Origin of the sequence: uncultured Ruminococcus sp. (assembly GCF_946415235.1) — a bacterium.
Taxonomy (GTDB): Bacteria; Bacillota; Clostridia; order Oscillospirales; family Ruminococcaceae; genus Ruminococcus.
The window spans coordinates 57,672-115,342 of the sequence record NZ_CAMKRR010000002.1 but is presented as its reverse complement, the minus strand read 5'-3'; the positions used below and the strand labels follow the sequence as shown (position 1 = coordinate 115,342).

Sequence of the window (57,671 nt, the reverse complement as noted above, 5' to 3'; positions counted from 1 at the left end):
ACTTTCAGTATCAACAAAGGTATAAATATTTGAATTATCGTTCTTGCCAGCAAACGTAACTGCGCTGCTGAGATCAGGTTCATTAGTGTCTCCGCAATCAATGATTATCGGATTTTCGGGAGCTGTTACCGTCAGGACACTTTCATCAATAGCCACATTTGCCCAGTCTGTTGCGTCATTTCGCTTCAGATACAGCCTGTCATCATCTGTAGTTTCAGAAGTTGTACCCGTATGGTAAATATTTACTTCTGTATTCTCGGTCTCAGCCATATATGCATCATTGCCGCCCGTATAATCATTAATCTCAGCGAGTGTTTTGACCGCCAATAGCGGTATATCATTACCGCCGACAAGGTTGGATTTGGGTTGGAGCTTGAAGGTTACCGAACCGCTTCCTTTTAAACCATAGCTATAATTATCTGTAACCACACTATAGCCTGCAAAAGTAGTATTATCAGTTGAACTGTCGTTAGAAACCTTATAGACATCAGCATTTGTTAAGGAATATTGATAAGTTCCTGTATACCTTCCTGTTTCAGCGTCTAAAGTTCCATTATTTGTTACAAGGTCAAAGTATTGCGAGAAATTACTCGTAACTGTAAATCGACGATCATATTCATCCGTATAATCATTTTTTATCTGATCAACAACATCATCAAGAGTATCAGTTGTATCGGTAAGAGTGGTAGTTGCTATATTGTCGTAATCATGACCGCCGTAAACGCCGAGTCTTGTTATTCTTACTGCGCCTGCTTTCTGAGATTTTAATTCAGCTGATGTTTTGGTTGTTCCTGTGTAATATGATATACGTTGGAAACTATCATCATCATCATCAGTACCACCTTCACTCCATTGACTGACATAAAAACCTCTAAGTTGGTTATAGTTATACACATACTCATATAATCCAAGATTAACAGATGTAGTATCATCTGTAAGATCTGAAAGTGAAATATCATTATCCCCTGATTTTTTAATAAATAATCTATTTGAAATATCGGTAGTTAATCCTGATGAAACACCATCACCAATTTTACTAAATCCTCCTTTAGCAAAATTATTCCCGATATTATCATTATCATATTCAGAAAGACGATGATTTGACGATGATATATCCTTACCATTTTCTCCATCATATACGTTATCATTGAAATATCCGGATGTTTTAGGAGTGCCATAACCTGAATTATCAGCAGGCACGCCACGATAAGATGATTTTCCGTTTATTCTGTAGCCGTCATTTCCTGAATAGCCCATATGATCATTTTGATCAGCGAGCGTTGCATATCTCATATAACCAGTACCACCGCCGCCACCACCTGCAATAAGGTCTGCATTTGCAGGTTCAAGACTACTTTGATCTATCCACACATAAGTTGCTTTTCCACCTTTTCCACCACTTCTATTACTACTATCATTACCTTTAGTACCTAATGTTATATCAATACTTTTGGTAGTATTTGCATTCACAACTACATACCCGCTGATATAACCACCTTTTCCACCATATCCACCTTGCTGTTTGGTTCTTGTAGTAGTACTGCCTGACGGAGTTGGAGAACCACTTCCGCCGTCGCCGCCCCATGCTTCAACATAATAGATACCGGGGGCAAGCGTTGCCTGATAAGTATTTGAGCCTTTTGAAATCTCCGTTACATAAGAGCTGTTAATATCAGGCGTATTCATAGAATTTGAATTATTCAAAGAAAGGTCAAGAACCTTTACACTCGGGATAGCCTGATTGATACTGAATGATTTATTGAGGCTGCTCTGACTTTCAACGTCAAAATCAACAGTAAAATCGTAGGTGTCTGTCGATGAAGTATAATCAAGTGACTTGCTCGCCTTAACGGTAAAGCCGTCGAGTTTCTCACCTTCGATTATCTCGATAACAGAATGCGCTCTGATGTATGTAGGATTTGGATTAGCCGTTCCCACATAGTCAGCGCCGTCATATTTCGGGACTACCTCCACAACAACATCAAATTTATGCAGACCCTTGGTATTGTAATCAGCAACTGTAAAATCTGTTATCTTATTTGTTTCGTCGACTTCGGCAACATACTGAGACGATACTGAGTTGGCAAAGTTTGCATCTAATGTGTTGGTCACTGTGCTGTCTATAATATCGCTTTCGTCATATGGCGTATCCTTGCTAATGGTCTTCGACTTTGCCCCTGCTTTATACTTGAACGGGATATTTACAAACCTTACGTTTTCAGCATATGCAAATGAACGCTGCTTATCAGTCGTTGAATTTATATCATTATTCTCATAAAAACGGTCTACCATTGTTTTACAGGTGAACTCTCCGTCATCTGCAAATATCGGGACCTTATTTCCGCCCATGAAGTTCGTTTTCGGTCTCAGTACAAGCTTCAGCGTCATGGAGTCGTCCGCCTGTCCCTTTGTAATGCCTGAGCTTACAGGAGCAATTGAACCTGTGAAGTCTATTTTTCTGTTACCCGTACCTGACTGATTTACAGTAATGGCACCTCCGCCTTTATCCGTACAGGTTGCGGATACTATATCAAAATAAGAGGATACCGTACCGCTTATCTTAACATCGTTAAGATAGTCGTAATCAGCATTTTCGGGGAGGTATCTTATAACTACCGCGCCGCCTACATCTGCATAGATATTGTCTTCTTGCTTAACGAAGAATGGTTCCTGTGCAGAGGTCAGCGTAGCATGCGGTGTGAAATTTGCCATTACAGCCGTGTACGACGAACCGCCGCCTCCGCCGCCGACGTTGTTAGCATCGATCATAGCATTCTGCAAGCCGCCGCTTCCGCCTGCGAAGCCTGCGCCGCCGCCTGCACCTCTGAGGTTTCCTGCGCTTCCTGCGCCGCGGTCACCGTCTTCAATGTAAAGTCTCTGCCAGTCGTTAGGATTATCTCCCTTTATGATATTAAGAGCGTCGCGGGTAGCCTCGCCGGGTTTGTCAGTTCCGCCATGTCCGACGTACCTTGTATTACCGCCCGCACTTGTACCGTCTGCGCCCGAATAATATTTACCTGTATTGAATACGCCTATAGCAGGAGTCGCCTGTATAGCACTTTTGTTTGAGCCGCCGTCGCCGCCGTCACCTTTGGCTTTCAGGAAAAGCTCATAGAAATGGATACCGTTTCCTCCTGCGGCACCGCCGCCGCCTCCGCCTGCTATCATCAAAACTTTTTCAGGATCATCTCTGAGGTTAGGTTTCAGATCGGCAGGATCAAGTTTTTCATCTTTCTCAGGGTCAGGATCTGAATCAATCAGATATACTGCCGAGTATCCGCCGCCTGCGCCTATGGAGATAAACGTGATCGTTCCTGCGCCGCCGCCGACACCGCCTGTACCGCCGCCGTCCAACTGGAAGGTACTGCTTTCGCCCTTACTTCCGATTTCGTAAACGAGCTTCTTTCCAAGGAGTTCATTTTCTTCGCTTACGTCAAGGATTCCGTAAACAAAGCCGCCTTTTCCGCCGACGCCGTTTCTTCCTGTTAAGAGTGATCTTGAACCGTCGCCGCCGTCGCCGCCCCAGACCTCTATAAGGTATTTTCCTTCCTTATCCAGTTTATATTCTCCGTCTTTACTTTTAAGTCGGCTTTCACTGTAATCCGAGTAGGAATAAGCGGAAGTGATCTTTGATGTAAAGGTAAATGTTCCGTCTCCGTTATCTACAAGCGAATCATCGTGATAAAGCTTTGCTGATTCATTACTGCCGTCTGCAACAGCAGGAAAGAATACCGAATCGCTGTTTGATGCGCTTTTTGCAGCATTTGCAGCTGTAAAATTCACAAACGGTATTGAATTCAGAGCTATTATCGCTGCTGATACGAAAGAGTATATTCTGTTTCGCATAGCTGCTGATCTGCTTCTTGTCAAGGAACATCACCTCACTTTCTATGAATTTTTTTATGACTTTCAGTTCATAGCCGTTTTGTCAAACTGCATATTAATTATACTCAGTTTAATCCTTTTTTGTCAATCATTTTATCGTTTTTTTATCTGTCAGCAGAAGAATTTTGTAGTTAAATCCAAATCATTCAAATTTCTTTTGTTATTTCTTACAACTAAAAATGAACATATTATTTCCTTGGTATTAACGAAATATTTTCCATAAAGTATATATATTTCCGTATTTTTTATAGGCTGAGCCAATTGATATACTTGTAGTATTTTATTTGCTGTTAAATACATATTTCATTCTTTTGAAAGTTCTACAGCCGATATAAATTAATGTGCAGTTATTGATGCGTTTTGCAAGACGCCCTATGTTTGTTATATAGATAATTATGTTAATCATTTTGGACGATTCCATTTTTCATTTTACTATACGCCCCGTTCTTCATAAATACTTAACTTTCAAGACAAAACACGTTGCATAATGGCAGCTTTAGTGTTATAATGTAAGTAACAGAAATTATATTAATCATAGAATACAACAGCTTAAAAACCTATGGAAAGTTTCACGTCAGCGTGTTACTGCAATGAATAACTAAAAATATATTAAAGGACGATATCAATGAATTTTATAGTAAGAAAGATCTTTAAGTTTTACCTGAGAGATTTTAAAAAGATAAGCAGGCTCGATACCGCCGAATTCGCAGCAGGACTTGAAAAGCTCAAGAAAAAGCTCCCGAAGACATCCGCACCTTCAAAAAGAATAAAGAAGAAAATGGACGTAAAGACCCGCAGGGTAAACGGCGGTATATACTACATCGCAAAGGATAAAACAAACAGGAGCAATAAAAAGGTGCTCTTTATACACGGAGGCGGATTTTTCCTCGAAGCCCTGCCGCCCCACTGGAAGCTGTGTCAGAGCCTTGCGGAAGATACAGGCTGTGAGATAGTATTCCCGCAGTACCCTATGGTCCCCGAGACCACCGCAAAGGCTTCACATGATATGCTTATGGAGGTATACAAGGAATTCGTAAAGGGCAGCCGTCCCGAGGACCTGACTATAATAGGGGACTCCGCAGGAGGAACTCTTGCCTTGTCCGTGACAATGCTCGCAAGAGACCGCGGAATGACTCTCGCCAATGAGATAGTACTGATATCCCCGGGCTTCATGATAGGCGATATGACCGAAAAGGAACGCCGCAGAGCCGAATATATCAAAAAGCATGACTATATACTGGGACAGTTTCCCATTGAAAAGATGAGCGAGCTATGGCTCGGAAAGCTTGGTACGGAGAATTACAGGAACAGCGTCGCAAAGGTCAGCCTCAGCGGCTTCCCTCATATAACGATGTTCTCGGGAACTCATGATATACTGAATATCCCTGCAAGACGATTTGCGGCAAGGCTGAAAAAAGAAAACCACCCCTTCTCCTATTACGAGAAGAAGGGCGGCGCTCACGATTATGCGCTTTTGAAAAAGAACAGAAAAGAGTACGATATCATCGTATCAAAGGTCAAAGGGCTGTGATACGCATAAAACTTCGGAAAAAATACTTTATGCACCTTATGTCAGGCTGCGTAACTACGGTTACGCAGCTTTTCTTTTTTACCAAAGCAGCTTTCCCGCTGATAGTGACAATACTCACATGATAGGTGTCAAATCACACCAATAAAGTGACAAATGACACGTTCAAATCCGCTTTCGTATGTGATATCATAATGACAGTGAAAAACACGGATAACAAAAACAGTCGGAAAGGAGGCAAAAACTCAGGGGGTAATTGTTATTCAGGTCTGTTCACGAAATGAAATCAAAAAAATATTTAAAATGGAGGTTGTCAATTATGAAAAAGTATTCCAAGAAAATGCTGGCTTTATTACTCGGAGCAATAACTCTGCAGGGCAGTATCACAGCTGTTTCGGCAAGTGCTGAAACAATATCGCGCATATCCGTATCAGAAACGAGCATCTTTGAAGAAGCAGACTCGGAGTTTTCCGAAGATGAACAGACCTTACAGAGAAAGGGCGGCTCGCCATCAAGACCTGTATTCAATTACGGCATGAACGTCGAGCCTATCTATACTCCGCCTTCGTCTATGGCTAAAGGAAGCTATGCCATAGTTATAACAGGAAAGGCAAAGAAGTTGATGAAAGGCGAAGCTCAGATCGCCAAGCCTCAGAACGAAGAATATGCCGATATGTGCAAGCAGATAGATACGGCTCTCGAAGACGGACCTGTTCTCTTCTGTGTGGGCGTCACGAAAAAAGACGCAGAAAAAATGGCTTCTGTCCTCTCAAATGACTATGAGCTGGATATAGTTACCAAAAAAGGTACTATTTCCGTTGCCGTTACCAATGATAAGGACGCATACATCATAAAATACGGCGAGTCGGTAGAGCTCGGCGTTACAGCCACAGGCGGCTATGGTACTCTTTCTTATCAGTGGTATAAGGACGGAAAGGCGGTAAAGGGCGCAACTGCTGCGACATATACCGCAAAAGAGGTCGGAGAGTATACCTGCACGGTCAGTGACCCCATAGGCTTCAGAAATTCCTCAAAGGGAATAAATGTCGTATCCGAGCTGTCATTCACAAAGCTTCCCGATGATATCCGCATAGCAGAGGGCGGAAACGGAGAGATGGCTGTAGAGATATCGGGCGGACTTGCTCCGTATACCTATCAGTGGTACAAGGACGGCGCTGAAATAGCCGATTCCAATTCAGCTTCCTGTACTGTCACAGAAGCAGGCAGGTACAACTGCAAGGTAACGGATTCACTCGGACAGTCCATAACAGGCAGATACGGTACCGTTTACGTTGTTGACAAGCTTGCTCTCTCAGCCGATCTCAGCGAAACAGTGATAATGCCTGCAAGCGGTACCGTCCTCAGAGTAACTCCAAAGGGCGGATACGGAACTTACACCTATAAGTGGTACAGGGACGGCGAGCTTATTATCACAACAACAGCCCCAAGCATAGGCACCTCAATTGCAGGCAGCTATTACTGCATCGTTACCGATGAATCAGGTCAGTCCGTACAGAGCAGGACCTGCGATGTCATCGAAAAGCTTGCTATTGCATCACAGCCTCAGTCCCAGATTTTAGCCAACGGAAAGTCGGCGAATCTCTCCGTTGCGGTAATGGGCGGCAAAGCTCCTTATACCTACCAGTGGTACAAGGCAGGTACAGCCATAAGCGGAGCTACTTCAAACGCCTACACCGCCTCTGTTTCAGGCTCTTACTACTGTGTTGTCAAGGATAGTTCAGGTCAGAGCATTTACACAAATACAGCTTCCGTAACTATAGCCTCTGCTATAAACATCACATCACAGACTCAGAATTATCCCGTACTCTCATCAAACGGTACAGCTTCACTCAGTGTGACCGCAAGCGGCGGCTACGGTACTCTTACTTATCAGTGGTACAAGAGCGGCGTTCTTATCGAAGGTGCAACAAAGTCAACATATACAGCTGCCTCGGAAGGTACATACTACTGCACAGTAAAGGACAGCATTGCTCAGCTCAAGAGCACAAGCAATATCGTCGTAGTTAAAAAGCTCACTATATCTTCACAGTCAGGCAATGTTACCATCAACAGCGGCAGCAGCGCTTCACTTACAGTCACACCAACAGGCGGAAAAGGCCCATACAAGTATCAGTGGTACAAGAGCAACGGTACAGCTATAAGCGGAGCTACATCATACATATACACCACATCGGCAGCAGGCACATACTACTGCAAGATAACAGATCAGTCCAATCAGACAGTATATTCAACAAACAAGACAGTCACAGTAATCACCTATCGCATCACATCACAGCCTCAGAGCGGCGTTATCGCTTCCGACAAGGGCTATAAGCTCTCAGTCGACGTAACAGGCGGCAAGACTCCTTATAAGTACACATGGAGGAAAGACGGCGGTTACGTGGGAAATGAAGCAAAAATCACAGCTTATGAGCCGGGTAAGTACTACTGCACTATCGTTGACGCAGACGGCAAGTCACTCACAAGCGACACAGTCACACTTACAAAGGATTACCTCAGATTTACAAATACATTCCCGACATATGCAAAAAAAGAAGGCAATTATTACCACCTCAAGGCAAGTGCGGCAGGCGGCTCGGGCAAGTATTATTACTACTACTGGCAGAAAATGGCAGCAGGCACCAATGAGTGGGTATACACAGACTGTCACGACGCCGAGCTCTATGTATATGCAGGCACATCAAAGGGCGACATCTACAGATGCTGCGTTACCTGCGAACATTCTTACGATCCCGGATACGCATATCTCTGGGGACCGAGAGTATACATTGCCGATCCGATGACTGCAAAATCAAGCACAAGCTACAACAGCACAAAAGGCATTCTTACAGTCAATGGTTCTGATGGATTCGGTCCTTATACAGTAAAATGGTATAAGAGGACAGCAGAAGAAGAATATAACCTTATAAGCGAAAAGCTCATATCATCTTATTCAACAAGCAGCATAGCAAATATATACTATACTGTATATAAGAGCAGCACAACTTCGGGACAATACACTGCACAGCAGTGGTATGATCACGGCGGACTTGATTTTGGCTACAAAAATGTAAAACGTGATAATTACGATATCTACAGATGTGAGATAACAGACGCAACAGGAACAACAATAACTGCTTCAACATTCCATGTATTTAAAAGCTGCTTCAAGTAATACTTCCTTATCTTAAACAAAAAAGCTCTCCCCGTGTCATGTGAAAACGGCACGGGGAGAACTTCTTATATACTGTTGTCAGCCTTTGGAACCGTAGCCGGGAGCGTTCTTTCCGCCGTCGATACGTGCGTATTCAAGGCCTATTTTATCTGAAGAGTATGCTGTTCCCGCACCGCCTTTAAGTTTTTTGCAGTCGAAGAACATATAGTAGCCGTCCTTTGTGTTTTTTACAGACCAGTTACTGCCGAGCTTCAGGGTCTCAAGGGCGTAGCATTCGTAGAACATCCAGCGCATATCTGTTACTTTTCGTGTATCAAAGCTGCTGAGATCGAGAGTTTTTATCCTGGGTACATGATCGAACATTGCCTGCATATTTGTAACATTGCTTGTATCGAAGCTGCTGAGGTCGAGTGAGGTAAGGTGTGTGCAGCAGGCGAACATCCAGTTCATATCGTTTACTCTGGATGTATTGAAATGGCTTACATCAAGCTCCTGCAGGCAGATATCATAGAAGAACATTTTTCCCATATTTGTAACTTTAGAGGTATCAAAGCCGCTTACGTCAAGGCTTCTGAGAGAATGGTCATAAGCGAACATTCCGTACATATTTGTGACATTTGAGGTATCAAAGCCGCTGCCGAATTTTATTTTTACAAGATTATAGCATTCAAAGAACATCCAGCGCATATCAGTCACTTTGCTTGTATCAAAGCTCGTCAGATCAAGTACTCCTATCTTTGGGAGGTGATCGAACATTCCCTGCATATTTGTGACATTGCCCGTATCAAAATTGCTGAGGTCAAGTGAATAAACGGAGGTACAGCCGAACATCCAGTTCATATCCGTGACCTTAGAGGTATTGAACTTGCTTACGTCAATAGAAGTAAGGCGCATATCGAGCATGAACATTTCCGACATATCCGTGACATTTGAGGTATCAAAGCCGCTTACGTCAATGCTGACGAGAGAGCCGCACCGTCCGAACATTCCCGACATATCCGTGACCTTTGAGGTATTGAAGCCGCTGACGTCTATAGAGCTGAGGTATGCACAGTTATAGAACATCTTTGACATATCTCTCACCTTTGAGGTGTCCGCATTTTTAAGGTTGGCTGAGAGGAGATTTTTCATTCCGACGCATAAGCTGCTACAGTTTTCGGGAAGAACAGTGCCCTTTTCCGCGATGATGTACTTTATTTCTTCTCTTTTTACGCCGTCGGGAAGTACAATGCCCTTACCGTCCGAAGAGTTCTGTATACTGCCCTTAAGGTGAAGCGTCTTTGATGCCGCGTCGTAGTATGACAGATCGGAGGCGTTTTTGGCAGCTGTCAGGTATCCGGGGTCCTTTGCGCCGCCGTCGGTATGAGCGTACTCAGCTCCTGTTTCTGCGGGATCGTAGACGGTTCCCGCACTGCCCTTAAGCTTGGGACAGTCGGTGAACATATCGCTGTCATTGGGTATACCGTATGCTTCCGAGATGCGTCCGCCGCCGACATTCGCAGTTGACCACCTGCTGCCGACATATATGGTCTCAAGTGAGCCGCAGTCATAGAACATACAGGTCATATCGTTCACATTCGAGGTATCAAAGCTGCTCAGGTCGAGAGTCTTTATATTGGAGCAGCAGCCGAACATCTGACTCATATCCTTTACCTTAGAGGTGTTGAAGCTGCTGAGGTCGGGGGGAGCTTCGTGCTTGTAATGGGCGAACATTCCGCGCATATTGGTGACATTGCCCGTATCAAAGTTCCCGACATCGAATGAACCGATAGTAGCTCCGCCGAACATCCACATCATATTCGTGACCTTTGAGGTGTCGAAATCGGAGAGGTCAAGGCAGTCTATGTACGAAAAATAGAACATATAGGACATATCCGTGACCTTTGACGTATTCAGCCCGCTAACGTCGAGGGAGCGGAGCTTCCAGCAATTCGAGAACATATGGGACATATCCGAAACATTTGAGGTATCAAAGCTGCTGATATCAACGTGCTTTGTGTAAAGGCAGTACTCAAACATTTCCGACATATCCGTGACATTTGAGGTATCAAAGCTGCTCAGGTCGAGGTCGGGATCGGCGCTCCACTTGAACATACCCTTCATGCTCGTTACCTTTGAAGTTTTGAATCCCCCCACATCTATCTCCTTGAGGGCAAAACCTTCATCGTCAACGGGCATGAACATATAGGACATATCCGTGACATTTGAAGTGTCGGCATTCCTGAAGTCCGCCGAACTGAGGCTTGTCAGTCCGCCGCAGAAGTGGCTGCAGTTTTCGGGGAGGACAGCTCCCTTCTCGGCGACAATGTGCTCGACTTCATCTCTCTTTACTCCTTCGGGGAGAATAACTCCCGTGCCGCTGTTTCTTACGCAGCCTTTCAGATGAAGCGTTTTCGCCGCCGCGTCGTAGTAAGAGCTGTCGGCTTGCGCTGTCCCGGTAGAAACATTTGCGGAATTTACAGTAGGTATATTATAAGAAAATAACTGATATCCCGTACCGCTTGCCGCAAATATTAACGAGAGTATAAACGCGCTTTTTTTCTTACAAGAATCTTTCATTTTTGAACCCTCCTTTTGATTAAATACCTGAATTTTTGAAACAGCTCAAAATAAGCTATATCTATATTTTAGCACTTAATACGCTCTAAGGAAAGTCGAAATCCAAAAGTTTACGATTTGTTTACCGAATGGATTTAAAAGGAAAACATAATGGTAAATATTCCTTAAAAATAGCGCCCACTGATAATACTATACGTATATCACGATAAAAAAAGCTCCGAACGTAAACCTGCTTTGGGAGCTGTTTTTGCTTCAATTCTGTATAAATGAATTGACTTTTTCCGCAGAAGTGATATAATTTAAATAGACATTTATTTTTTAACGAAAGGAACGATACATCATGGATAAACCTATCACTGCCCTCCCCGAGGAGCTCACAGCCGCAGAAGTCAGCAATTCATGCTGCGAGCTCGGAGATATAATCCCCGACCGCACCGAAAACCACGAAATAGTGGTCGTAGGCGCAGGAGCTTCGGGAGTTCCCGCGGCAGGCTGGGCGGCGGAGCTCGGCGCCGATACAGTGCTTTTGCAGAAGGAAACAACTGTTATATCGCAGGGAAACTGCGGCTCTGCTATAATCAAGTCACGCTCTACAGAGGCAGGCATCGCAAAGTGGATACACCATACCAACAGCCTTTGCGACTGGAGAGCCGATACTAAGCAGCTCCGCGCATATGCCGAACATTCCGAGGAAGCCATGATGTGGTTCCTTAACCGTGCAGGACTTACCAGAGAGACCGAATACGGCGACGGCAGCAAGGTGGACAATAACGCCGAGAGCACAAAGCTCCTCAACGACGGGGACAAGCTCTGCGCTTTTAGAAGCACGAGCGGCGACTTCACAGGCGTATGGAAAGACAGAATGAGCAGCTACGACTACGGCGATGACCACTGCTATTTCTTCGCGCCGTGGGTAGGTCCCAAGCCCCTAAACGTGGGAAACGCCCTGCACAACGTCTTAAACAGGGTAATGTCGGAGCACAGTGATCTCCATGTTTATTTCTCCACCCCTGCCGTTAAGCTCGTTATGGACGGAAAGAGGGTTTCGGGAGTTATCGCAAGGGACAAGGACGGGAAATACATACAGTTCAACGCCTCAAAGGCTGTTATCCTCGCAACGGGGGATTATACCAACAACGCCGCTATGGTAAGGCGCTGGTGCCCCGATATCGCGGAGTTTGACAAGAAGCAGTTCGGCAAGACAGGCGACGGTCATATCCTTGCAATAAGTGCGGGAGCGAAAATGGAGCCCCTCGGACATACAAAAATGATGCACGATTTTGACTCCGCCCTCATGTTTGAGGAGCCTTTCCTCTATCTCAACATGAACGGCGAGCGCTTCACAAACGAGTACACGGGCTTTGTCTATATGGGAAATCTGCTGAAATATCAGCCGAAATTCAAGGGCAGTATGCTCGACGCCGACCATAAGGACGGCTCAAAGGGCTGGTACTGCGCTATATATGACAGCAGCTATACGGATTGGGATAAGGACTCCTTCGTGGCAGGCTGCGTTCCGCCTTTCGTTATGGAGAAGTTCATTCCTGGAGCAGTTGAAGAGCCTCAGGGCGTTTTCAGAAACCTCATCGACCTGCACAGGTGCGATACCCTTGAGGAGCTTGCAAAAGAGCTAGGTATACCCTACGACAGCATGAAGGCTTCCATTGACCGCTACAACGAGCTCTGCGAAAAGGGCTGCGATACGGATTTCGGCAAGCCTGCGAAATATATGCACAAAATAGAAAAAGCTCCTTTCTGGGGAGCAAGGAAGCATATCCGCGTTTCTGCCGAAGTATCGGGAGTTATCACCAACGAGAACGCTCAGGCTCTCGACTCGGAGGGCAAGCCCATAGAAGGACTTTACTGTGCAGGAAACCTCGGCGGTCCTTTCTACGGCGGAGCTGATTACCCATTCCACCAGACAGGTCTTTCCCTCGGCAGGTGCTATACCTTCGGCATGATAGCCGCCAAACACGCTCTCGGAGCTCTGAAGTGAAAATACGGCAAAAGCCGCATGACAGGATCACCCTCATGCGGCTTTTTGGTCAGACCATGTTTAATAAACGGAAAAGATCATAAGGGCATGATGCTTCCCGTTTTCTGACAATACCCTCTCAGGCACCTGTTCCCGCGCAGCAAACGGCAAATAAAAACGCCCCGTACGGGGCGTCTTACAGCCGCTTACGGAGCAATGTTAGAGAGGTAAAAGTCTGAGGAATATCTTCCCCAGACTTTTACTAATGAAGAATACTAACCCCATGAACACAGGGAAGGGACAGGAGGTTGTATTGAGGGGAAAGCTTCAGTTAGCTTCCGCATAGAGATTTTTCCCTGCGGAAAGTTCGATGTGCTTGTATATCTCAAGCCATATATTCTTACAGGGCTCGGCTTTTCTGAGTCGTTCTCTGCGAACGGGGTCAAAGAAGCTTTTGAACTCGGTAAGCTCGTTAAGGAATTTATCGTTGTATTTCCTGAGCATATTGTCGAGGTTGGTCTGCCATTCGCTGTAGCGCTTGCTGTCGAAATTCTCCTTTTCGTACAGCCTGAGTACGGCTACCTCGGGATTATACATGAGCTCGACGCCGTTTTTCATCATTCTGTAGCCGAACTCCCAGTCCTCTATCTCCTGACCGCAGAATTCCTCGTCAAGTCCGCCGAAGCGTCTGATACATTCCATGGGAACGGAGAGGTTAGAGGTCTGTGCGAATATCATTTTATAATGTACCTTATCGAAATCGTATCGGTAGGTCTCAAGCATTTTTATACGGATATCCTTTATGAAGTAATAGCTCTTGTTCTTGTCAAGTCCGTACTTCTCGGGCTCTGTGAGCCAGTAGCGGATACCGTTCCTGAATATCTCGGCAGCATCGCCGGCAGTTTTTGAGTTGTCCTCAAAGACCAGCTTGGTGAGACCAAACTGCATGACAGGTCTGCCGATCTCCTTATATGTATTGTAATGACCGGATATAAATGATCTTGTGGCGATCTCGTCACCGTTCAGGAATATGACAAGCTCCCCCGAAGCTTTTCTTATGCCGTAGTTTTTCGCCTCGCCCACGCTCCTGCCGTAGAAGGCAAAGCAGCGGACCCTGATGTTCGCGGAGTTCTTTGCGATATACTCCTCAAAGCTGTCCTGTCTGCCGTAGTTTACGAAGATGAGCTCGTAATCGCTCTTGCAGAAATCCTGATTCTCAAGCGAATGAAAAAGTCTTACTGCTCTTTCCGTAGAAAAAGCATAGGGAATTATCACACTGCATTTCATTTATTTCCCTGTCTCCTTTTTGAAAATCTAATATCCCATACTACTGCGCTTTAAGGCGCACCTGCTCGCTGAGGAGGTGCATACCCTGCGCTCACATAATATATTATAATATACTGGACGGATAAATGCAACAAAAAATTCCTAAAGTGTAAAATTTTGGCGTGAAATGCCAAATTTTGTTCATGGTTTATTCATTTTATTATTAGAAATAGTTGAAAAACGATTGACAAATTATGAATAATATAGTATAATCAAGTAGCAATGATATGTTCAAGCAGCTTCAATATTCCGTCGCTCAACGTCTGAAACATAGTCAGCCGGGTAAAAAATGATGACAGTCAGGAGGGACGGTATGTGAATATAGCTATATGTGATGATGAACAGAAGTATATTTCCAAAGTAAGGGAAGAGCTCTGCTCATTCCAGTCATATGAGAATGAATTCAGCTTTGATGAGTTCAGCAGCGGCAAAGAACTGCTTGAAGGCTTTTCCAAAGGAAAATATGACATAATAGTGCTCGATATCGAGATGGACGGCATGACAGGCCTTGAGGCTGCCGAATTCCTGCGTGATATCGACGACAAGGTCATCATAGTATTCCTTACGGGATATGAAAAATTCGCGTGTCAGGGCTATGCGGTAAGGGCTTTCAGGTATATACTGAAAAATCAGCCCCGTTCCGTCTATATGAAGCAGCTTGAGGACGCAGTGCGCGAATGTTACAGAAATACACGGTACATCATCGCTTCCGACGGCGACAAGGAGGAAAAGCTTTCCACCGACGACGTGTATTATATAGAAGTTTTTTCACATAAGCTGCTCATACATACGAAAAACGGAGATTATTTTACAAAGGGCACTCTTTCCGAGTGCGAAAAGCAGCTTGCCGACCTCATGTTCGTAAGGCTTGACAAGAGCAGTCTTGTAAATATCGCAAATATAGACTACATACGAAAAAACGAAGTTATCCTCAGCAACGGTATTACCCTGTTCGCAAGCCGTAACCATATAAAGAACATAAAACAGTGTTTTATGGAATACAGCAGAAGCAGGTGGAGCTGATGGAGCTTTCGGATATTATTATAGAGTCCGCTAATTCGCTGTGCGAAGCGGGCATAATCGTTTTTTACCTGTACCATATAATGAAGCAGAAGTACAGGTACTGGCTGTGGTGTCTAATACCCGCCGCCGCCGTCATGTTCGGCGTAATAAACTGCGTTACCCTTTTCAAGGCAAATGCATGGGTCAATATCGGTATTACGCTGGCATCAATGATAGTCATGTCACTTATAATGTTTGAAAGCAGGGTAAGGGACGTCATTTTCTACTGCCTGCTGTTCGTTATAGCCGTTATCGCTTCGGAAGCTCTGGCAATGGGCGCTCTGACGCTGCTGAATTTCGGCACTCCCAACGAGCTGCTCAATATGGGCATGGGACGTATTATAGGTATGGCCTGCTCGAAGCTTTTCTGCTTCTGGATAGCAATGTACATATCCGAGTACCTCAGACCGAAACAGCGCGAGATACCCTTCAAGAACTGGCTGCTCATCATATTCGTGCCGCTGCTGAGCCTTATCATACTCAACGGCATATTTGTTTCCGATAAGCTTGCCCCCCGCGAGACTATAGTCTACCTGATATCCGTAGCGGGAATATTCCTGCTGAACGTGTTCGTTTTCGACTTCTTCGATACCTATTCAAATACTATCAAGCTCCAGCTCATGGAGCAGCGCCTGAAATCGGAGGAGGAAAACTACAAGCTCATAGAGGAAAAATATTCCGAGATACGTCAGCTCAAGCACGATATCAGCAATCAGCTCTCAGCGGCGAGGATAATGTTCGGACAGGGCGAAAGCCCGCAGGCTATGGCGCACCTCGACAAGCTCTATTCATCGGTAATGTCCGCAGGCGGCGTCTGCTATACGGGTATATCCTCCGTTGACGCCATAGTCAATATGAAATGGGAGCGCTCAAGACTGCTTGACCTGCCCTTTTCCTGCAAGGTGGTATTCCCCGATGAAATGCATATCGACGAGCTCCTGCTGTGCAGGATAATCGCAAATCTCCTCGATAATGCCATAGAGGGCGCGGAAAGCGCCTCTACAGACGATAAATTCGTATATATTTCGCTTATACAGAACAACAACAAGCTGCGTATCTGCGTTATGAACTCCTCGGACGAGGTGGACGCTGACCACCTAAAGACCACGAAAAGTGGATACGGCCACGGCATAGGCGTCAGCAGCGTAAAGGAAGCCGTAAAGCAGCTTGACGGCATATTCTCGTTCAAATGGGATAAAGGCATATTTACAGCCGATGTCCTTATCGCATACAAATGATATGCTATCTGCACATTTGTATATAAATCATTAACAAATAATGAACAATAATCGCATTTCACGTCTAAAAAATACATTTCACGCATAAGTCTTGATTTGAATGCTCCGATACGATATCATAAGAAGTAGTCTGCTCCGTCAGAATGCAGGCATCTTATCCACAGCCAACGCCGTGGATACTCCGCTTATTATCGCGGAGCTTCGTGATATTGTCATCGGGTACATACCCCACCCCCGCTGACAAAGAAGGAGTATCCGTGATAGAAAAATTAGCCTTGAAAACTGCGGTTTTCTTTTCAGATAATAATATTATCGACCCTGATGATACCGAAGCCTATGCCTTCGGGCTGGAGATCATGTTTTCCACGCTCATCAATTTTTCTGTGGTCGTGACAGTTGCAGTACTTACGGGAGAGCTCCCCGCATTTGCTCTTTTTACAGTCTCGTTCATTACGATGCGGCTGAATGCGGGCGGATTTCACGCAAGGACGCATATAGGCTGTACTGCCGTGCTCGTTGCAGCGCTCATAGCGTATGCGGCGGCATTCAAGTTCATGCCTGATGCTGCAAAAACTGTCTCAGCGGCGGTGTTCCTGATAATTTCCGCAATCACCGTACTCATGTTTGCTCCCGTTGAACATCCCAATAACCCTCTTTCCAACAGATCAAGACTTAAACTCAGGAAAAGAGCCATTATGCTTCTGTGTATATGGTCTGCGCTCTGTGTAGTATTATTTTTTATACGTCCCGATCTGCCGTTTTACACAGCCTCGGGAGTATCACTTTCAGCCGCCTCGGTGCTTGCTGAAAAGATAAAAGGATCACTTATAAAATAATAATAATTGGAGGGAAGGATGTAATTATGAAATTATTGAGATCATTCATGTCAAGATATGGTACAGTTATTGCAGCTGCTGCGCTTGCAACAGGTAAGCTCGCAGCGTCCAGAGCCTGCTGGTTCTGGTTCAATCAGCCAAAAGTCCCCGAAAGTATAAAGAAGTACATAAATGAATAGGATATTTTGATAAAGCTTCCTGCTTTCGCTTGCTGGAAGCTTTTGTTATACATTCCAAGACATGATATCGCCTTATGGCGGTATTTTTTTATTTGTTTGCGGGGAACTCTGCATTATTTCAAAATAATGACTTGTCGTTTATTGCTTTTTCGCGAACATTTTTTGCTCTTTTTTCTGTATAATCTTTACAAATTTCTACAAATGGTGTATATTTAAGATGAAATAGAATAATATAGAATGGGAAATCAGGAGATTATATCTCACTTTAACAAAAAGGAGGAAAGAAAAAAACACTGTCGCAGGAAGAAAACAGAAAAAATGTATAATGAGGAGTGATTTTATTGAATTTCAAGAACTTTAAAAAAGCAGTCAGCGGTACAGTTTCTGCTCTTATGATCGCATCATGCTTACCTACAGCAGTAAACGCAGCTGACCAGCAGACAAGAGGAAACATCGGCGGTTACGACTACGAGATGTGGAATCAGAACGGACAGGGACAGGCTTCAATGAACCCGTCAGCAGGCTCTTTCACCTGCTCATGGAGCAATATCGAGAACTTCCTTGCTCGTATGGGTAAGAACTTCGACAGCCAGAAGAAGAATTACAAGGCTTTCGGAGAGATCGTACTTACCTATGACGTAGAATACACACCAAGAGGAAACTCTTATATGTGCGTTTACGGCTGGACAAGAAACCCTCTTATGGAATACTACATCGTTGAAGGCTGGGGCGACTGGCGTCCGCCCGGAGACGGTGCTGAGAGAAAAGGCACTGTAACTCTCAACGGAAATACATACGATATCGCAAAGACGATGCGTTACAACCAGCCCTCTCTTGACGGTACATCGACTTTCCCGCAGTACTGGAGCATCCGTCAGACAAGCGGCTCGGCAAACAATCAGACAAACTACATGAAGGGCACTATCGACGTATCCAAGCACTTTGACGCATGGTCACAGGCAGGTCTCGATATGTCGGGTACTCTCTATGAAGTATCGCTCAACATCGAAGGCTACAGATCAAACGGTCAGGCTAACGTAAAGAGCGTTACAGTAAATACAGACGGTACAGGCGCAGGCGCTACATCTGACAACGGCGGCGGAAATGCAGGCGGCGGAAATGCAGGCGGCGGTCAGCAGTGGGGCGGTCAGCAGGGCGGCTTCGACTGGGGCGTGCAAGGCGGCGGCGGTCAGCAGGGCGGCGGCTTCGACATGGGCAACTTCGACTGGAGCCAGTTCCAGGGCGGCGACAACGGTGGTCAGCAGTGGGGCGGCCAGCAGGGCGGCTTCGACTGGGGTCAGCAAGGCGGCGGCCAGCAGGGCGGCTTCGATATGGGCAACTTTGACTGGAGCCAGTTCCAGGGCGGCGACAACGGCGGTCAGCAGTGGGGCGGCCAGCAGGGCGGCTTCGACTGGAACCAACAGGGCGGTCAGCAGCAGGGCGGCAACAACGGCGGCGGCAATAACGGCGGCGGCGCAGCTGCAACAGATAAGGTAATAAAGATCCTTCCTGCAGGTGACTCTATCACCAACGGCGACGGCGAGCAGGGCGGATACAGAAAGTATCTCTACGACGCACTTACCAAGGACGGCTATAAGATCGATATGGTCGGACCTAACGGCAGAGACAGCTCTTCCGCAAACGGTATCACATACGACGACAACCACGCAGGCTTCAGCGGCTACCAGATCAAGGAAATTCCGAGCTGGGGACAGCAGCAGGGCGGCAAGGGAAGCTTGTACAACGAACTCAAGAACGGCAATGTTGTCAAGCAGAACCAGCCTGATATCATACTCCTCATGATCGGTACAAACGATCTGACAGCTAACCGTTCAATGGACGCTTGTGCATCAGATCTCCGCGCTATGCTCGACTATATGCTTGCAGATATGCCTTCTGACGGCGTAATATTCCTCTGTTCTGTTCCCGAGCATACAGCTTACGGCGGAAACACACAGAAGATCGGCAACTACAACAGCACAGTAAAGAGCGTTGCCGAAGAGTATGCAGGCAAGGGCAAGAACGTAAAGTTTGCCGACGTTCACGGCTGTCTTGACGGTATGAACGATATCAGCGGCGACCAGCTCCACCCCAACGGAGGCGGCTATAAGAAGATAGGTAATTACCTCGCAGGCGTTATCGAGGACTACGAGAAGGCTTCTGCTCCTGTAACTACTACAACAACCACTACCACAACGACTACTACAACTACCACTACTACAACTACTACAACTACTACGACCACAACTACAACTACTACAGAGCCTACAACAACGACAACCACAACTACAGCAGCTCCTGAGTTAAAGGTAACAAAGGCAGGAGACGTCAACAACGACGGCAATATAGATATGGGTGACGCTGTTCTCATCATGCAGGCACTTGCTAATCCTAACAAGTACGGCGTAGGCGGTACAGACCCCAACGCTCTCACAGAGCAGGGTAAGGTAAACGGCGACGTTTATACAGAGTCCAAGGGACTTACATCAAACGACGCTCTCAGGATACAGGAATTCCTGCTCGGTATCATCAAAAGCTTATAAGACATAATTTACCTTATACCAAAACAAGGCCGGGACAATGTTCCCGACCTTGTTTTTTTGCCCTTATATTATAATTTCCGTTATAACGCTCAAACGCCCCTTTAAGCATAAGCTCAAAGGGGCGATGTATTACTTCCTGGTCATAAGGGAAAGTGCGTAAAGTGTTATTATGTGATGAAGCATAACGTCTTACGATATAAAACAGGGGAGTTTATTCAAAAACTACGCCCCAGCCTGCACTTACCTTGCGGTAAAGGCGCATTTTTTCCTTCTTCTTCTGTACCTTGAGCAGATAAACAGCTCCGAAAAGCACGAGAAGTGTAAGAAGAGCACCGATTATTATTCCGATAATAAGCTTATCCTTGAACAGCAGCAGAGCACAAGCCCATATGATGATCGCTGCTATAAGGATTATAGGAAGGCAGAATGAAGCAAAGTTTCTGTTCTTGACCTTTATGTAGTGCTGTATATCTCTTATACTGAAGCATTCATAATTTCGAGCGATGAAGTTATCAGGCTGACACCACTTACAGAACGCAGAAAGATTTTCAAACTTTGCTGTGTAGTCCTGATAATCGTGGAACTTTTCATTATATCTTGTAACGCGGTAATAGACTATTACAGCCTGTCCCTGCTGCTCGGCATCCATTACATGGATTATAGTGCCGACCTCAGCCTGACCGCGCATTGCCTTTGTTACAAGAAATTTCCGGTCAACCGCTTCATCAATATTGAGCAAATAATTCATAGCTATCCCTTTCCTTAACGCATAATATATTCTCCTGTACCCTAAAAGGTACAAAGTCCGTGCAAAGTTAATGGTTTAAAGTACTGTCGCAGTGATACAAATTAATTATAACACATAAAGACAGAAAATGCAATACCCAAAACTTTGTTAATAATTGCCAAGCATTAAGATCATAAGTCATTAAAATGGCCAAAACAATTCAAATCTTATTTCTTTAAATTGAGATTTGCCTTTGCGATCTTCTTTCTGTCCTTTGCCTGCTTGAGCATATCTTCTTTAGACATACCTGCGTCAGCGGAATCTGCGCCGTTAGCCATATCTGCATCGTCTGTGTCAAGGAAGCTGTTGAGTCTCTTCTTGAAAGCGCTCTCTCCGCCCGGTTTGGAGGTAAGGGTAACGCTTACGCTCTGAGACTGCTGATATACTCCGTTTCTCATGGGTGCGCCGCCGTGAACCGAATGACCTGTATATCCCTGTCTGTAGGGAGCAGCATTCATGCCCTGCGGGAAGCCGCCCTGCTGAGGATAACCCTGCTGCGGGAAACCGCCCTGCTGAGGATAGCCCTGTGGGTAGCCCTGCTGCGGATAACCCTGCGGGAAACCGCCCTGCTGCGGATAACCCTGTGGGTAACCCTGCTGCGGATAGCCCTGCGGGAAGCCCTGCTGCGGATAGCCCTGCGGGAAGCCCTGCTGAGGATAGCCCTGCGGGAAGCCGCCCTGCTGCGGATAGCCCTGAGGATAACCCTGCTGCTGGTTCGGATTTATATTCGGGAAACCGCTTGCGCCCTGCATCTGAGCTTCCTCGGGATGCGCGTAGAGGGAATTGGGAGCGCCGTCCTGATTGCCTGTTTCATTATTAAACGGATTAGCGGAATCAACGTCTATGCTGTTTGCAAATTCAGCGGGAGCACCAAGATCTGCCTCATCGTAGCCGCTGAGGAAATCGGGAGCTTCGGAAGCGGGAACGAGACTTGCGGCAGTAACCGCCTCGTCGGGTGAGAGCACTATCTCACAGCTGCTGTTGTCCACGCTTGAATTTACAAGTATACCCAGAGCCTCGTCATCGGGTCTGATATAGATGAAATCGTCCAGCGAAACAACGATAAGCTGTTTTGCGATAACGTGCTTTGCTGTGACCACAGACATTACTGCGATCTTTGCAGCTGAAACGTCCTCAACTGCACCTTCGTTTATGGATACAGTTGATACTCCTGAATAAATATCTCCCGTATCTGCGATGATAAGGCAGAGTTCAGCGTCATACTGTGTCAGCTCGGGCCTCTTCTGCTTTAAAGTTTCCGCAAAGTTTTTGGCTGTATTGTATAATGAGCCTATTTCCATAAAAAACACCACTTTTCTTTATTTATTGAACGCATTCCCTGCGTTTTAGCCTCATAGTGAAGTCATTCGACCTCTACCTGTTTGCTGAGCGCTGCTGTTTTTCTTTCGGCAGCAGCCTTCTTGTTTTCAGCTACGCGCTGATTGATAAGGTCAAGTTTCTCATTAAGGAACGCTTCATCATAGATACAGGCGAGTGATATATCATCCTCTGTACCGAAATGCGATCTCTTGCTGAGATTGTTTTTTATGACTGTCTTGAATGTCTCAAGGTTTACCAGCTGACTTGTGATTATCGTATGATAATCAAGGAAGTCATACTCACTTCCGAAGGAAGTATAAAGTCCGTCGGTAGAACCATAGAGCGCTATAAGTCTCTTGTTGGGGGCATAAAAGCTGCTGAACATTCCCGCTGCATTTGAATTGCACACGGAAGCTGTAACATTTGCAGGTGCAGCCTCGTTATATTCCATCGGCATGACTGCCTTGCCGTCTTCAAAGATAGCAACAAGGCTTCCGTCACCTATCTGTACTCCGAAGGTATAGTTCTCGCCTGCAACAGCGACAACGAGAGTAGAGCCGTAGTAGGACTCGGGGAGTATAGCCTCGAATTCCTCTTTTGTGAACTTGCTCTTTTCCTCTTCGGTAACAGGGTTCTCCGCAAGGTGCTTTTCGATCCTGACATTCCAGTTTGAAATGATCTGTTTTTCGATATTTTTGAGTATTAATTTGTAATTGTCGGGAAGGTTAGCTTCCAGCGCCTCACGATCCTCATAATATCTGTCTATAGCCTCTATAGCGGCCTCGACAGCGAATTTTGAGCCAAGGTGACTTCTGAAGTGCTTTTTGCTTCCGTGTCCGTCGGCAACGACAGCGATAGCATAATGATCTTCTACCTTGAAAGCAGAGCTGTCCTGACAAACAAGGTTCGTTTTTTCATGACTTGCGCCCATTACCGAATGGCTGAAGCCGTTGAACATATTTTTTCAGTCCTCCTCAGGAATAATTTCCGATGGCCTAATTACCAGCCTGTATCGAACGGCACATCGTCGCCGTCGCCTGTGGTATTGACAAGCTCCTGTATCTGCTGACCGAGAAGCTTCTGCTTGGCAGCGAATACGTTCTCTTCGCCGAGCTCCTGTCCTGTATCATCAGAGAGTGTCATACTCTTACTGCCTATCTGAGCTGATGTTACAGCGATGATCTTGATCATCTGTGCGAGCTGACCGCCTGAATATGCGTGAACGACTGTATCCTTAGAGCCTGTGAATTCGGCAAGGATATTATCGTTTGCTTCCTGACCGATACCCAGCGCAGCCTTGAGGCCGAACTTGTACCAGCTGTTTGTCTGGAGCTCTCTGAGTCCTTCCTTGTAATCGTCGGAAGGATATCCGTCTGTCATAAGGAATATAACAGGAGCGAACGAGAGCGAAGGCGAATTAAGGAAGCTGTTTCTTGACATTCTGTGGTTGAGCTCCTTGAATGCAGCGCCCATGCTGGTAACGCCGCTGGCGCGGAGCCTTGCCCACTCAAAATCCTCTATCGGGATAGGATTAGCGTACATCCATCTTACTTCCGTAGAGAAAGTAAGAACAGCGACTTTTACATCTGTATCAGCTTCGCCGACTCTGCGTATCTCTGGGATGAGCTCTTCCATAACGGTATTGAGCTCGCCCATCTTCTTACCTTTCATACTTCCCGAAGTATCTATCAGGAAGAATACTACAAGGCTCTTTTTGGAAACGCTTGTAGCGCTAAGGGGATCATCGTCAAAATCGAGAATGCTGTCGTCTGTTTCAGGAGCTGAAGATACAGATACATTGTTATTCAATTCATCCGAAGGAGTAATGTTCTCATTCTCATTAACTTCGGGTTCTGTAAAACGTTCATTGCTCATAATTTACATACATCCTTTCAGTATTACTGCTCTGGCTTGGCAGATTAGATCTGTGCTTTAACTTCGCCGAAATCGATCTCGAGCCCCTGCCATACAGGGAAGCCCTTTCCGGGAGCGATATCGTAGAAAACTCCGTCAGGCATTTTTGCCTTCCACTGTCTGTCGGAGCAATTCTTGATTCCGAGGACGCCCTGCTTGACTTTATTCTCCACAAGCTCGCCTGCAACAGACGTGAAGTCGTCGGATTCGGGAACTATCTCGCAGGTGTAGAACTTACATCCGAGATAGAGTGGCGTGCGGTAATCGCGGTTACTGAAACCGATGGTAACGAATTCCATTCCGCATTTCGGACACTTGAAGGTCTTTTCGTTATGCTGGATGAACATTGAGCTGAAATTCGTTCTTCCGCAGCCGCACTGTATAATTTCTGATCTGAGGCGTATGAACAGCTTTTGCCATTCGTTCTCGATGATACGCTTTGTAGGATCCGAAACGCCCGTAGTGAAGGAGCGTATGAAAGCCTCCTTGATATAGTCGGGGTAGATCCTCCAGAATTTGATGATGTTATCATGGATGCCTCTTACGGGGCGGTTTGAATCGTCATTGGGGTCATATACGAACACTGCGTTCTGACCGTAGTGCTTGAGCTCGGACGATTCTGTAAGGCATACATCTCTTACGACCTTTTCGCCCTCCATGGGGTCTCCTCTGAAGAGGAGCTTGAAGAGTACTACCGCAAGAGAGTACTTATCGGTCTGTACATTCGGCTTGGCAATGCCTCTTACGACTTCGGGAGCCATATATCCCGGCTTACCGCCGATACCGAAGTTGCTTCCGTCAGGTGCGATGTTATCACAGTCGCAGACGAGGACGGCTCCTGTATTCACATTGATGAAGAAGCCTCCGTCGTTAAGGTCCTGATAGCTCTTGCCTGCACGGTGGAGCTGTCTGAAAGCGTTTACGATATTGATGACACAGGTCACCATTGCACTGAGAGTATTGAACTTAACGGGACGTTTCACACCGCGTCCCGTGAGCGGATCGATCTCAAGCTTATAGGTATTCAGTATATCAACGAATGAGTCAAAGCCCTCGGGCTTGAGCTCCATGATATATCCGAAGGTACCGTCCTCCGCTTCTTTTGTAAGGTATTTCGGCCAGAGGAACTTATTGCTCGGCGGACCGTCGTTTATATTGTTCTGGAGATTCTTGCGGAATGCGGCAGGCTTGCTCATCTTATTGATGTCGTACCATTTCAGCGCCCATTTCTGACCGTTGAAGCGGACGAGGTAAACAATACCCTGACCGCCGCTGCCGATGACGCTGAGGACCTTGGCTTTGCCGCCGAATTCCATCTCGACCTCCTGACCTATTTCAAGCTCTATCATATGATCTCATCCTTTCTTTCTTAGTCAAGCTCATATTCTTCAGCCGAGGTCACGAGGATGAACCTTATTCCAGTGGCTAAACAGTATTTATGAACGTATGAATTCTCTATGCAGTATATAACAAGATTGGGGCAGTAGGAGAAAGCATTGGCGTCGATGAACTTTATGCTTTCGGGGAGGAAGAGCTTTCTGAGCTTATCGCAGCCCGAGAATGCCTCCGCACCTATACTGCTGACGCTGGGCGGTATCTCTATGACTTCGAGGCTTGTACAGAAAGAGAATGTACTGTCCTCGATCTCGAGAACTCCGTCGGGTATCTTGACTACCACAAGATTTGAGCACTGGCTGAAAGCGCCCTGCTTTATTATCCTGAGTCCATCGGGGAGCTCAAGTCCTCTCAGTCTCTTACACGAAGAGAAAGCATATTCTCCGATAGCGAGGAGAGTCGAGGGGAGCTTGATAGTCCTGAGCGAACCGAACTTGTCAAAGCAGAATGCTTCAAGCTTGGTATATCCGTCGGGAATGACTATATTTCCGCTGAGTCTGTATCTCAGAGCGTTACGCGGCATGAATACCATCTCGTTGATATCCATAGGTCTCTTTTTTGCATTGTCGTCCTTCTTATCCGCTCCGTCCTCATCATCGGGATATACCTTCAGATGCGATTCGTAAGGCCAGCCGAGAAGGTATGTATAACAGGCAACTACGAATTCGGAAGCGCTTTCCGAGAGGAAAAGATCGCCGAGCATGAAGCTCTTGGCTTTCATTATGGATATTTCGTGGTTCTTGTCCTCGAGGAGTATCTTAAGGATACCCATTTTGTACATATTAATAAGAAGACGGCGCTCCTTATCGTAATCAGGTATATGATCGCTAAGCAGACCGATAAATCTGTCCTGATTGGCAACGGCGCGGGTTCCGTCATTTACAACGATCGCACGAAGCTCATGCTGGAATTCCATTGTGTTTTCAAATCCTTCGATATTCTGCGGAACAGGGGCTCCGCAGCTTGGGCAGGCAGAAAGCTTCGGGTCAAGTGGTGCGTTGCATTTTTCGCATTGCATGGTCTCTCCTCCTGACATAAGAATATAGCAGCGCAACTGCAAATTTGCGTATTTATATTGTTATCACGATTAGTATAACACTTTTCTATATTGATGTCAAGCGAAAAAAGGGCTCTTGGACAAAATTGAATTATCTTTTACAAAAATCGTTAGCTGTATTTGTGCAAATTTTTTAAGTTCATTACAGAGCGTAATATCGGCAAAAAATATCAGCGGTAGGATTGGCTGTACCAATTTTTGTATAGTTGATTTTGGTTTAAACCACAGGTATAAAATTGATTAAAATGCATAAGTTTTTTTGATTAATTTTGTTTATCACGCGGACTACTGATTTACAAAAAGTTGTTGAAATTCTTAAAGAAATGTGCTAAAATGAATTATGGATATCAATAGTGGACTTGTACAGGGGTAATGTCGCAGGCCAACGGTTCGTCAGATACGAAAAAAAAGAAGCGTTTGCAGATATCCCGCGGCAGTATAAGGTCTAATTGATCAAAGGAGGTTCGATATAATGAACAGAAACAAGAAAAAAGGCGTTTTCAGAACAGTCACTGCTTGTACACTGTCAGCTATCATGCTGTTGTGCGGCGGCTGTGGCGGACCACCTGCCGGAGTAAGACAGGGCGGCGGAAAGATCGCAGTTATAACCAAACAGCCCATCGCTTTCTGGGATGATGTTAAGCTCGGCGCTGAGGACGCAGGAAAAGAACTCGGATACGACATAATCTACTCTGTTGCCGAAGGTGACAATGACTATGCTACACAGATCGAAAGCATCAAGAATGCAATGAAGGATAAAGTCGATGCTATCGTTATCGCTCCGAACGGACGTACAGAGCTCAACGATGTTCTTCAGCAGGCAGTTGACAAGGGCATCAAGATAATCGCTATCAACTCTGACGTAACTTCACCCGATGCAAATAATCCTCTTACGATCTCCCTCGTAAACTCATCTGATTTTGACGGCGGCGTATGTGCTGCAAGAAATATCATTAAGAGCTGGAAGGCAAAGGGCAAGGAAGTAAGTGATATCGGAACTATCGGTATAGTAGGAAGTACAGCCGCAACATCGGATATGCGTATGTTGGGCTTCTTCGATACCATGAAAAGAACTCTCGGAAGGTCAAGCGGCGTTGAATTCGCCGAGCTCAGCATGATGGGCGTTATTATGGGTACTGCATCAGGCGCACCTGTTCAGGCATTCATGTACGAGACCGACGATTCCGCAGGCGGAGGCGCTGCTGCATACGGCGGAGAAGGCGGAGAAGGCGGAGATGCCGCTGCTTACGGTGCTGAGGGCGGAGACGCTGCTGCCAACGCAGCAGGCGGTGCTGACGCAAATGCAGCTCAGGAAGAAGAGACTGAGCTCACAGCTGCCGAGCTTGAAGTTCTCGCAAAGGAAAAGGAAAAAGCCGATGCCGATGCCCGTATCAAAATGGATATCGTAAACCGCTTCGTACAGTCAGAGCCCTGCTCAAAGCGTAAGGAAGCCAAGGAAAAGGCTAAGGCTTTGATAGATCAGAATCCTGATATTTCTATCCTCTTCGGCACAAACACAAATATGACGCTCGGTATATGCGACGCCATCAACGAGCTCGGCCTTGCAGGCAAGGTATTCGCTGTAGGCTTCAACACTGACGATGAGATCATAAGCAATATCAAGAATGGTGTTCTCCAGGGTACAGTTGTTCAGAATCCTTACGTTATGGGATATGTTGGCGTTAAGTTCGCAACAAGTGCCATAAACAACGACAACATCACTTCTCACCTGAATACAGGTGTAACATTCGTTAATGCAGACAATATGAACAACGATTTCGTTAAGCTCATATTGAATCCTGATGCAGATATTTCTTAATAGGAGGCGAGAATATGGCAAAGAATAAGAAAAAAGGCGCCTCGAGCGGATTTATTGTTGCTGCGATCCTCGTTGCGGTGATGTACATCCTGAATACCATCCTCGTATGGAACATTTATAACAACAATAACAAGACGGGTACAATGACATCTACAGCTACCCGTGCTATCAACAGCATCAAAGGTGAGCTTTCAAGCCTTAATACCAATACCGTCGGTCTTGCTGCAAACCTCTATGACAATCCGCTTGAGATAGTTGGCGATACAGAACGTATCTACGGCAATATCATTGGTTACGAAAAGATGTTTGAGAGCCTCGATATGAACGATACTGTCATGAAGAGATATAACTACGCTAAGTCTATCATAGATACGTTCCATGAGAAGCTCAACTCTCTCGGTACCGATCAGCTCCAGGAAGGCGACGCTGCAACCATGAACGAGACCCTTAAGCAGGAGCTCTATCCTCTTCAGGTAACTGCCGATCAGATGCTTACAGCTACTATCACCATCGTTGCCAGCGAGACAGCAAGACTCTCAAAAAGAAACGCTATCAGAGCTTATGTCCTCATGGGACTCATGGCTCTCATCGCTGTTCTCTCAGAGCTCGCTATCTGGCTCTTCGCACGCAGAGCTAAGAAGGCAAGAGCCGAACTCGAAGAGCGTGAGCTCCGTCTCGCAGAGGTTGACGCTAAGCTCAAGAATACACGTCAGAAGGCTACCGACCTCGCTGTAACAAACGTTCTTACAGGTATGAAGAACCGTTACGCTCTCGATAACGATATCAGCGAGAGACTTGAAACGGGCAGATTCCAGGTCGCTGTATTCGATATGGATAACTTCAGAAGCATCAACGATACCTACGGTTATGACTTCGGTGACGAGTATCTTGCTGCTGTTGCTGAAAAGCTCAAGGAAGAATTCGGCGATGTTGCTGAAATTTACAACATCACAGGAAACGAGTTCTGCTTCGTATTCAACAAGAATATCTCCGAAAGTCAGGCAGCAGGCATCGCTCAGAACATCCAGCGTGTAATGAGCAGTCCTTACGAAGTACTGAACCTCAATGTTCAGCTTCCTTGCTCGGGTGCATTGTATCACTACCTCCCCGGCGACTGCCTCAACGTAAACTCACTGCTCGTTAAACTCGATACAGCAATGAGAAACGCTAAGATGAACGGCGGCAACATGATAAATAATGTTGTAAATATGTAATATTGTTGAAATATGGCGGCTGTCAACACTGACAGCCGCTTATTTTATGGCAATTCGCAGAAAATAAAGATAATAATTGACATTACGTAGAAACTGTGATAAAATATACCTATGTTATGTGCTATATGAAAGGTAGGTGTTTCGGAGTGAAGAGAACAAAGAAGAAGAAAAAGAAATATGCAGTATACAAGTCCTCCACAGGCTCTTACTGCTATCTCTATGTCGATACCCTTGAAGCCCTCGAAGGTACAGGCTTTGAGGATATAATCTCCGAAGACCAGCTTCCCGTCGTTTTCGACGGAAAAGGAGGCTACTACCATTTCAGGGAAAATGATTACGGTTTCCTGCGTATCATCGAATCGGACAAGGAACAGCCCCTCACCCTTGAGGAGATGTTCGACAAGAATTCTCCCGATTTCAAGCTGGGCTGGATATCTCCCGACGGCGATACCTACTCCTGTGCATTCACCAACCACAGCAAATGTGCGAAAATGATAGTCGAAAAATTCTATCCAAACTCAAAATACCCCGAAACAGAGCTGGACAGACAAGGCTGGCTGCAGATCATAGACTCGTGGAACGGCACGGAACAGCACCACGGACAGTTCGTATTCACGGATCAGGGAAAGATCACAAGCAAGCAGGCAGACCGCCTCTTCGACCTCGGTCTTTACGAAAACGAAGAAGTAAAAAAACTCATCGCTGACAGCGAAAATGATTGGTAATTTACGTATAATGCCGAAACTGCACGATAAGATTGGGTGATTTACATAAAATCGCCCTGTTTTTTGTGCAGTTTTTTTATTGACTATATTTCAATTTTGGTGTATAATAATTATGTATCAAACTCGGTAATTGTATCCATTTGAGGGATTATCGGGTGACCGCTCAGTAGGTCGGTTGTAATAAGGAGGATATAAATATGGCTGAACCAAGATTTATCAAGACCGTGACATTCGGCGGCTATGAAAAGGAAGCCGTTATCAGAAGGATCGAATACCTTAACGAACAGGTCCATGATCTCAGGAACGAACTGAGAGAAACAAAGCTTCAGATGGAGGCATACAAAAAGGGGACAGAGCCCGAAAAAGCTCTGGAATCAGTTCTTTCGGAAGAACGCGCAAAGCTCACGCAGGTCCAGGTTCAGAACAATACTCTCAGCCTCAAATTAAAAGCAACGGATGACGAAAACAACAGCCTTAAAGAAGATATCAAGAAAATGAAGGACGAAATGTCCGAATTGCAGGATAAACTCAAGGCAGCAGAATCAAAGTGTGCAGCACTTATGGCTCAGGACGAGGCTATGGCTCTCAGCAATGTTTTCATCGAGGCTCAGAAGTCCTCTTCAATGCTGGAAGGCACAGCAAAATCAAAGGCAGCCGAAATAGAGTTCCAGACAAAGAAGCTCGCCGAGAATATAGTCGCCGAAGCCAACGTGGAAGCGGAACAGATCATATTCGAGGCTGAAAGGACAGCTGCCGAAAAGATAGCTGAGGCTCAGTCCAGGGCAGAGCAGATGGAAGTTGCTTCAAACAACCTCAGAGCTTCTCTCCTTGATAATGTAAACTCGCTCAAGAGACATATGGGTCTGGTAAGAGACTCCCTCGAGGGCTTCCGCAAGGACGGCATCAGCAGACTCATCGAGGCAGACGAGTGCCTCAACAAGACAGAGGCTACCCTTAAGGAGGGCGGCGTTCCCGTATTCAGGCAGCCCGAAGTCTTTGAGCCCGAGATTCCCGAAAGACCTATGCTCCTTTCGGATCAGATCAAAAATGAGGACGACAAGCGCAAACAGCAGGAAGAGCTGGATAAGCTCAAGCAGATGGCTGAGTCCATAAGCGGCAAAAAAGACGACAGCAGGAAAGATGACGAAAAAGACGATAAAAAGGAAGAGTCCTCCGGAGGACAGCAGAAGAGCAGCGATAAGAATGACGGCGGCGAAAAGAAGGGCAAGATAGACCTTGCTGCTCTTGCAGCCAAAGCCAATTCCATCGGAAAGAAATAAAGCAAAATAAGTTTCTTAAATGTCATAAGGAGTTTTTATAATTATGAGTGAATTGATCATTGTAAAACCTGAAAAATGCGTGGGCTGCAATGCCTGTGTAAGAGAATGTCCCGCTCCCGAAGCCAATATGACAAAGCAGCTCGAAGACGGACGTTTCATAACCATGGTTAATCCCGCTAAATGTATCGCCTGCGGCGAATGCGTAAAGAAGTGCAACCATGGCGCAAGAGATTATATCGACGATACCGACGAATGTATCACCGATCTCCTCAAGGAAAAGATCATTATTATGGCTTCTCCCGCTATCAAGACCATTCTCCCCACAAAGTGGAAGGGTGTGCTCGACTGGTTCAAGAAACAGGGATGTACTATCTTCGACGTATCACTCGGTGCTGATATATGTACATGGGCTCACGCAAGAACTCTCGATCAGGACAAGATCGGCAACGTGATCACACAGCAATGTCCTGCTATCGTAAAGTATATCGAAACATACCAGCCCAAGCTGCTGCAGAACCTTTCACCTATACACAGCCCCATCGCCTGCGGCGCTATATACATACAGAAGTATCTCCGCAGAAATAACCCTATCGCTGTTATTTCTCCGTGTATCGCCGAGTCCTTCGAGGCTAAGGACACAGGTCTCGTAAAGTACAACGTTACTATCAAGAAGCTTCTTGAATACTTCGAGAGGAATGATATCATCATACCTATTGATACTTCCGAAAATTACGAGTATAAATTCGACGATATGCAGGGTCAGCTGGGCTCGATATACTCCCGTCCCGGCGGATTCAGAGATAATATCTGGATGCACGATCCCGAGGTAAATATCACAAATTCCGAAGGCGTACACAAGGTTTTCGGCGAAATAGATATGTACGGAAGAATGCCCGAATCAAAGCACCCGAAGGTATTCGACGTGCTCTCATGTGAATTCGGATGTAATATAGGACCCGCTTCGGGTACAAATCAGACCGTTTTCGACGTTATGGCTACTTCAAGAGCTATCGAAATTGAGGCAAAGAGCCGCCGCAAGTCCACAGGTATCATGGGACGAGGCGATGACAAGCTCTTCAAGAAGTTCGATGACGAGCTCCATGTGGCTGACTTCCTCAGGAACTACAAGGGCTCGATGCCTACACCTGTTCCGAATATAGCTCAGCTTGCTCCTATCTTTGAGAAAATGGGTATGCACACCGAAGAGGACCGCAAATATGACTGCCATGCCTGCGGATACAATACCTGCCGCGATATGGCTACAGCTATCTACAGAGGTCTCAATACTCCCGATAACTGTATCGTTCACGCAAAATCAGTCCTCATCGCAAGACACTCTGCCCTCAACAGACAGAACGAGCAGCTGGAAGAGATCACAGAAGAAGTTCTCGCACTTTCCGACAAGCTCAAGGAAAATGTTGCAAGCATTACGGAGAATATGCAGAATATCGGCGAATCCACATCTGCTACCAGCGACAGAGCCGCTGTCGTTAAGGACCTCCTCGAGAATGTCGTTTCATTCTGCAACGACAACTCAACAATGGACGCAGACAGTGTTTCACAGCTTACTTCTATCCTCGAGACAACTATCAACGCTTTCAGCGCTCTTGATGATAATGTTACCATCACAAATGAGAGCTCAGAGACTATAAATAAGTCCATTAACGATATTATTACCCTTGTGGGCGATATCAACGGAGTCCTCATTAAGGCTGGTCAGACCGAAAAGGTCGATATTTCCGACGTAACAGGCGTGAAAAAGCCCGCTGAGGAAAAAAAGGATAAATGATCCGCGCGGTCAAATAGTATGAACAAGCCCCGAGGCGCTGCCTCGGGGCTGTACATTTATATATTCATTCCGTCTTGCTGTCAAGGATCACTGCGGAGAGATTATATCTGCCGTAAGTTTTGCGCTGATACAGTCTTTTCTTATGCTTGTTGACCTCCTCTTTTGTTACGGCTTCCTCATTATAAGCAGCAAGGAGACCGTCGTCCGACATTTTGAGTATGGCATCTGTATCAAGCTCATCGAGATGTCCCGCTCTGTACATTTCTATATTATACTTCGCAATAAGAGCTTCGGGGCGCGAGAAGCAGAGAACTGCAAACAACAGCGTGAATATCACTGCTAAATGCTTTGTGAACTTCATATCAAAGCGGAACTGCTTTATTATTATAAGCACAAATATGAACGCAAGAAGTATCATGAACCAGCTCGTGTATACTCTCAGCTCTGTAAGACCGTAATTATCTATATACATTACCATTTTGCTCATGGCTGTTGCTATGAGGATAAGAGTGAAGATGCTCAGAACAACGCTGTAAAGCTTCAGTGCAAATGGCTTTTCCCTGCCTGATTTCTTTGAGAAAAGGCTTACAGCGCAGAGTACTATAAGATTTATCACTGCCACAGCAAAGAGCTCAAAGAAGCCTTGTCTTGCGTAATCCGCATAGGTAAATCCGTCGGGGAGCTCACTGCTGAACGCGGACAGGAAGTAGCTCGCCTGCGAGAAGAAAAACAGCACGTAAAGTATGCATATGGGAGTAACGGCTGTATACATTATAAGGTTGCTGACAAAACGGATACTGAACAGCTTTCTTATGCAGCCCTGCTCGTCAAGAGGCTGTATCCCGCCGCGGTGAGTGTTGGAGTAGAACATTCCGAAAAGGTACATGGAGCAAGGTATCGCTAAACAGAGCTGCAAAATTATATTCCATATCTCCTCGCTGAATATCCTTTCAAATATATCGGAAAGCATTTCCGCAAGTCCGTCGTCTGCCGACATGAGAAGCGACGCTACTATAGCAGTAAGCGGTACTGTGAGAAGAAGTCCTATGATGATATACTTCACATTCGAGCCCGCCTTTGACTTTGAAAGGCTGTCCTGAGTTATAGCCGCCTGCTTTCCGAAGTGGGAGAAGGGGTACTCGAATATCGCCTTGCATACCGCAAAGGGCAGATAGCGCTCGATATCCTTGTTTCCTGCCGCTGCGGAGTATATAAGGTACGCTGCCGCACCGAAAATGAAAAGGGCATCAAGGTCTTTTATGAAGTTGTTTGCAGTAATTGAAAAAACAAAGCTGAATACATACAGAACTGCCGCAAGCACTTTATTGAACGCGGAAAATTCGCAGCCCTTCTTCTTCATGTAAATAATTGCCGCGGTAATAATAGCAATGAAAACTCCCGTAGTTATGAAGCCCATTGCGTTGAACAGTATATATCTTACCGCACAGAATGCAGCTATAAAGGCAAATACCGAGAGTACCACTTCTGCCTTTGAGTATTCGGGCTTTTCCTTTACCTTTGTCACAGGCTGCGGTATATAGGGAGCCTGCGGTCCGTTATAGATATTGTTATTCATGATGCTTTTCTCCTTTTCTGTATTCGTAAGCTCTCATATCATACACCTGCTATAAGGAAAAAGTCGATACCGTACAGAAGAAGTGCAGTCTGCACGGCTCTGTACACTGTCATTACTGCTCCCACTGACCTCGGCGTGAACTCGTCCTTATAGTACAGCCTCTTGAAGCCGACAGGTATTATAGCAGTAACAAGTGCGATGACTCCCGCAATATTGAGCCATTCGCTGCCCCCTGCACAGAGCAGCGAGCATATAAGGAAATTGAACACGCAAAGTGCGATATCAATACCGTATGTATATTTCAGTTCCCGTTTGACAACAGCTGCCTTTTTCATGATCGTACCTCCTCCGATTTGCTTACTATAAATATGTTTATAGTAAGTATTGTATTTGTTACGGTTCGGGGGAGCATCCCTGCTCCCCATATATGTCATACCCCTGTATCATGCTTTACCCCGCGGATATGCCTATTCTCTCTGATACTCAAGTATATCTCCCGGCTGGCAGTCAAGCTCGTCGCATATTCTCTCCAGCGTCGAGAAGCGGACTGCCTTTGCCTTGCCCGTTTTCAGTATCGAAAGATTAGCGGTAGTAATGCCCACCTTTTCCGCAAGATCCTGTGAGGACATCTTCCGCTTTGCCATCATAACGTCCAGATTTACTATAATCGGCATGGAAAACACCTCCGTTATATTGTAAAGTCGTTTTCCGACTTTATTTCTACTGCCTTTTCAAATACATTTTTCAGTACGCGCATGATAAGTCCGAACATGAGGGCACACATACCGAAGAATGCAAATATGGAGCTCCACAGTCCGAATATCATCATCATAACGCCTACACCCATACATATCCATGATATCCTCCGCAGGCAATTTGTGTTTTTCTGTATGAACACCTCGTCCCTGCTTATGTTCCTGAGGAGGATATGCAGGTTCCACAGCGCCCCCAGCGCAAGTGCATCGCATACATATAAAGTAATGCACATGGGAATGAACATAGTGCTCCTGTCAAAAACGCTGTTTGCTTCAGCAGCCATTTCATACTGATACCACCCGGATATCGCAGGTATAAAGACTGCAACTATTACGGCTGCCATAGCCGCCGCAAGTGTAAGAATACGCGACAGAATAAGTGATCTATCCTTGTTCCACATAAGTCCGCTCTCCTTTGTATTGTTTTACTGTGACTATAGTATAACACAGAAAATATCATTTGTCAATAGAAAATTATCGTTTTTCAATAATTTTTTTCTGTTTTTCAAAGAGCTTGCGATTTTACGGAAAAAATGTTAGAATAATATGTCTGATATCAATGCTTTCTTTCGATTATATTATTGAATGCATTCAATAAAGGAGGAGTTCCCGATGACAGAGAACGAGCTTCGTCTGCTTATGGCGGAGTCGATACAAAAGTGTCATAGAGTGATTTTCGATAAATACTGCAATTATGTTTATGCTATCGTTATCAATGTTCTCAGGAGCTGCGGCTCACGCGAGGATATTGAAGACTGCGTCAGCGATATTTTTATGAAGATATACAAGAGGCTCGACAAGGATACTTCCTTTTCGGGTGATATCAAAGGCTTTATCGCTGCGGTATCAAGGAATACGGCAATTGACGCTTACCGCAGGATAAGTACAAAAAACATGAGGAATATCAGCATAGACGATGACAATATGGAGACCTTCGGCTCTGACGAGCGTCTCATCGAGCACACCGAGCAGAAAGAACAGTCGAGGATAATACTCGACAAGATAAAGGAGCTCGGAGAGCCCGATTCAACTATCATAATTCAGCAATACTACTACAACAGGACTGCCAAGGAGATCTCAAAGAACATTTCAATGACAGCCACAGCCGTTCAGAAGCGAAGCAGCCGCGCCAAACAGAAGCTTAAACTGCTGCTCGCAGAAGCAGGCATAGGCAGGGAGGGATTGATATGAATAAAAACGATCTTTTCAAGGAGCTGGACAGTATGGATATTGAGAATATCGCTCAGGAATTTCCCGTACTCACCGACGAAGAAAAGGAGAGAATATACGCAATGAGCGAGAGAAAGTACAATATATCAGACAATACTAATGAAGAATTCAGCAGTGAAACAGAAGTAAGCGGAGTTGAGGTATACAAGCGCCCGAAATGGAGGACAGCTTCCATAGCTGCTTCACTTGCGCTGCTTATAGGCGCAGGCTCATTCGGCGGCTACAATATCTCAAAGCAGCTGAAAAACAGCAGCAGCGGCGACGATGATACCGTAACTACTATAGCGTCGTCAGAAATGACACAGCCCTCAACAGAAGACCCACGTGCGGAGGAATACCGCAGTATAGCAAGTGGTCTTGCGGACGAATTCGATAATTTCCTCGATCCGCTGGACGAGGACAAAATGCCGGATTATCCCGAGTATGACCTCAGTGAAGAACAGGCCGCTAATATGACAGAGGAAGAGTTTGAAGCATATTACGATAATCTTGAGGAAGAATGCCGAAGGATAGACGAGGAATGCGGTCAGTCCGCAGATAGTATATGGTTTGAGCTCGGCAGAGGTGATCCGCTCGACCACGCGAATTATGCCCTTCTCGGCGGATGGTATTACTATCATTATGATGTCGGTATGAAATACAGCAATACCGACGAGGTAATGGAAAAGGCTCTTTCATTCATGACACAGGACTGTATTGACAAGGAGTTCCCGCATCTTATAGGCGAGGACCTCTCAGGCTATGAACCAAACAGGATATATGATGCTGATACCGAGAATTATCCTGACTTCGGAGTATTTGCAATGTATAACGGCGCCCTGTACTTTGACAGCGATAAAAATGAACGATACAGCCGGCTTTATTACTTCTTCGACCGCAGGGACGAACCTATAGAAATTACCGATATCACCGATGATTCATTCACAGCCATTGTAAAATACGATTTTACCAGCGTTCCGAACAAGTATGATATGTCCATGAAGGTCATCAATAACGGCGGAAGCTGGGTCATCAGCGACGTTGAACCCATAGGTCCCGAGCTTGATCCGCAGAAGCTTGAATTAGTCGATAAGCTCATCAATTCCTGCGATTATTACGATAAGCTCAGCGCAAAATATGCAAGTATAGAAAAAAACGAGCAGTACTGCGAAGAAGGTGAAGATCGCAGGATAAATAAAACGATCAACAATACGGTATTGTTCTGTGATAACAGAGCTCCGAAGGAATACACCTACTCAGATAACAATTATTCTGATTACAGCGGAGAGTATGACTGCGCTTCTCTGCTCGAATATGTCAAGGGAATAAATGCCAATGATATTGAAAAGAACAGTGAGACCTACTGTGACGGAGAAAAGGAATATTACTGGACAAATCCGACCGATGACCAAAATGATAACGGCCACTATCACTATAATACGTATGCTGTACCTCATGAAGGCGATGCTGAAAAATACGACGGCTTTGATAAATTCAGACTGAACAAATACAGATCACCAAACTGGTATGCTTTCAAATTCAGACCCATGTTCATATCTGAAGGTCCGTGGCTTGTACGTACTTATATGTATGAATTCAGCAAGTGGGACATCACGGGAGAAACAAACATACTTGACAGAGACTGCTGTATAGTAGAAGGCAGGATCGATTTCAGGAATGATGAAATGTGCATATATCCCGAAGATTATTACGGAAGCTTCAAGTTCTTCATCGACAAGGAAACAGGAATACCAATAGGTACAGAGTTTTACGCCAAGGACGGCGAGACCGTACACTGCACGGTTTACTATGATATACGTCTCAATGACGAAGCCGAGCCTGTTCCCGACGTCGATATAAGCGGCTACAATTTCACTTACAAATAATATTTACAGCAAAAAAGGTGTGATAAGATCTATCACACCTTTTTATTATCGTTTATCCTGTATATCTGTCGATATATGCGCTTCTGCCCGACATGGGGTCTTTATTTCTGACGCCGCATACTATAGCTTCGATAAGCTCGGGCTGAGTCTGCGTGAGCTTGCGGCGGTCGAAAAGTCCGAAGCCGTTCGGCCCGTTGTAGCCGTTATCCCAGTACACGGGAGTTATGCCGTTCTGAGCCGCTGTTCCCGCAAGAAAGCCGTCATAGTAAGCACGGTTCTCGGCTATCCTGTCGGGAAGCTCCGAATGCTCAAGAGTCTTGTCGATACAGCCAAATTCGCCGATAACCACGGGTATTCCCCTATCAACGTATCTCTCCTTAAGCATGGCAAGCTGAGCCTTTATGTGCTCCTCCTCGCCCCAGTCTGCGTCGTATATAGGGTCGATATTGGTCATTTCGATTATTTCCTGACCCTTCTGCCCCCACAGGAATATCTTTTTGAGGTCGTCGCCGCAGTATTCCCACGGGTCGTAGCAGTGAACAGAGAGCATAAGTCTGCCCTCGTCTGCGGTATTTCCCCTGTCCTCGGGAAACCTGAAGCCGTAATTGCCGCAGGTATACTTTATATCCGTGTTCCAGCCCGCAACAAGCAGCCAGCGGTGAGTATTGCAGCCCCCTGCACTCCTTACGGTATCCACGAATATCTGGTCGTAATCGTTTATATTCTCATAGTACTCGGGAACGGGATCATGATAGATCCCGTCGAACACCTCATTCATGCACTCAAAGATAAGATGCTCGTCATAGTCAGCGAAGCGGACAGCGACCTGACGCCACACAGCGGCAAATTTCGCCTTAACGTAGTCCTGATCCTCGCTGTCGCATAAAAGCCAGCCGCCGTTGATGGTATGATAGCCGTCGCCGTGCATATTTATGATAACGAACATTCCCCTGTTATAGCAGTAATCAACGACTTCCGCTATCCTTTCAAGCCATGCTTCGTCTATTTTAAAGCCGTTGCTGTCGTCTATCTTGCTGAGGTATGAAATAGGTATCCTTACTGTATCAAAGCCTGCTTCCGCGACTGCGTCCACCATTTCCTGTGAAGCCTTCGGGTTGCCCCATACCGTTTCGTCGGGAGTCCCGCCGAAATTCGCTTCGAGAGTATTTCCGTAGTTCCAGCCTGCACCCATTTTTTCTGCTATTTCATCGGCTGAAATAATGAATTTTCCTTTTGTTCTTTCCATTTGGCGTCCCCCTTTAAATACTGACCAAAAAACAGCATCTCACCTTAAAATCTTACACATATTATATCATATAAGAATACATATTTCAACCATATATCCTTCACAGAAGATTATTTGCAACAAAGAGGCTGTTTTTTTACCCATAGCTTGACAATCCCCCTTAAAACTGTTATATTTAAAATAGACATTATATAAAAATCCGATATGATATCAAAGCCATATCTCAGGGGGATAATATGAACTGGGTCTTACTTTTTCTGATACTTCTTTTAATGTCCATAAGCGGGACTGTTTACCTTATTACGCGGTTTCACCGTTTCAGCTTCATAGAAAGGCTGGGTGAAAGGCACAAGGTGCTCTCGTGGCTAGCAAGCCTCATACCGCTGGGCGGCATAGCCTGTTTCGGCTTCATAAACTTTTACAGCGTTATCGTGGTGATACTTCACCTTATCATATTCTGGCTCATTGCCGACCTGATAGCCTTCATAGTGCGGAAAGCCGCAAAAAAAGAACGCCGCCGAAATATCGAGGGCGTGTGCGTACTGCTGTTTACGGCGGTATACCTGTCCATAGGCTGGTACAACGCTCACCATGTGATCTCAACGCCGTACAGCATAACCACCGAAAAGTCCATAGACAGCGGAAAACTGCGTATAGTCGGCTTTGCGGACTCTCACATAGGCATAACTCTCGACGGCGAGGCTATGGCAAGAGAAATGGAGAAAATACAGGCAGAAAATCCAGATATCGTAGTTATCGCAGGGGATTTCGCCGATGATGACTCCAAACGCAGCGACATGATAAAAGCCTGCGAGGCTCTCGGTAAGCTTGATACTACCTACGGAGTATACTTCGTCAGCGGCAACCACGATCAAGGCTATATGCAGGGATACCGCGATTTCTCCCTTGATGATATGTACGCGGAGCTCGAAAAGAACAATGTGACCGTACTTGAGGACGAAGCCGTTATGGTAACGGATAATTTCGCAATAATAGGCAGACGCGACAAGCATGACGAGTCCAGAAAGTCTATCGGCGAGCTTACAGCGGATATCTCTCCCGATGTATACACTCTCGTGCTGGATCACCAGCCAAACGACTATGACAATGAGGCGGCAGCAAAGGTCGACCTTGTGTACTCGGGACACACTCACGGCGGTCATATATGGCCCTCAGGATATATCGGGCTGTGGATAGGGGCAAATGATTTCGTCTACGGCCATACGGTCCGCGGAAATACGGATTTCATCGTGACTTCGGGTATCTCGGGCTGGGCAATACCTTTCAAGACAGGCGCTGTTTCCGAGTACAACATTATAGACATCACAGGTAAGGAGTGAGCTTATGAACAATATCGCAGTTGCAAACGAGACAATAAAAATAACTGCCGAAGGCTTCTATGAAAAGGACGGAAAGCGGGTGGAGCTGCCAAAAAACGACTTCACGTCAGCTGCGGCATATTCCCCCGAAAAGAGCGCGGAGCTCCTGAAAAATATGGTCATACCAGACGGGAAAATGTGTGAGATCACCGTTACCACTGAGGACACGTTTACTGCTGCGAGCCGCTTTGAAGATCCGTTTGTAATGAATTTCGCCAATGCTCATAAGGCAGGCGGCGGTTTCAGACTCGGCGCAAACGCGCAGGAGGAAGCCCTTTGCAGGTGCAGCACACTGTACGCTTCCATAACCTCTGAGGGCGCAAAGGAAATGTACCGCTATAACAATACTCACCTGAGCTCCGTGGAGTCCGACTATATGCTGTATTCCCCCAATGTATGCGTATTCCGCGATCATCACTGCGAGCTTCTTGATAAGACCTTCACGGCAGCCGTGATAACAGTTCCCGCTCCGAACAGACGGGGGGCAGCTCTGCTTGCTTCGGGAAAAAAAATAGCCGAGACCATGACAAGACGCATACGCATTATGCTTGCCATAGCCGCGGAACACGGTCATAAAAACCTGATACTCGGCGCGTGGGGCTGCGGAGCCTTCGGCAACAAGCCCGATGAAGTATCGGAGTATTTCAGAAAGGTCATAGCCGATGAGGGCTACGGAAAGCTCTTTGAGCATATCTGCTTTGCCATATACGGCAAGGAGGACGGACGAAATTATCTGAGCTTCAAGAAAACTTTTTCAGCATAAAATTTACGGGCGCACAAAATGCGCCCGTAAAATTTTAAATGCTCATATTATCAAAGGGTTATTACCCGAATATGCTGTTATCTTCGGAAATTCATCCGAACTGAATTTAAATATGACCAGTCCTTCATCATATTCTTCTTCATATTTGTCCACTATCTGAATGGTGAAAGACAATTGATTGTCAACTATTACATCTCTGATGTATTCGGGGATAATATCCTTGTCATTTGCCGAAAGTTTCAGTACTTCACCGCCTTTTAAAGCAAATATCCGCTCTCTCCAGACATGAGAAATGCTTATTTCCATTGCTATATCGCTGATATTATCCGAATAAATCTGTTCCCGCTCCATCATTCCTGTCACCGCATGGTCACTCAACAGTCAGCATCACAGGACAGTGGTCGCTGCCCATTACATCTGTAAGTATCTCGGAGTTTTTCACGCGCTTCATGAGGCGCTCGGACACCACGAAATAGTCTATACGCCAGCCTGCGTTCTTTTCGCGGGCTTTGAAGCGGTAAGACCACCATGAGTATGTAACGGTTTCGGGATAGAGCCTGCGGAACGTGTCCGCAAAGCCTGCACCGAGCAGCTCCGTGAACTTGCCGCGCTCCTCGTCGGAGAAGCCTGCGTTGCCGCGGTTGGTCTTGGGATTTTTCAGGTCTATCTCCTCATGAGCTACATTGAGGTCACCGCAGTAGATAACGGGCTTCTTTTTGTCAAGCTCCGAGAGATAAGCCCTCATATCGTCCTCGAACTCCATGCGGTAGTCGATACGCTTCAGACCGTCCTGAGCGTTGGGAACATAGCAGCACACGAAGTAAAAGTCCTCGTACTCGCAGGTGATGACGCGCCCCTCGTCAAGATGAGTGCCGTTTATGCCGTAGGCAACGGACAGAGGCTCGGTCTTGCTGAATACAGCAGTTCCCGAATATCCTTTCTTTACGGCGCTGTGAAAGTATATGTGATAGCCCTCGGGCGTGAAGTCCGCCTGATCGGGCTGCATTTTTGTTTCCTGCAAGCAGAATATATCAGCGTCCGCAGCCTTGAAGAAGTCCTCAAAGCCTTTCTGCAAACAAGCGCGGAAGCCGTTGACGTTCCATGATATGAGCTTCATTGTTATACCTCCGAAAAAATTTCTCCGCAGCCATACCGACTGCGGAGACTTTATATTATTATATCATAAAATTATCCGAATGGCAACACTCGCGGAAGTAAACTGCCGCTTTTCATATCTTTGCCGCGAACATGGCGGCGCGGGCTCCGAGCTTATATCATAGAATTTTATAAATAGCAACTTTCTGTTGTTCTTTATTCCTTTCAGTTTCAGTTATTTTTTATCAGGTGCTTTTTCAGAACATCATTGTAGGCTTCGAGGTCACTTTCGTTTTTGAGCTTGTATGTCTTTCCGATACCGAACTGTATATAGCCGTCCTCTGCTGCAACAAAACCAAAATCATAGCTGTTTACATCGCCGCTTCTTATAGGCGCTCTTTCCCATTCAAACGCCATGAGCTCGTTTGCAAATTCTTCTCTGCCTGTAAGAGTATATTCTTCCTGCCTGTTTTCGTCTGCTATATAGTAGTACGCTTTGTCGTATGGGTTGTTCTTGAAGCCGTTGCTTATCTCGTTTTCGAGCTCCTTATGCGTAACTCTGTCAAATATCTCAATAGTCGCCTCGTCAGCATACATATTCAGGATATCATGAAAAACCTTATTGCCCTCAACAAATTCGTGATATGTTTCTCTCTCTTCGTCCTTTACTTCATGACCCTTATCATTCTCACGGAGTATATAACATCCGTTATCGTACAGTTCAAAGGCATAGCAGTGATCCTTTACTTCACCTGTCCTGCAATCGAAATATAATTTGATACACCTCATGGTTGAGTCAAAGTCTTCTTTTTCTATCTCGGCTGTAGTGTCGAACTTGTCCATGTAATCAAAGAACTTTTCTGTATTCACATTATTCTTGGTGTAAATATTGCCGCTGAGGTCTTCCCATAAAACCATATCCGTATTGAAATATGCTTTATTTGCCCTCATATTATCGTATATTGGCGCATTCAGGTCGATATTGTCAGTGCTGATACTGTCTCCGCTGCTTCCCTGCTTTGAACTGCCGTTCATACGTGAAAGCTGATATGCTCCGCCGCCCACAGCTCCGCATACAAGCACGAAGGCTGCTGCCATAGCAGCTATCCTTCCCCAGCTGTGCCTTGCTGTGATGACCTCTGTACCGCTTACACTGTCCGCGTATTCATGCATTTCTATAGTGGGTGAGCTGAGCTTTTCCCGCATACGGCTGCGGAACTCGTCACTGCACTTTACCCTGCGAAGAAAACCGTTATATTCATCTCGTTTCATACATGAGATCCTCCTCTTCAAGCTCTGTTTTAAGTTTCTTTCTTCCGCGCTGCAAAAGCGAGCTCACAGTATTCTCATTTTTCCCCGTAAGCGCAGCTATCTCCTTTATGGTATACTCTTCATAGTAATAAAGGAATATCACTGCTGCATACTTCTCGGGGAGCTTTTCTATCCTCTCTCTTATCTCGCTGTCCCGAGGCGTGAACTCACAGCTCAGGGTATTTTCGAGAGCCTCGTCAAGGGGTGAATTTCTAAGTATACGTGCGCTTTTTCTGTAGTTTTTGCAGCGGTTTATGGCTGAACGAAGCAGCCATGCTTTCATATGTTCATCGGTATCAAAGCTCTGCGGCTTTACATGGAGCGTCAGAAAGACCTCCTGTGTTATGTCCTCTGCTTCGTAATAGCTTCCCGTCATAGCATAGGCAGCCCGCAGAACGGTGTCTCCGAATTTATTGAATGCGTACAGCGCTGAACTGTCTTTCATGGCAATTCCTCCTTTCAGTCGGAAGCGTCGCTTCAATAATATATACAATCGTGAGAAGAGTTTTCGTGCATATTTTTTTGCAGGGGCGCACAGTTTGCGCCCGCAGATACATCATGAATTATGAATGACAAATGTGTAGGGGCGATGCCTGCATCGCCCCTTGCCTTTTCGTTGTCGGACTGATGTTGGCATCAGCCCCTGCAACAGTAAAGCTCACCGACTTTCATCAGTGAGCTTTGTTGTTACTTTATATCGATCATTTTCAGGATCTCTTCCTTAGGCTGAAGTCCCACAGACTGCTTTACGGGAAGTCCGTCCTTGACTACTACGAGCAGCGGAATGTTCTCAACTCTGAAAGCAGATGCAAGCTCGGGCTGTTCGTCAACATTTACCTTGCCGACCTTTATTTTTCCCTTGTATTCGTCGGCTATCTGCTCTATAACAGGTCCGAGTGCCATACAGGGTCCGCACCACATTGCCCAGAAATCGAGAAGAACGGGGGTATCCTTATAATTAAGCACTTCCCTCTGGAAGTTTTCCTTTGTTATCACTACTTCGTTCATATTAGACCTCCTCTGAACTGTTATTCAAACTCTTTTGCGTAAAGACGGTCTGTGCCGCCGTAAACCTGTCTTAGTCCGCCAGCGACTTATAATACAGCATACAGTGGCAGAAGCCCTCAAAATTCGGGTCTGCTATCTGGTCACGGAACTCCTTGCACATACATTTGTTTTCGGGAGTTTTCGCAAGTCTGCACGGACAGTAGCCGTCCTTTAATTTAAGTCCCTCTTTTATTCTGTCAACAACTTCTTTGTCGGGATTGAGTGTAACTTTCATATTCAGTCCCTCCTTGAATATTTTATTTCATCAGCTCGTCCGCAAGTGCCTCTATTTCGGCTATATTTGCTGCCTTTACAGCTGACTTTACAGATACTGTGGTATCTGTGAATGTGATGTTCTTTGACTTCTCGAACATGGACTTTACTACCTTTGCAGCTGTAGCTGCCCAGCTTCCGTTCTCGATGATACCGATAGTGCGGTTCTGATAATTCCTCTCTGTGAGGTCGAGAATGAAGTGCTTCATGAACGGGAATATATCGGCATTGTAGGTAGTAGTTGCGATAACAAGCTTTCCGTAGCGGAATGCGTCCTCAACGGACTCTGCCATGTCCTCTCTTGCAAGGTCTGCAATAGCGACCTTCGGGCAGCCCTTTGCTTCAAGCTTTTCCTTGAGAAGCTCCGCAGCCTTCTTTGTATTGCCGTAAACCGATGTATAGGCAATGAATACGCCCTCCGACTCAACGCCGTAGCTTGACCATGTGTTGTAAAGTCCGAGATAGTATCCGAGATTTTCTTTAAGGATAGGTCCGTGGAGAGGACATATAGTCTGTATATCAAGTGCGGCAGCCTTTTTGAGTACGCCCTGTACCTGTACGCCGTACTTGCCTACGATACCGAAATAGTAACGGCGGGCTTCGCAAGCCCAGTCCTCCTCAACGTCGAGAGCTCCGAACTTTCCGAAAGCGTCAGCCGAGAAGAGCACCTTGTCTTTGCTGTCGTATGTGAACATTACCTCAGGCCAGTGAACCATGGGAGCAAATACGAATGAAAGCTCATGCTTGCCAAGTGAGAGCTTCTCCCCTTCCTTGACCTCAAGCTTGTTTGCGATAGAAATCCCGTCGAAGAAATTGTCTATCATGCCGAAGGTCTTAGCGTTTCCCACAACTGTAGTATTCGGGTACTTTCTGAGGAAGTTCATAAGGTTTGCGGAGTGGTCGGGCTCCATGTGCTGAACGATGATATAATCAGGCGTTCTGTCGGCAAGGACCTCGGTTATATTGTCGAGCCACTCGTCTGTGAAGTTACCGTCAACAGTGTCAAAAACAGCTGTTTTTTCATCAACTATAATATATGAATTATATGCCATACCGTTGGGCACATCATACTGTCCCTCAAAGAGGTCGACCTGATGATCGTTGACTCCGATGTAGTAAATGTCATTAGTTATCTTATTCATTGGTAATTACCTCTTTTCATAATTATGGTCTTATTATATCATATAAACAAGCATATGAAAAGTGGCATTTGCAACAAATTTAAAGATTTTTCTAATATTATGTCTGATTACAGTGGAAATATTCATGTTTTTAAGTGATTATACAGAAATAAAAAGCACATAATAATATCAGTATAATAATATGAAAAATGGTGATAGAATGATAAATTTTATTTTAGGTACAATGTTCGGCGGGACAATTGGAGTTATAACGATGTGCCTCTGCACAGCGGCAAAGTGGGGCGACGAGCATATAAATTAGCCTTCAGCTATTAGCCGTTAGCCTGTAGGTAACGCCGCCCTCGGGACGCCGAGGGCGGCGTCCTCTACATATTGTCATTTGAAGATTTACGAGCTGTCGAGGACGCCAGCCCCTACACATCGTCATACATAAAAAAGCGGCACAGCTTGAACTGTACCGCTTTAAATCGTGCTTACTTCTTCTCAGGAACTTTAATGATATCCTTACGCATATAGGGCTGGAGTGCCTTTGGTATACGGATAGAACCATCCTCGTTGAGGTTGTTCTCAAGGAATGCGATGAGCATTCTCGGAGGAGCAACAACTGTATTGTTAAGTGTATGTGCAAAGTACTTGCTGCCGTCCTCAGCCTTTACTCTGATGCCGAGACGTCTTGCCTGCGCGTCGCCGAGATTTGAACAGCTTCCTACCTCGAAGTACTTCTTCTGACGGGGCGACCACGCCTCAACGTCGATAGACTTTACCTTAAGGTCTGCAAGGTCTCCCGAGCAGCACTCAAGAGTACGTACAGGTATATCAAGTGTGCGGAAGAACTCAACTGTATAGCTGTAGAGCTTGTGGAACCAGTCCATAGACTCCTCGGGCTTACATACAACGACCATTTCCTGCTTTTCAAACTGGTGTATGCGGTATACGCCGCGCTCCTCGATACCGTGAGCTCCGACCTCCTTGCGGAAGCAGGGAGAATAGCTTGTGAGAGTCTTCGGGAGCTCCTCCTCGGGAACTATAGTATCAATGAACTTGCCTATCATGGAGTGCTCGGAGGTACCGATAAGGTAAAGATCCTCGCCCTCTATCTTGTACATCATGCCTTCCATCTCAGCGAAGCTCATAACGCCTGTTACAACATTGCTTCTTATCATGAAAGGCGGGATATAGTAAGTAAAGCCCTTGTCTATCATAAAGTCTCTTGCGTATGAGAGTATGCAGCTCTGGAGCTGTGCGATATCGCCGCAAAGATAGTAGAAGCCGTTGCCGCTCGTCTTACGTGCGCTGTCGATGTCGATACCGTTTACTCTCTCCATGATGTCAACGTGGTAAGGAACTTCAAATGCAGGAACAGCAGGCTCTCCGAAGCGCTCAACCTCTACGTTCTCCGTATCGTCCTTTCCTATAGGAACTGTCTCGTCGATGATATTCGGGATAACGAGCATGATCTCGCGGATATCGGCTTCGAGCTTTATCTCGAGCTGCTCCTTTTCTTCGAGCTCCTTGCCCATTGCCGATACCTCAGCCTTTATCTTTTCGGCCTCTTCCTTCTGACCGTTCTTCATGAGACCGCCTATTTCTTTACTCTTTACATTACGGGTATTTCTGAGATTGTCACAGGCGAGCTTGGTCTCTCTGTACTGCTTGTCCAGCTCGGCTACCTTGTCAACGAGCTCCAGCTTGTCGTTCTGGAACTTCTTTTTGATGTTTTCCTTTACGAGTTCGGGATTTGTTCTTATAAGCTTAATGTCAATCATATTTATTCTCCTTAGTCCTCTTTTGCAAGCTTTTCAGCCAGTGCGGCGAGGTCGTTTTTATCATAGAATTCAAGTATCAGAGCGCCCTTGTTCTTGCCGTAATCCACCTTGACCTTTCTGCCGAGGCGCTCATTGAGCGAGAGTTCCATTTCCTTAAAATAATTATCAATTTTCCTGTTTGACTTTGCAGCAGATGCTTCCTCGGAATGTTCCGCTGACTTCTGTGCAGCCTTTTCCACCTGACGTACAGTCAGTCCTCCGTCGGCAGCTCTCAGAGCCGTTGCAATGAGCATTTCCTCATCTTCAAAGCCCAGCAGAGCCCTTGCGTGTCCTGCGGAAAGCTCGCCGTTCTCCACCATTTTCAACACTCTGTCCGGAAGTGAAAGTATCCTCACGGCGTTGGCAACTGCCGAACGGGAGCGTCCCACCATTTTTGCCACTTTTTCCTGCGTCATACCGAATTTTTCGATAAGATCATTGTAGCCTGCGGCTTCTTCAATGGGATTGAGATTTTCACGCTGCAAGTTCTCAATAATTGCGATCTGCATTGTTTCAAGATCGCTGAGCTCACGAATTGTGACAGGTACTTCATCAAGCCCCGCCATTCTTGCAGCTCTCCATCTTCTTTCGCCCGCTACTATCTGATAGCCGCCCGAACTGATCGGACGAACAAGTATAGGCTGAAGCATACCGTGCTCGCGTATTGAGTCCGCAAGAGCTGTTATCGCTTCGTCGCTGAACGCTTTACGGGGCTGATCCCTGTTAGGCTCTAACTCAGCGGTACGGAGCGTCTTTTTAACCTGTACCTCATTGGCATTGTCAATGAACAGCGTGTCAAGGCCTAAGCCCAAACCACCTTTTGCCATATTTCAATCCTCATTCGTCAAGACGAACGTTTTCCTTTCCTGTTTTTTTTGAAAGAAAATATCTTTTTCTTTTTCGGGAGCTCCAGCGGTTCACCAAGTATCTCATGACAAACGAGCTCGTAAGACTCCGCACCCTTTGAGCCCTTGTCGTAGTACATTACAGGCTTTCCGTGGCTGGGAGCTTCTGATATACGTACATTTCTCGGTATCCTTGTCTTGAACAGCTTGTTCGGGAAGTACTTCTCCACCTCTGCAACAACGTCATTTGCAAGGTTAAGTCTGCCATCGAACATCGTGAAGAGTATGCCCTCTATCTCAAGTGCGGGATTATAATTATTTTTAACTATTTTTATAGTATTCACAAGCTGTGAAAGTCCCTCAAGAGCATAGAACTCCGCAAGCATGGGCACGATGATACTGTCGCAGGCAACAAGTCCGTTGATAGTTATGGTACCGAGCGCAGGCGGACAGTCAATGAATATGTAATCATAGTCGTCCTTGCAGGTAAGCAGCTGCATTTTTAGTCTGTTGACTCTGTTCTCAAACTCAACGAGCTCGATCTCGCAGCCTGCAAGAGCTTCCGTAGCAGGGACTATTGAAACATTCTCAAACTCTGTTGTGAGAATAGCCTCCTGTACACGAGCCTTGCCTGTGATAACGTCATATGCGGAAACGCTCACGGACTTTTTCTTGATACCGAAGCCCGTTGTCGTGTTTCCCTGAGGATCGACGTCCACACAGAGTATCTTGAAGTCCCGTGAACCGAGATATGCTGCGATGTTTATGACGGTTGTTGTTTTTCCTACGCCACCTTTCTGGTTGGCAACAGCGATTATCTTGCCCATATTATCTTCCTTTCAAGATTTACTTATACTATTATAGCACTTTTAAAGGGTATTGTAAATATTTATCCGAGATTTTTTTCAAAATTTGTTTCACATGAAACATTCTGCAATAAAAAAACACATGAAACATAAAAATGTTTCATGTGAAACAATTGTGTCAGGTCTTTTTCTGAATTGGTATCCTTACACGGTATTCAATATAATCTTCATTCTGTATCTTTCGTGAGTCCGCAGAGATCCCAGCAGCCTGCATGGTCTCTATTGCTTTATTAATAGTGTTTACAAAAAGCTTCACATTCTGAAACACAACTGAGCGTTTTTTATAACTTACCTTATCTCTTTTGCTGCCGATGAACTCGTCGATGAGCTTCTCCGAGCGCTCAACATTAAGATCACATTTAATGATCTTATCAAGTATAAAAAGCCTGTCCTCGGCACTTCCGAGGCGCAGGAGCGCCCTTGCGTGACGTTCAGTAAGTCCGTACTGAGTGATAAGAGCTCTTTCCTTTTCGGTCAGACGGAGCAATCTGAGCTTATTCGCAATTGTACTCTGAGCTCTTCCGAGCTTTGAAGCCGCGTCCTCCTGCGTCATACCGTAAAGAGTTATGAGCTTCTCGATAGCAGATGCTTCATCGAAGAAAGAAAGATCCTGCCGCTGGATATTCTCCACAAGTGCAAGAACTGCCGAATGTCTGTCGCTGACTTCGTGAACTATGCAGGGAACTACCGGAAAACCGCATAGCTTAGCCGCTCTAAGTCGTCGCTCTCCCGCAATTAGCTCATACTTCGAGCCCTTTCTACGGACTGATATTGGCTGCAATATGCCGTTCTGTGCGATAGAGTCTGCAAGCTGAGATATATCCTCCGAAAAGTCCGAGCGGGGCTGATTTGGGTTCGATATTATGTCATCTGTTGATATTTCTACGACCTTGTTTACAAGGCGTTCCTTGGTAAAATTTAAAAATCCTGCCATGTTTGTGACCTCCGATCAAGTTGATAGTTTAATTTTAACACCTGTCGGAAATATTTTCCATAAAAAAAATCCGCCGTTTATCGCTAAAACGACGGATCTTGTGACAATTTTCAAAACGGTCAGAGCTGTTTCTTCTTGATCTGACTGCTATTTCGCGGATATTTTGGCGGAGTCTGCGATATTTTCTTTACAATTATTATCCTGCGCTGCTCGCCGAAAAGGTCATATTCTGCAATATCAGAGATCTCACCGCCAAGGAGCTTTACAGCTTTCTCGCCCTCGGATATATCCTCAGTCGGTCCTTTCATAGATATGAAGCTGCCGCCGACTTTTACAAAAGGTATGCAGAACTCGCTGAGAAGTGAGAGATTAGCAACTGCACGGGCACATGAGAAGTCGTATTTTTCCCTGTACTCAGAGAGTTTTGAAAAGTCCTCGGCGCGTCCGTGAATGAACTCCGCTTCGATACCAAGCTTTTCGCAGAGCTGACGAAGGAACTCCACACGCTTATTAAGACTATCAAGCAGGGTGAGCTTTATATCAGGTCTGAAAAGCTTAAGGGGAACGGACGGAAAGCCCGCACCTGTTCCGACGTCAATAATTGACGAATTATCGGAAATTGCAACGTATTTTGAAAGAGCGATACTGTCAATAAAATGCTTTTTCAGTATTTCGGAAGGGTCTGTAATTGCCGTAAGATTGACTTTTTCATTGTACTCAACGAGAAAATCCGCGTAAATATCCAGCTTCTCATAAAGCTCACGTGAAAGCTCAAACCCGACGGACTTAAATTCATTTCTGCAATAATCAAGATCAGGAAGCATCGTTTTCTCCCTTCTCGTGCATGAGCCACACCGCAAGCATTGAAACATCGGCAGGGGAAACTCCTGAAATACGCGAAGCCTGACCGATTGAAAGTGGCTTTATCTTGTTCAGTTTTTCAGCGGCCTCAAGCCTCAGACCGTAGATCATGCTGTAATCGAGGTCCTTCGGAAGCTTTTTTGACTCCATTTTTCGCATTTGCTCAATCTGCTGGAGCTGCTTCTGGATGTAGCCCTCATACTTTATCTGAAGCTCTACCTGTTCCGCAACATCTGCGGGCAGATCAGGTCTTTCCCCGTCAAATTCCGCAAGATCATTGTAGTAAATCTGCGGACGCCTGATAAGATCGGACATCTTGCAGCCCGTAGCAAGAGGGGAAGTTCCTTTTGACTCAAGGAACTCATTAAGCTCCTCAGATGGCGATATATTGAGCTTTGAAACTCTTTGAATCTCCTCTGCGGTAAGCCTTTCCTTTTCAAGAAGCGCATCGAAGCGCTCCTGAGAGATAAGCCCGAGCCTGTGACCAATGGGAGTAAGCCTTTGATCGGCGTTATCCTGCCGCAGAATAAGCCTGTACTCGCTTCGTGAGGTCATCATTCTGTAGGGGTCTGAACAGCCCTTGGTAACGAGATCGTCCACCAAAGTACCTATATAGGAGCTCGCGCGGTCAAGAATCATCGGCTCTTTTCCTTTTATTTTAAGTGCAGCATTAATGCCCGCGACTATTCCCTGCGCCGCCGCCTCCTCATAGCCTGAGCTTCCGTTGAACTGTCCTGCGCCGTAAAGTCCCTCCACGTTCTTGAATTCAAGGGTAGGGAGCAGCTGATTCGGATTGCAGCAGTCATACTCTATGGCGTATGCAGGTCTCATTATCTCTACGTCCTCAAGTCCGTCTATTGTCCTGAGAAATGCAAGCTGTACGTCCTCGGGCAGCGATGACGACATTCCCTGCAAATAGTACTCTTCTGTGCTCATTCCCATAGGCTCTACAAAGAGCTGATGTCGGGGTTTATCTGAAAACCTGACTATCTTGTCCTCAATTGACGGACAGTACCTCGGTCCTACTCCTTCTATTCTGCCTGAGTATAAGGGTGATCTGTCAAGGTTTGCGAGTATCACTTCATGAGTTTTACTGTTGGTATATGTCACATAACAGCTTACTTTATTATCAAGCTTCTCTGGATCAGTCTCAAATGAGAAGGGGACGATTTTTTCGTCGCCGTCCTGTCTTTCCATTATATCAAAATTAATACTTCTTTTGTTGACACGGCAGGGTGTTCCTGTCTTGAATCTGCGGAGCTCCACACCGCTGTCAATAAGACTTTTTGAAAGAAGATTGCTTGGGAGAGCTGAATCGGGTCCGCTTTCATATGAAACCTCACCAATATGTATCTTGCCTTTTAGGTAAGTTCCCGTGGCAATTATGACAGCTTTTACTTTATACTCAGCACCGAGTTTAGTCCTGACACCTGTGATCCTCTGATTTTCTACTATTACATCTGATATTTCTGCCTGCTTTACAAACAGATTTTTCTGTTTTTCGCAGACATTTTTCATGTACTTATGGTACTCAACTCTGTCCGCCTGAACTCTCAGACTGTGGACAGCAGGACCTTTTCCGCGGTTGAGCATTCTGCTCTGTATGAAGCATTTATCCGCAGCTTTTCCCATTTCTCCACCTAAAGCGTCTATTTCACGCACCAAATGACCCTTTGCAGTTCCGCCGATTGAGGGGTTGCAGGGCATATTTGCGATCTGATCCAGTGATATGGTGAACATGACAGTTTTGCAGCCGAGCCTTGCAGCTGCAAGAGCTGCTTCAACTCCCGCGTGACCGGCGCCGACAACTGCCACATCAAATTCACCCATTTCGTAATTCAAAAATATCCCTCCTTCATTGTTTCACATGAAACATTACTTTCCTACACAAAAGCGTGAAAAAACTTCATCAACAACAACATCCGTGACTTTTTCACCTGTAAGCATAAGCAGCGACTGCTCAGCTTCGTCAACAAGAATATTCACAGCATCGAGCATTTCACCGATTTCAAGTGATGAAATAGCACTTTCAATACCTTCCAGTGCCTTGTCTATACACTTTTTCTGACGTTCGTTTGCAGCTGTTGCAGTATCAAAATCAGCTTCATTGAGCTTGAAAATGGTCTGAATTTTATCGTAAAGATCATTCACACCCGTATTTTCCTTGGCAGAAAGATATACAATATGTTGTATTTTTTGCTCAAGCAGGGAAGTGTCAAGGAACTGTTCAATATCATTTTTATTAATTACGGCAACAGTATTGCTTTTGTTTATTTTATTAATTAAATACAGATCGTCCTCCGTGAGTGGACAACTTCCGTCAAAAACTGCGATTACGAGCTCCGACTTTGAGATCATTTTCTCAGCCATTTCAACTCCGATACCCTCGATAACATCATCGGTCTCGTGGATACCCGCCGTGTCAGAGAGCCTCAGTGTGATGTCGCCGATACGCACCGACTCCTCGATTATATCCCTCGTCGTACCTGCGATCTCGGTAACGATGCTCCTTTCGCAGCCGCTGAGGCAATTGAAAAGTGTGGACTTTCCCACATTCGGACGGCCGATAATGGCAGTAGCCACGCCCTCCCGCAGAATACGGCCGCTGTCATAATTCTTTATGAGGGAGCTCAGATCATCACGAACACTTTTCAGCTCCTCGGATAAAACCTCGGGGCGCACCTCGGGGATATCCTCCTCGGGATAATCCGCCCACGCAGCAAGGTCACCGAGTATCTTCAGCAGCTTGTCCGAGCATTTTTTCGCCTTTCTGAAAGCCGCACCCTCGCGGAGACTTTCAGCCATTTTCAGCTCACGCTCGCCCTTTGCGGAAATAATATCCATTACAGCTTCTGCCTGTGTCAGGTCAAGCTTGCCGTTGAGGTAAGCTCTCTTTGTGAACTCGCCCGCTTCGGCGTTTACAGCTCCGTTGGCAAGAGCTGCTCTCAGTACTTTTCTTGTGACGTACAGACCTCCGTGACATGACAGCTCCGCAATATCCTCACCCGTGTAGCTGTGAGGAGCGCGGAACACTGTAAGTATGCAGTCATCAAGGTGTTCCTCACCGTCGTGAGCTATACCGTATGCACAGGTATAGCCTTCCATATCCGCGACCTTCTTCTTTCCGAAAGGGGAGAATATCTTTTCCGCAACTTCCAGAGCGTCCTCGCCCGATATGCGTATCACCGCAATTCCGCCCATTGCATTGGGAGTAGATATGGCAGCTATTGTTGACATCTTATCACTTCCTAAAAAAACAACGGCATTACGCCGTTGTTTCAGATATTCTATCAAAGCTCGATCTTGCCGTAAAGACCGCCCTGTATCTCGTCCTCGGGCTTTGGTCTCTTATAGTCCTTTTCAAAGCTTGTTGAGAGGTCAACGCTTCTGCGCTCCATATTTACCTCTCTGTCGCGGTTTCTCTGACCGCCGTTCCTTCTGTTGTCATTTCTTCTGCCGCCGTCGCGTCTGTTATCGCGTCTGCCGCCGCCTCTTCTCGGGTTATTTGAAGAAATGATTATCTTTCTGTAAGGCTCTTCGCCGACTGAACGTGAAGAAACTCCTTCGATATTTGATATAGCTGAGTGGATAACTCTTCTCTCGTAGGGATTCATGGGCTCAAGGGGCTGTGAACGGCCTGTTCTGAGAACAGACTTTGCAACCTTTGCAGCGAGCTGCTCAAGAGTATCCTTTCTCTTGTTTCTGTAGCCGAGACAGTCAATAGTGATCCTGTAGTAGTCCTTATCGCCCTTGTTTGCGATTATAGAGCAGAGGTACTGGATAGAATCGAGTGTCTCACCGCGTCTGCCGATGATTGTGCCGTTATTGTCGCTTTCGAGATTTACTACAGCACCTGTTTCGTTCTGATATACCTTGAATTCAACGTCAACATCCATAGCTCTGAGTATGCTTCTGATGTAGTCCATTGCGAGCTTTACCTTTGGATTGATAAGAGCTTCGTCCTCGATAAGGGTAAAGTTGTCGAGTGAGTATGCTTCCTCGTCAAGAGCTTCGGGAGCATTTTCAGCCTCAGCTGCTTTTTTCTCAGACTTTTCTGTTACAGCCTTTACAGTCTCGGCAGCCTTTGTTTCTGTTGTTGCAATAGGCTTTTCGGCTGCTGCTGTCTTTGTCACAGGCTCAGCCTTTTTCTCGGGAGCTGCTGTTGTCACAGGAGCTTCGGGAGCAGCCTTCGGAGCTGCAGCCTGTACAGTGCTGCTGTCTGCAACAGTTGCCTTTACTTTTGCTTCTTTTGAACCTATTCCGAAAAGACCTTTTTTACCTTCATCAAGAATTTCAAATGTGATCTCACCGATCTTTTTTCCGAACTTCTCTGCGGCCATTTCCTTAGCCTCTTCAACGGATCTTGCTGTGAAAATTTCTGTCATACTTTATACCTCCCTGAGGACTCAGTCCTCTTCATCATTATCATCCTCGTAAGAATCTCCATACTTTTCAGCCATACGTTTTCTTGCTTCCTTGAGCTTGTCGCGGTTCTGCCTGTTCTGTTCTGAACGTGAGATGCCGCTTGCCTTGCCCGAAGAAGATGAAGAAGCGTTCTTCTGTTCCTCAAGAGCAGCCTGCTGTTCCATCATTTTCTGCATGAAGGTCTTCTTGTTCGGATGTTTCTCTGCATAAATTCTTGCTTTTTCTTTTTCCTGTTCATTTATTTCCTTTACACGCTCGGGAGTAAAATAGCAGTTAAGCGCAAAGGTTATAATGAATGCGAATACTGATGACCATATCCAGTAAAATCCTATACCTGCGGGTACCTGGAATGCGAACCATATGGAAAGGAGGGGAAGTCCGTAAAGCATTACAGACATACATCCGCCTCCGGGCTGTCCTGCGGGATTGGTCTTTTTCTGATGTATCTGACCGTAAACAGATACAAGAAGCTGTGAAAGACCTGCAAGGAAAGGGATAGAAACAAGTATTATTGCTTCCTTTGTCCAGCTTTCGGGGTGCAGGGTAGGAGTTTTTCCGAGATTTGCACCGAAAAGTGTAAATCTCTCGTTGAATTCAGATACCTTTGTGAGGAAATTCTCACCCAGCGAAGAATACTTTTCTCTGTT

The 57,671-nt window shown here is 45.8% G+C and carries 49 protein-coding genes (2 of these 49 cut by a window edge); 19 read left to right on the top strand and 30 right to left on the bottom strand.

Annotation, left to right across the window (positions count from 1 at the left end):
• Positions 1-3,846, bottom strand: partial view of a glycine-rich protein gene (locus tag Q0R37_RS01170; RefSeq protein WP_294750233.1) — the 5' portion only. The gene continues 2,325 nt to the left of window position 1, outside the view; only the first 3,846 of its 6,171 coding nucleotides appear in the window; it begins with the start codon at positions 3,844-3,846; the stop codon falls past the left edge of the window.
• Between the two features lie 664 nt (positions 3,847-4,510).
• Here Q0R37_RS01170 and Q0R37_RS01165 point away from each other — a divergent pair.
• Complete coding sequence (locus Q0R37_RS01165; RefSeq protein ID WP_294750231.1) at positions 4,511-5,416, top strand: alpha/beta hydrolase fold domain-containing protein; 906 nt, start codon at positions 4,511-4,513, stop codon at positions 5,414-5,416.
• Between the two features lie 316 nt (positions 5,417-5,732).
• On the top strand, positions 5,733-8,588 hold the full coding sequence (locus Q0R37_RS01160; RefSeq protein WP_294750229.1) for a hypothetical protein: 2,856 nt from the start codon (positions 5,733-5,735) through the stop codon (positions 8,586-8,588).
• A 78-nt stretch (positions 8,589-8,666) separates the two neighbouring features.
• On the opposite strand, the gene Q0R37_RS01155 is transcribed toward Q0R37_RS01160, so the two are convergent.
• Positions 8,667-11,147, bottom strand: a complete 2,481-nt coding sequence (locus Q0R37_RS01155; protein ID WP_294750227.1) for a BspA family leucine-rich repeat surface protein — start codon at positions 11,145-11,147, stop codon at positions 8,667-8,669.
• A gap of 340 nt (positions 11,148-11,487) precedes the next feature.
• Here Q0R37_RS01155 and Q0R37_RS01150 point away from each other — a divergent pair, with 340 nt between their 5' ends.
• A complete protein-coding gene (locus Q0R37_RS01150; RefSeq protein ID WP_294750226.1) occupies positions 11,488-13,143 on the top strand; it encodes an FAD-binding protein in 1,656 nt (551 codons plus the stop codon).
• A 306-nt stretch (positions 13,144-13,449) separates the two neighbouring features.
• Here Q0R37_RS01150 and Q0R37_RS01145 read toward each other — a convergent pair whose 3' ends face one another.
• Positions 13,450-14,409, bottom strand: coding sequence for a glycosyltransferase (locus Q0R37_RS01145; RefSeq protein ID WP_294750224.1), 960 nt, complete (start codon positions 14,407-14,409; stop codon positions 13,450-13,452).
• Between the two features lie 354 nt (positions 14,410-14,763).
• Between Q0R37_RS01145 and Q0R37_RS01140 the strand changes: the two genes are divergently transcribed.
• The 6 genes from Q0R37_RS01140 (at position 14,764) to Q0R37_RS01115 (ending at position 20,306) form a co-directional block, all read left to right on the top strand.
• Entirely contained in the window at positions 14,764-15,471 is a 708-nt protein-coding gene (locus Q0R37_RS01140; protein WP_294750222.1) for a LytTR family DNA-binding domain-containing protein, read from the top strand.
• Positions 15,471-16,748, top strand: a complete 1,278-nt coding sequence (locus tag Q0R37_RS01135) for a sensor histidine kinase (RefSeq protein ID WP_294750220.1) — start codon at positions 15,471-15,473, stop codon at positions 16,746-16,748. The genes Q0R37_RS01140 and Q0R37_RS01135 overlap by 1 nt, the downstream gene beginning before the upstream one ends.
• Positions 16,749-16,848: 100 nt before the next feature.
• The gene (locus Q0R37_RS01130; RefSeq protein ID WP_294750218.1) at positions 16,849-16,989 is read left to right on the top strand and encodes a hypothetical protein; all 141 of its coding nucleotides are present in this window, start codon (positions 16,849-16,851) and stop codon (positions 16,987-16,989) included.
• 16 nt (positions 16,990-17,005) lie between these two features.
• Complete coding sequence (locus Q0R37_RS01125) at positions 17,006-17,584, top strand: accessory gene regulator B family protein (protein WP_294750216.1); 579 nt, start codon at positions 17,006-17,008, stop codon at positions 17,582-17,584.
• Between the two features lie 26 nt (positions 17,585-17,610).
• Entirely contained in the window at positions 17,611-17,763 is a 153-nt protein-coding gene (locus Q0R37_RS01120) for a cyclic lactone autoinducer peptide (protein ID WP_294750214.1), read from the top strand.
• Between the two features lie 341 nt (positions 17,764-18,104).
• On the top strand, positions 18,105-20,306 hold the full coding sequence (locus Q0R37_RS01115; RefSeq protein ID WP_294750212.1) for a glycoside hydrolase family 11 protein: 2,202 nt from the start codon (positions 18,105-18,107) through the stop codon (positions 20,304-20,306).
• Positions 20,307-20,517: 211 nt separating this feature from the next.
• On the opposite strand, the gene Q0R37_RS01110 is transcribed toward Q0R37_RS01115, so the two are convergent.
• The 6 genes from Q0R37_RS01110 to Q0R37_RS01085 form a co-directional block, all read right to left on the bottom strand.
• Positions 20,518-21,054 carry a hypothetical protein gene (locus Q0R37_RS01110; protein ID WP_294750210.1) on the bottom strand — a complete coding sequence of 179 codons (537 nt, stop codon included), beginning with the start codon at positions 21,052-21,054 and terminating at the stop codon, positions 20,518-20,520.
• Positions 21,055-21,260: 206 nt separating this feature from the next.
• The gene (locus Q0R37_RS01105) at positions 21,261-22,394 is read right to left on the bottom strand and encodes a proline-rich domain-containing protein (protein WP_294750208.1); all 1,134 of its coding nucleotides are present in this window, start codon (positions 22,392-22,394) and stop codon (positions 21,261-21,263) included.
• Between the two features lie 62 nt (positions 22,395-22,456).
• Positions 22,457-23,371: a PP2C family serine/threonine-protein phosphatase gene (locus Q0R37_RS01100; RefSeq protein WP_294750206.1), complete on the bottom strand. Its 915-nt coding sequence runs from the start codon at positions 23,369-23,371 to the stop codon at positions 22,457-22,459.
• A gap of 41 nt (positions 23,372-23,412) precedes the next feature.
• Positions 23,413-24,288, bottom strand: a complete 876-nt coding sequence (locus Q0R37_RS01095; protein WP_294750204.1) for a VWA domain-containing protein — start codon at positions 24,286-24,288, stop codon at positions 23,413-23,415.
• Between the two features lie 44 nt (positions 24,289-24,332).
• A complete protein-coding gene (locus tag Q0R37_RS01090) occupies positions 24,333-25,676 on the bottom strand; it encodes a serine/threonine-protein kinase (protein WP_294750203.1) in 1,344 nt (447 codons plus the stop codon).
• A gap of 20 nt (positions 25,677-25,696) precedes the next feature.
• Positions 25,697-26,740, bottom strand: coding sequence for a leucine-rich repeat protein (locus Q0R37_RS01085; RefSeq protein WP_294750201.1), 1,044 nt, complete (start codon positions 26,738-26,740; stop codon positions 25,697-25,699).
• 511 nt (positions 26,741-27,251) lie between these two features.
• Here Q0R37_RS01085 and Q0R37_RS01080 point away from each other — a divergent pair.
• From Q0R37_RS01080 to Q0R37_RS01060, 5 genes are all read left to right on the top strand, one after another.
• Positions 27,252-28,598, top strand: a complete 1,347-nt coding sequence (locus tag Q0R37_RS01080) for a substrate-binding domain-containing protein (protein ID WP_294750199.1) — start codon at positions 27,252-27,254, stop codon at positions 28,596-28,598.
• A gap of 14 nt (positions 28,599-28,612) precedes the next feature.
• Positions 28,613-29,812 (top strand): GGDEF domain-containing protein, encoded by a 1,200-nt coding sequence (locus Q0R37_RS01075; protein ID WP_294750198.1) that lies wholly within the window; start codon positions 28,613-28,615, stop codon positions 29,810-29,812.
• 146 nt (positions 29,813-29,958) lie between these two features.
• Positions 29,959-30,537 carry a hypothetical protein gene (locus tag Q0R37_RS01070; protein ID WP_294750196.1) on the top strand — a complete coding sequence of 193 codons (579 nt, stop codon included), beginning with the start codon at positions 29,959-29,961 and terminating at the stop codon, positions 30,535-30,537.
• 197 nt (positions 30,538-30,734) lie between these two features.
• The gene (locus Q0R37_RS01065; RefSeq protein ID WP_294750194.1) at positions 30,735-31,817 is read left to right on the top strand and encodes a plectin; all 1,083 of its coding nucleotides are present in this window, start codon (positions 30,735-30,737) and stop codon (positions 31,815-31,817) included.
• A 43-nt stretch (positions 31,818-31,860) separates the two neighbouring features.
• The gene (locus Q0R37_RS01060) at positions 31,861-33,606 is read left to right on the top strand and encodes a [Fe-Fe] hydrogenase large subunit C-terminal domain-containing protein (protein WP_294750193.1); all 1,746 of its coding nucleotides are present in this window, start codon (positions 31,861-31,863) and stop codon (positions 33,604-33,606) included.
• 64 nt (positions 33,607-33,670) lie between these two features.
• Here the strand turns inward: Q0R37_RS01060 and Q0R37_RS01055 are convergent, their stop codons facing one another.
• The 4 genes from Q0R37_RS01055 to Q0R37_RS01040 all read right to left on the bottom strand — a co-directional run bounded on the left by Q0R37_RS01055 (position 33,671) and on the right by Q0R37_RS01040 (position 36,338).
• Complete coding sequence (locus Q0R37_RS01055) at positions 33,671-35,182, bottom strand: DUF4153 domain-containing protein (protein ID WP_294750191.1); 1,512 nt, start codon at positions 35,180-35,182, stop codon at positions 33,671-33,673.
• 38 nt (positions 35,183-35,220) lie between these two features.
• Entirely contained in the window at positions 35,221-35,517 is a 297-nt protein-coding gene (locus tag Q0R37_RS01050) for a hypothetical protein (protein WP_294750189.1), read from the bottom strand.
• A gap of 132 nt (positions 35,518-35,649) precedes the next feature.
• Positions 35,650-35,856 carry a helix-turn-helix transcriptional regulator gene (locus tag Q0R37_RS01045; RefSeq protein WP_294750186.1) on the bottom strand — a complete coding sequence of 69 codons (207 nt, stop codon included), beginning with the start codon at positions 35,854-35,856 and terminating at the stop codon, positions 35,650-35,652.
• A 14-nt stretch (positions 35,857-35,870) separates the two neighbouring features.
• Positions 35,871-36,338: a DUF2975 domain-containing protein gene (locus Q0R37_RS01040; protein WP_294750184.1), complete on the bottom strand. Its 468-nt coding sequence runs from the start codon at positions 36,336-36,338 to the stop codon at positions 35,871-35,873.
• A gap of 211 nt (positions 36,339-36,549) precedes the next feature.
• Between Q0R37_RS01040 and Q0R37_RS01035 the strand changes: the two genes are divergently transcribed.
• Positions 36,550-37,128 carry a sigma-70 family RNA polymerase sigma factor gene (locus Q0R37_RS01035; RefSeq protein WP_294750182.1) on the top strand — a complete coding sequence of 193 codons (579 nt, stop codon included), beginning with the start codon at positions 36,550-36,552 and terminating at the stop codon, positions 37,126-37,128.
• On the top strand, positions 37,125-39,032 hold the full coding sequence (locus tag Q0R37_RS01030) for a hypothetical protein (protein WP_294750181.1): 1,908 nt from the start codon (positions 37,125-37,127) through the stop codon (positions 39,030-39,032). Before Q0R37_RS01035 ends, Q0R37_RS01030 begins: the two co-directional genes overlap by 4 nt.
• Before the next feature lie 52 nt (positions 39,033-39,084).
• On the opposite strand, the gene Q0R37_RS01025 is transcribed toward Q0R37_RS01030, so the two are convergent.
• The gene (locus Q0R37_RS01025; RefSeq protein WP_294750179.1) at positions 39,085-40,278 is read right to left on the bottom strand and encodes a glycoside hydrolase family 5 protein; all 1,194 of its coding nucleotides are present in this window, start codon (positions 40,276-40,278) and stop codon (positions 39,085-39,087) included.
• A gap of 236 nt (positions 40,279-40,514) precedes the next feature.
• Here Q0R37_RS01025 and Q0R37_RS01020 point away from each other — a divergent pair, with 236 nt between their 5' ends.
• Together Q0R37_RS01020 and Q0R37_RS01015 are read left to right on the top strand one after the other, a co-directional pair.
• Positions 40,515-41,618 carry a metallophosphoesterase gene (locus tag Q0R37_RS01020; RefSeq protein WP_294750177.1) on the top strand — a complete coding sequence of 368 codons (1,104 nt, stop codon included), beginning with the start codon at positions 40,515-40,517 and terminating at the stop codon, positions 41,616-41,618.
• A 4-nt stretch (positions 41,619-41,622) separates the two neighbouring features.
• Positions 41,623-42,420, top strand: coding sequence for a TIGR02452 family protein (locus Q0R37_RS01015; RefSeq protein WP_294750175.1), 798 nt, complete (start codon positions 41,623-41,625; stop codon positions 42,418-42,420).
• A 42-nt stretch (positions 42,421-42,462) separates the two neighbouring features.
• On the opposite strand, the gene Q0R37_RS01010 is transcribed toward Q0R37_RS01015, so the two are convergent.
• From Q0R37_RS01010 to Q0R37_RS00980, 7 genes are all read right to left on the bottom strand, one after another.
• Complete coding sequence (locus Q0R37_RS01010; RefSeq protein ID WP_294750174.1) at positions 42,463-42,774, bottom strand: hypothetical protein; 312 nt, start codon at positions 42,772-42,774, stop codon at positions 42,463-42,465.
• 16 nt (positions 42,775-42,790) lie between these two features.
• Positions 42,791-43,537, bottom strand: coding sequence for an exodeoxyribonuclease III (locus Q0R37_RS01005; protein ID WP_294750172.1), 747 nt, complete (start codon positions 43,535-43,537; stop codon positions 42,791-42,793).
• 209 nt (positions 43,538-43,746) lie between these two features.
• Positions 43,747-44,787, bottom strand: a complete 1,041-nt coding sequence (locus Q0R37_RS01000; RefSeq protein ID WP_294750170.1) for a hypothetical protein — start codon at positions 44,785-44,787, stop codon at positions 43,747-43,749.
• Positions 44,774-45,271: an RNA polymerase sigma factor gene (locus Q0R37_RS00995; RefSeq protein WP_294750168.1), complete on the bottom strand. Its 498-nt coding sequence runs from the start codon at positions 45,269-45,271 to the stop codon at positions 44,774-44,776. The genes Q0R37_RS01000 and Q0R37_RS00995 overlap by 14 nt, the downstream gene beginning before the upstream one ends.
• Positions 45,272-45,513: 242 nt before the next feature.
• Entirely contained in the window at positions 45,514-45,834 is a 321-nt protein-coding gene (gene trxA / locus Q0R37_RS00990; protein WP_294750166.1) for a thioredoxin, read from the bottom strand.
• A 70-nt stretch (positions 45,835-45,904) separates the two neighbouring features.
• Entirely contained in the window at positions 45,905-46,108 is a 204-nt protein-coding gene (locus tag Q0R37_RS00985) for a ferredoxin-thioredoxin reductase catalytic domain-containing protein (RefSeq protein WP_294750164.1), read from the bottom strand.
• A 22-nt stretch (positions 46,109-46,130) separates the two neighbouring features.
• Positions 46,131-47,288, bottom strand: a complete 1,158-nt coding sequence (locus Q0R37_RS00980; protein ID WP_294750162.1) for an FprA family A-type flavoprotein — start codon at positions 47,286-47,288, stop codon at positions 46,131-46,133.
• Between the two features lie 181 nt (positions 47,289-47,469).
• Between Q0R37_RS00980 and Q0R37_RS00975 the strand changes: the two genes are divergently transcribed.
• Positions 47,470-47,589, top strand: a complete 120-nt coding sequence (locus tag Q0R37_RS00975; RefSeq protein ID WP_366517384.1) for a DUF3789 domain-containing protein — start codon at positions 47,470-47,472, stop codon at positions 47,587-47,589.
• Positions 47,590-47,761: 172 nt separating this feature from the next.
• On the opposite strand, the gene serS is transcribed toward Q0R37_RS00975, so the two are convergent.
• The 9 genes from serS to Q0R37_RS00930 all read right to left on the bottom strand — a co-directional run.
• Positions 47,762-49,054 carry a serine--tRNA ligase gene (serS, locus tag Q0R37_RS00970; RefSeq protein WP_294750160.1) on the bottom strand — a complete coding sequence of 431 codons (1,293 nt, stop codon included), beginning with the start codon at positions 49,052-49,054 and terminating at the stop codon, positions 47,762-47,764.
• A gap of 11 nt (positions 49,055-49,065) precedes the next feature.
• Positions 49,066-49,920, bottom strand: coding sequence for a ParB/RepB/Spo0J family partition protein (locus tag Q0R37_RS00965; protein WP_294750158.1), 855 nt, complete (start codon positions 49,918-49,920; stop codon positions 49,066-49,068).
• Positions 49,921-49,937: 17 nt separating this feature from the next.
• A complete protein-coding gene (locus Q0R37_RS00960; RefSeq protein ID WP_294750156.1) occupies positions 49,938-50,765 on the bottom strand; it encodes a ParA family protein in 828 nt (275 codons plus the stop codon).
• 157 nt (positions 50,766-50,922) lie between these two features.
• Positions 50,923-51,738, bottom strand: a complete 816-nt coding sequence (locus Q0R37_RS00955) for a ParB/RepB/Spo0J family partition protein (RefSeq protein WP_294750154.1) — start codon at positions 51,736-51,738, stop codon at positions 50,923-50,925.
• 119 nt (positions 51,739-51,857) lie between these two features.
• A complete protein-coding gene (gene rsmG, locus Q0R37_RS00950) occupies positions 51,858-52,562 on the bottom strand; it encodes a 16S rRNA (guanine(527)-N(7))-methyltransferase RsmG (protein ID WP_294750152.1) in 705 nt (234 codons plus the stop codon).
• Positions 52,552-54,441, bottom strand: a complete 1,890-nt coding sequence (gene mnmG / locus Q0R37_RS00945; RefSeq protein WP_294750150.1) for a tRNA uridine-5-carboxymethylaminomethyl(34) synthesis enzyme MnmG — start codon at positions 54,439-54,441, stop codon at positions 52,552-52,554. Before mnmG ends, rsmG begins: the two co-directional genes overlap by 11 nt.
• A 33-nt stretch (positions 54,442-54,474) precedes the next feature.
• Positions 54,475-55,836 carry a tRNA uridine-5-carboxymethylaminomethyl(34) synthesis GTPase MnmE gene (gene mnmE / locus Q0R37_RS00940; RefSeq protein ID WP_294750148.1) on the bottom strand — a complete coding sequence of 454 codons (1,362 nt, stop codon included), beginning with the start codon at positions 55,834-55,836 and terminating at the stop codon, positions 54,475-54,477.
• A 53-nt stretch (positions 55,837-55,889) separates the two neighbouring features.
• Positions 55,890-56,984, bottom strand: coding sequence for an RNA-binding cell elongation regulator Jag/EloR (jag, locus tag Q0R37_RS00935; protein WP_294750146.1), 1,095 nt, complete (start codon positions 56,982-56,984; stop codon positions 55,890-55,892).
• Between the two features lie 21 nt (positions 56,985-57,005).
• On the bottom strand, positions 57,006-57,671 hold the 3' portion of the coding sequence (locus Q0R37_RS00930) for a YidC/Oxa1 family membrane protein insertase (protein WP_294750144.1). 480 nt of this gene lie beyond the right edge of the window; 666 of the gene's 1,146 nt are visible here — the last part of the coding sequence; its start codon lies off the right edge, out of view; the stop codon is at positions 57,006-57,008.

Coding starts and splice junctions, on each gene's coding strand:
- Q0R37_RS01145 (WP_294750224.1), bottom strand. CDS start 14,409: ATGAAATGCAGTGTGATAATTCCCTATGCTTTTTCTACGGAAAGAGCA.
- Q0R37_RS01155 (WP_294750227.1), bottom strand. CDS start 11,147: ATGAAAGATTCTTGTAAGAAAAAAAGCGCGTTTATACTCTCGTTAATA.
- rsmG (WP_294750152.1), bottom strand. CDS start 52,562: ATGCTTCCTGATCTTGATTATTGCAGAAATGAATTTAAGTCCGTCGGG.
- Q0R37_RS01135 (WP_294750220.1), top strand. CDS start 15,471: ATGGAGCTTTCGGATATTATTATAGAGTCCGCTAATTCGCTGTGCGAA.
- serS (WP_294750160.1), bottom strand. CDS start 49,054: ATGATTGACATTAAGCTTATAAGAACAAATCCCGAACTCGTAAAGGAA.
- Q0R37_RS01065 (WP_294750194.1), top strand. CDS start 30,735: ATGGCTGAACCAAGATTTATCAAGACCGTGACATTCGGCGGCTATGAA.
- Q0R37_RS01000 (WP_294750170.1), bottom strand. CDS start 44,787: ATGAAACGAGATGAATATAACGGTTTTCTTCGCAGGGTAAAGTGCAGT.
- Q0R37_RS01165 (WP_294750231.1), top strand. CDS start 4,511: ATGAATTTTATAGTAAGAAAGATCTTTAAGTTTTACCTGAGAGATTTT.
- Q0R37_RS01110 (WP_294750210.1), bottom strand. CDS start 21,054: ATGAATTATTTGCTCAATATTGATGAAGCGGTTGACCGGAAATTTCTT.
- Q0R37_RS01160 (WP_294750229.1), top strand. CDS start 5,733: ATGAAAAAGTATTCCAAGAAAATGCTGGCTTTATTACTCGGAGCAATA.
- Q0R37_RS01025 (WP_294750179.1), bottom strand. CDS start 40,278: ATGGAAAGAACAAAAGGAAAATTCATTATTTCAGCCGATGAAATAGCA.
- Q0R37_RS01035 (WP_294750182.1), top strand. CDS start 36,550: ATGACAGAGAACGAGCTTCGTCTGCTTATGGCGGAGTCGATACAAAAG.
- Q0R37_RS01095 (WP_294750204.1), bottom strand. CDS start 24,288: ATGAGCAATGAACGTTTTACAGAACCCGAAGTTAATGAGAATGAGAAC.
- mnmE (WP_294750148.1), bottom strand. CDS start 55,836: ATGTCAACAATAGCTGCCATATCTACTCCCAATGCAATGGGCGGAATT.
- Q0R37_RS00965 (WP_294750158.1), bottom strand. CDS start 49,920: ATGGCAAAAGGTGGTTTGGGCTTAGGCCTTGACACGCTGTTCATTGAC.
- trxA (WP_294750166.1), bottom strand. CDS start 45,834: ATGAACGAAGTAGTGATAACAAAGGAAAACTTCCAGAGGGAAGTGCTT.
- Q0R37_RS01105 (WP_294750208.1), bottom strand. CDS start 22,394: ATGGAAATAGGCTCATTATACAATACAGCCAAAAACTTTGCGGAAACT.
- Q0R37_RS01085 (WP_294750201.1), bottom strand. CDS start 26,740: ATGCAATGCGAAAAATGCAACGCACCACTTGACCCGAAGCTTTCTGCC.
- Q0R37_RS00955 (WP_294750154.1), bottom strand. CDS start 51,738: ATGGCAGGATTTTTAAATTTTACCAAGGAACGCCTTGTAAACAAGGTC.
- Q0R37_RS01055 (WP_294750191.1), bottom strand. CDS start 35,182: ATGAATAACAATATCTATAACGGACCGCAGGCTCCCTATATACCGCAG.
- Q0R37_RS01075 (WP_294750198.1), top strand. CDS start 28,613: ATGGCAAAGAATAAGAAAAAAGGCGCCTCGAGCGGATTTATTGTTGCT.
- Q0R37_RS01045 (WP_294750186.1), bottom strand. CDS start 35,856: ATGCCGATTATAGTAAATCTGGACGTTATGATGGCAAAGCGGAAGATG.
- Q0R37_RS01100 (WP_294750206.1), bottom strand. CDS start 23,371: ATGTTCAACGGCTTCAGCCATTCGGTAATGGGCGCAAGTCATGAAAAA.
- Q0R37_RS01020 (WP_294750177.1), top strand. CDS start 40,515: ATGAACTGGGTCTTACTTTTTCTGATACTTCTTTTAATGTCCATAAGC.
- Q0R37_RS01040 (WP_294750184.1), bottom strand. CDS start 36,338: ATGTGGAACAAGGATAGATCACTTATTCTGTCGCGTATTCTTACACTT.
- Q0R37_RS01090 (WP_294750203.1), bottom strand. CDS start 25,676: ATGATAGAGCTTGAAATAGGTCAGGAGGTCGAGATGGAATTCGGCGGC.
- Q0R37_RS01080 (WP_294750199.1), top strand. CDS start 27,252: ATGAACAGAAACAAGAAAAAAGGCGTTTTCAGAACAGTCACTGCTTGT.
- Q0R37_RS01120 (WP_294750214.1), top strand. CDS start 17,611: ATGAAATTATTGAGATCATTCATGTCAAGATATGGTACAGTTATTGCA.
- Q0R37_RS00975 (WP_366517384.1), top strand. CDS start 47,470: ATGAAAAATGGTGATAGAATGATAAATTTTATTTTAGGTACAATGTTC.
- Q0R37_RS01005 (WP_294750172.1), bottom strand. CDS start 43,537: ATGAAGCTCATATCATGGAACGTCAACGGCTTCCGCGCTTGTTTGCAG.
- jag (WP_294750146.1), bottom strand. CDS start 56,984: ATGACAGAAATTTTCACAGCAAGATCCGTTGAAGAGGCTAAGGAAATG.
- Q0R37_RS00980 (WP_294750162.1), bottom strand. CDS start 47,288: ATGAATAAGATAACTAATGACATTTACTACATCGGAGTCAACGATCAT.
- Q0R37_RS00985 (WP_294750164.1), bottom strand. CDS start 46,108: ATGAAAGTTACACTCAATCCCGACAAAGAAGTTGTTGACAGAATAAAA.
- Q0R37_RS01130 (WP_294750218.1), top strand. CDS start 16,849: ATGCTCCGATACGATATCATAAGAAGTAGTCTGCTCCGTCAGAATGCA.
- Q0R37_RS01060 (WP_294750193.1), top strand. CDS start 31,861: ATGAGTGAATTGATCATTGTAAAACCTGAAAAATGCGTGGGCTGCAAT.
- Q0R37_RS01030 (WP_294750181.1), top strand. CDS start 37,125: ATGAATAAAAACGATCTTTTCAAGGAGCTGGACAGTATGGATATTGAG.
- Q0R37_RS01050 (WP_294750189.1), bottom strand. CDS start 35,517: ATGAAAAAGGCAGCTGTTGTCAAACGGGAACTGAAATATACATACGGT.
- Q0R37_RS01015 (WP_294750175.1), top strand. CDS start 41,623: ATGAACAATATCGCAGTTGCAAACGAGACAATAAAAATAACTGCCGAA.
- Q0R37_RS00960 (WP_294750156.1), bottom strand. CDS start 50,765: ATGGGCAAGATAATCGCTGTTGCCAACCAGAAAGGTGGCGTAGGAAAA.
- Q0R37_RS00995 (WP_294750168.1), bottom strand. CDS start 45,271: ATGAAAGACAGTTCAGCGCTGTACGCATTCAATAAATTCGGAGACACC.
- Q0R37_RS01010 (WP_294750174.1), bottom strand. CDS start 42,774: ATGATGGAGCGGGAACAGATTTATTCGGATAATATCAGCGATATAGCA.
- Q0R37_RS01150 (WP_294750226.1), top strand. CDS start 11,488: ATGGATAAACCTATCACTGCCCTCCCCGAGGAGCTCACAGCCGCAGAA.